Genomic DNA, 56,805 nt, shown 5'->3' with positions numbered 1-56,805 from the left:
CACCGCGACACCTCAGGGGGCGATACTGCCGGGGTGACCCTCACGACACCGCGCCTGCGCCACCCGTACCTCGACCACCCGGGGCCGATCGCCTTCGCCCACCGCGGCGGCGCGGCCGACGGGCTGGAGAACACCGTGGCGCAGTTCCGGCGTGCGGTGGAGCTGGGCTACCGCTACATGGAGACCGACGTGCACGCCACGGCGGACGGGCGGCTCGTCGCCTTCCACGACGCGACCCTGGACCGGGTCACCGACGGGGCGGGGCGGATCGCGGACCTGGAGTGGGCGGACGTACGGCACGCGCGCGTGGCAGGCCGCGAGCCGGTGCCGCTGTTCGAGGAGCTGCTGGAGACGTTCCCCGAGGTCCGCTGGAACGTCGACATCAAGGCGGAGTCCGCGCTGCGTCCCCTGCTGGAGCTGGTCGAGCGCACGGGCGCGTGGGACCGGGTCTGCGCGGGTTCCTTCTCCGAGGCGCGGGTGCTGCGGGCCCAGCGGCTGGCGGGGCCGCGCCTCGCCACGTCGTTCGGCACGCGCGGGGTGCTCAGCCTGCGGCTGCGATCGTGGGGGGTGCCGGCCGCGGTGCGCCGGTCCGCCGTCGCCGCGCAGGTGCCCGAGGCCCAGTCCGGTGTCCCCGTGGTCGACCCCCGTTTCGTGCGCGCCGCCCATGCGCGTGGGCTCCAGGTGCACGTGTGGACGGTCAACGAGCCGGAGCGGATGCACCGGCTCCTCGACCTCGGCGTCGATGGCATCATGACCGATCACATCGACACGTTGCGCAAGGTCATGGAGGAGCGCGGCGTCTGGGTCTGACCGCCCGGCGCCGGCGGCCCGCCTTCGCACGGCACTTCGGCGGGGAAGCGAGGGCACGGGTGGGCATCGGCACCCTGCGCACCGAGACGGCGGACGACCCCGCCGGTCTCAGGCGGGAACAGCGCGGCTGGTATTTCTACGACTGGGCGTGCTCGGTCTACTCGACGAGCGTCCTCACGGTGTTCCTGGGGCCCTACCTCACCTCGGTCGCCGAGCACGCGGCGGACGCCGGGGGCTATGTGCATCCGCTGGGCGTGCCGGTCCGGGCCGGTTCCTTCTTCGCCTACGCGGTGTCGCTGTCGGTGATCGTGGCCGTGGTCGCCATGCCCCTGGTGGGCGGCAGGGCGGACCGCACGGGGCGCAAGAAGCCGCTGCTCGCCGCGGCGGCCTACACCGGGGCGGCCGCCACCGCCGGCATGTTCTTCCTCGACGGCGACCGGTACCTGCTCGGCGGGATCCTGCTCGTCGTGGCCAACGCGGCGCAGTCCGTCGCGATGATGCTCTACAACTCCTACCTGCCGCAGATAGCGCCGCCCGAGCAGCGCGACGCGGTCTCCTCGAGGGGCTGGGCCTTCGGCTACGCGGCGGGTTCCCTGGTCCTCGTCGCGAACCTGGTCCTGTACTCCGCGCACGACTCCTTCGGCCTGTCCGAGACGGCCGCGGTCCGCGTCTGCCTGGCCTCGGCGGGACTGTGGTGGGGTGCCTTCACGCTCGTACCGCTGCGCATGCTGCGCGACCGGCACGCGCGCGTCGAGCGGGCCACGGCGCCGGGACCGCGGCAGTTCGCGGCGACGGTCCGGGACATGCGCCGGCATCCGCTCACGCTCGCCTTCCTGCTCGCGTACCTCGTCTACAACGACGGCATCCAGACGGTGATCTCGCAGGCGTCGGTCTACGGCTCCGAGGAACTGGGACTCGGGCAGTCGACGCTCATCGGCGCCGTGCTGCTGGTGCAGGTGCTGGCCGTGGCCGGGGCGCTCGCGATGGGGCGGCTGGCCCGCACGTACGGCGCCCGGCGCACGATCCTCGGCTCATTGGTGGCCTGGACCCTCACGCTCGCGGCCGGGTACTTCCTGCCGGCCGGTGCCCCCGTCTGGTTCTTCGTGCTCGCCGGCGGTATCGGGCTGGTGCTGGGCGGCAGCCAGGCGCTGTCCCGGTCGCTGTTCTCCCATCTGGTGCCGCCGGGCAAGGAGGCCGAGTACTTCTCGGCGTACGAGATGAGCGACCGGGGGATGAGCTGGCTCGGGCCGCTGCTGTTCGGCCTGACCTACCAGCTGACGGGAAGCTACCGCTCCGCGATCGTCTCGCTGGTGGTGTTCTTCGTGATCGGTTTCGCCCTGCTCGCGCGGGTCCCGGTTCGGCGTGCGATCGGCGAGGCGGGTAACCCGGTACCGGAGAGGATCTAGCTCCGATTTAGCGTTCAACACGAAAGGGCGGTAGTGTACGCGTTTGGCCTGCCAGGCGGACCGTTACTGCGCGTCAAAGAAGCCGAAACGCTAGGTGACATCTGCTAGCAGATGTGACAAACCGGGCGCCTGTGGGTAGAACAAGGGGCGGCTACGACGGCGACGCATGACCCGGAACGGGAATCTTTACCGCCGACCGGACGTTGACCGGATGACGACGACAGCGACACCTGTCCTGTGGGCGACAAGCCCGGGAGGCACGATTCATGAGTGAGCGAGCTCTTCGCGGTACGCGCCTCGTAGTGACCAGCTACGAGACGGACCGCGGTATCGACCTGGCTCCGCGCCAGGCCGTGGAGTACGCATGCGAGAAGGGGCACCGGTTCGAGATGCCCTTCTCGGTCGAGGCGGAGATCCCGCCGGAGTGGGAGTGCAAGGTCTGCGGGGCCCAGGCACTCCTGGTCGACGGTGACGGCCCTGAGGAGAAGAAGGCCAAGCCCGCGCGTACCCATTGGGACATGCTGATGGAGCGGCGCACCCGTGAGGAACTCGAAGAGGTCCTCGAGGAGCGCCTGGCGGTTCTGCGCTCGGGGGCGATGAACATCGCGGTTCACCCTCGCGACAGCCGCAAGTCCGCATAACAGCACATCACGAGTACACCGCGGGCGCCGTACGTGAATTTCACGTACGGCGCCCGCGGTTTCGTGTCCGGGTGCGCCCCCGACGGGGGCGCGTGGGTTCACCGCGTCAGCGGCGGGCGCCGCTCCCCCGGCTCCGGGCGTTCCTCCCGGACGACCTCGCCCTGAACGACCTTTCCGTCGGGGCGGTGGATGCGGACCTGCTGGAAGGCGTCGCCCAGGCCGCCGGAGGCGGCCCGGCTCAGCCTCTTGTCCAGGGCGCCCTCCGCGTAGCGGCCGACGGCCTTACGGACCGGCGGCAGGAGCAGGAGCAGACCCGCCACGTCCGACACCAGGCCGGGAAGAATGAGCAGCAGCCCGCCGAGCATCGCCAGGCCGTTGCCGCCGCCGCGCTCGGGCGAGCCGCCCCGCTGCAGCGCCTCGTTCAGGCTCTGGAAGGCACGACGGCCGGCCCGCTTGATGACCACGGAGCCGGCCACCAGGCCCGCGACGAGGAGCAGGAACACGGTGGGACCGCCCGCCGCGTCCGCGACCACCGTCAGCAGCCAGATCTCCAGCACCAGCCAGGCGGCGACGCCCAGCGGCAGGAACCTGCGCAGCCGGGAGCGCCGGGGCCGGGCGGTGTACGAAGAGGTCGGAGCGCCAGTCGTCATGCTTCCAGTGTGCCCGGCAGCGCCTCAGCGCGGGATAAGGGGTGGATCAGTCGGAGCCGGGCGGTGTCCGCCGGGCCTGCCCGCCCCTGCCGGTGACCTTCCCGACGCGCTCGCCCGCACCCCAGACGGTCACCCGCCACAGGGCCTCGACAAGGATGTCCTTGCTCATCTTGGAGTCGCCGAGTTCCCGTTCGACGAAGGTGATCGGCACCTCGACCACGTGGAAACCGGCCTTGACCGCGCGGCGGGCCAGGTCGACCTGGAAGCAGTAGCCCTGCGAGGCGACCTCGTCCAGCCCCAGGCCCTGCAGGGTCTCCCGGCGGAAGGCGCGGTAGCCGCCGGTGATGTCGCGCAGCGGCAGATCGAGGGCGAGCCGGGAGTAGAGGCTGCCGCCGCGGGAGATGAACTCACGGGACTTGGGCCAGTTCACCACCCGGCCCCCGGGCACCCAGCGGGAGCCCAGTACCAGGTCGGCGCCCTTGAGGGCGGTGAGCAGGCGCGGCAGCTCCTCCGGCTGATGGGAGCCGTCGGCGTCCATCTCGACCAGCACGCCGTAGTCGCGCTCCAGGCCCCAGCGGAAGCCCGCCAGGTAGGCGGCGCCCAGGCCCTCCTTGCCCTTGCGGTGCAGCACCTGGACGTGCTCGTCCTCGGCGGCCAGTTCGTCGGCGAGCTTGCCGGTGCCGTCGGGGCTGTTGTCGTCCGCGATGAGTACGTGCGCCTCGGGGACGGCCTTGCGCACCCGGCCGACGATGGACTTGATGTTCTCCGCCTCGTTGTAGGTCGGGATGATCACCAAGGCCGTGCCGAGCGGACCGAACTGCCTCCCCTGGGCATTGGCCGCCAAGGTCCCGTCGCCGTCGTTCACTACTGCCCCTTCGACTCGTACTCAGGGATCCACCTTAGTGGCCGCGGCCTGGGATGACGTGCCGACTCTTTCGTACGGTGGTGTCCTTTTCGCAAAAGCGGGGTAAGAACACCAGTTTCGGCACCCGCGTCCCTCGACGGATGGGGGCCCGGCGCCCTTCGGGCCGACCTGGGACCCGCTGGCTGCGGGTCGACCGAAAGCCGTTGTCTACTGAGCGCCCGGGCCCCACCCGGGTCACACCTGGCCGACCGGCCGGAGCGTTCCCTCGTCGGCGCGGGCGCTGGGCCTGGCTGTCAGCGACGGCGCCCCGGTGCGGAACACCGTCCCTGACCCAGCGGTGCCGCGACGAGTTGCGCGAACGCTCCCCGGTCGGGTGTCCGGTGGTGGACTCCGCCGAACCTACCGGCCCCCGGCCGCCGACTGTCAATACCCCTGTGACCTGCACAAACAACCGTTCCATCACGCTGAGTGCGGAGGATGCGCAGGTCGGGCGACGCGGCGGCCGGAAACGATCACCGGCGCGCCGCCCCGGGAGATCACTCGCCCGGCCGTACGAACACCGTCCGTCCGCCCACCACGGTGCGCAGGCAGACCGGCAGGTCGCGGCCCGGGGTCAGGTCGGGCAGGCCGGGAGTGCCGGAGCGCGGGTCGGTCGACCAGCGGGCCACCCGGTCGTCGGGGGCCTGCACGACCAGCTCGTCGGTACGCCAGACGGCGTAGTCGGCGGGCGCGCCGGGCACCAGGACGCCCGCGTCGTCCCGCCCGACGGCACGCCAGCCGCCGCGCGTGTGGGCGGTGAAGGCGGCCCGCACGGAGATCCGGTGCTCGGGCGTGTGGTGGAAGGCGGCGGCACGGACCGTGCCCCAGGGGTCGAGCGGGGTGACCGGGCTGTCGGAGCCGAACGCCAGGGGCACACCGGCCCGCAGGAGGGCCGCGAAGGGGTTGAGGGTGCGGGCCCGCTCGGCGCCGAGGCGCTGGGCGTACATGCCGTCGGCGCCGCCCCACAGGGCGTCGAAGGCGGGCTGCACGGAGGCGGTCAGACCGAGTTCGGCGAAGGCGGCGACGGTCTCGGGGGTGAGCATCTCGGCGTGCTCGACGCGGTGGCGGGCGGCCCGGACGCGGGTCAGGCCGACCTTCTCGGCGGCGGCGCGGACCCCTTCGACGACGGCGCTCACGGCGGCGTCGCCGATGGCGTGGAAGCCGGCCTGCAGCCCCGCCTCGGTGCAGGCGACGACATGGGCGGCCACGGCGTCGGCGTCCAGGTAGGCGGTGCCGGTGTGGGCGGCGTCGGCGTACGTCTCGTGCAGGCAGGCGGTGTGCGAACCGAGGGCGCCGTCGGCGAAGAGGTCGCCCGCGGCGCCCGCGGCACCGAGCTCGCGCGCCTTCTCGACGTCCTGTTCGGCCCAGTAGCCCACGACGCGGGGCCCGGGGGCCCCGGCGGCGAGGTCCAGCAGGGCGGTGAAGTCGTCCTCGGAGGAGATCTGCGGGCCGCCGCACTCGTGCACGGAGCCGATGCCCAGGGAGGCCGCGTGGGCGAGGGCGGCACGCTGGGCCTCGGCACGCTGGGCCGGGGTGACGGCCGCGAGGGCGGCCTCACGGACGGTGTGGTGGGCATCCCGGGTGAGGGGGGCGTCGTCGCGCGGGACCACGCCGGGCACCAGGTCCAGCAGGGCGGTGGTGACGACCGCCGAGTGCACGTCGATCCGGGAGAGGTACAGCGGACGGCCGCCGGTCGCCTCGTCCAGCTCGGCGCGCGTGGGCGGGCGGCCGCCGGGCCAGCGGGCGGCGTCCCAGCCGTGGCCCAGCAGGACCCGGTCGCCGGGTCGGGCGGCGGCGAACGCGCGGACCTGGGCGAGCGCCTCCTCCAGGGAAGGCACGCCGGAGAGGTCGAGGCCGGTCAGCGCGAGGCCGGTGGCGGTGGTGTGCACGTGGGCGTCGGTGAAGGCCGGGGTGACCAGGGCGCCGTCGAGGTCGACCACCTCGTCCACGCCGCCGGCGAAGGCGTCGGCCGCGCCCTCGGAACCGACCCAGGCGACCTGGCCGCGCTCCACCACCATCGCGGTGGCGAAGGGATCGGCGGGGCTGTGCACTTCTCCCCGGCGCAGGAGAACGGTACGGGCGTCGGCCGGCTGCTCACTCATGGCAACAGTCTCTCGCGTCCGCGGGAGACCCCCGGCACCGGGGCGGCGCGTCGCCGGGTGCTGTCCGGCGGCGCGCGCCGGCCGGGATCACCGGCCGGGCCGAGCCCGCCGCCCCCGCGTCAGATCTTCGGCGGGCGCGCCTCGTACGGCGTGGAGAGCACCACCGTCGTGCGGGTGGAGACTCCCGCCAGGGAACGCAGGCGGGCCAGCAGTTCCTCCAGCTCGTGCGGGGTGGACACCCGCACTTTGAGGATGTAGTTCTCGTCGCCCGCGACGCTGTGGCAGGCCTCGATCTCGGGGACGTCGGCGAGCCGGTCCGAGATGTCGTCGGGAGCGCTGGGGTCGAACGGCTTCACCGAGATGAACGCGGTGAGCGGCAGCCCGACGGCCTCGGGGTCGACGACCGCGGCGTAACCGCGGATGACGCCACGCTGTTCGAGCCGGCGCACGCGCTGGTGCACGGCCGACGTGGACAGGCCCGTGGCCTTGCCCAGGTCTGTGTAGCTCATCCGCCCGTCCTTGACGAGCAGCTGCACGATTTGACGGTCCAGCTCCTCCATGGCGCCAAAACCTACAGGGCGCCTGATCGTCGCGGGTAGCCGAGAGCGCAGGTCATGGCCGGTTCGATACAAAAATGCGCCGTACCGGCCGTCTCGCGGGCACCTGCTCGCGGCATGTGACGAACGCCACACGCAGGGAACCGGCTCCGTGATGTTCTCGTGATTACCGCCAGGGGCCGGCGGGAAGTGCTTGGTGTGGTCGAGGCCGCAGCGCCGTCACGGCCCAGCCTTAGGGGGAGAATCCCATGCAGAGTGTGAAGCGTCCTGGTCGGTCCGTGTCCAAGAGGCAGCCCGTCGTCGAGCCCGAGCCGGAGGGCGTCGAACCCGACGCGCTCGACGACGAACTGGACACCTACGACACCTTCGAGATGTACCGGGTGATCTGCCCGGACTGCGCGCAGCCGATCGCGCTGCTGGCGGACGAGGAAGTGCTGCCGGAGCACGCCCTGTGCGCCTCGCCGTGGAACCCGTTCGGGCTCACGGTCTGCGCGGGCACGGGCCGCGCGGCGGCCGACGCCCGCTCCGCGGACGAGTCCTGCGAGCCGCAGGAGCAGGACACCGCCCTGCTGCTGACGCTCCCCCAGGGCCTGGACTGGCGGACGCAGCCCTTCTCCCACGTCGGCGGTCCGGGCTCGCGCCCGATGCGCACGCCGGCGATGCGCCGCCAGGCCGCCTGACTCCGTCCGGAGCGGACCCCGGTGCCGTTCGCCGACGACCCGCACCACGGCTCGCGAGCCGTGGTGCGGGTCCGGTGCGTCCCGGACCTCCGGGTCCGGCCCGTGGGGCCGGGCCCGACGGTCGTGGACTGACGCTCGATTCAGCCGGGCGGTGACCTCCGCGGCCGCTGCCGCGTTGCCAGGGCATGACCCCCACGTACTCGGCGACCGGGCGTCAGCGCCGCATCTTCGTCCCGCGCCCGACGGAATCGCTTCCGGTCCTGGCGTCGCCCCCGGCGCCGCCGCAGGACCCGCCCATCTACCGCGATCTCATGCGGACCTGGGCCGACCGGGGCCGCACCCTGCCGGGCCGCCACGACCCCGAGTGGGTCAGGCTGGCGGCCCCGACGGTCGTCAGGGGGCAGTTCAGCGCCCCTCCGGCCCTGCCACATGACGGGCGATGACCATCCGCTGGATCTGGTTGGTGCCCTCGACGATCTGCAGGACCTTCGCCTCGCGCATGTAGCGCTCCGCCGGGAAGTCGGCGGTGTAGCCGTATCCGCCGAGTATCTGCACGGCGTCGGTGGTGACCTTCATGGCCGTGTCCGTGCAGTGCAGCTTGGCCATGGCGGCCTGCTTGGAGAACGGCCTGCCCGCGTCCTTCAGCCGGGCGGCCGCCAGGTACAGCGCGCGGCCGGCCTCGATCTGGGTGGCCATGTCGGCGATCATGAAGCGCAGGCCCTGGAAGTCGGCGATGGGCCGGCCGAACTGCCGGCGCTGGCCGGCGTAGGCGACCGCCTCGTCGAGCGCGGCCTGGGCGACGCCGATGGCGCAGGCCGCGATGCCGAGGCGCCCCGAGTCGAGGGCGGACAGGGCGATGGAGAAGCCCTGGCCCTCCTCGCCGATGCGCCGGTCGTCGCCGACCCGGACGCCGTCGAGGTGGACCTGGGCGGTGGGCGAGCCCTTCATGCCCATCTTCTTCTCGGGCGACGCACCGCTCAGGCCCGGGGCGTCACCGGGCACCAGGAAGGCGGTGATCCCGCGCGGGCCGTCCTCGCCGGTGCGGGCCATCACGGTGTAGAAGTCGGCGATTCCCCCGTGCGTGATCCAGGCCTTGGTGCCGGTGATCACCCACTCGTCGCCGTCCCGGACGGCCTTGGTGCGCAGCGAGGCGGCGTCGGAGCCGGAGGCCGGCTCGGAGAGGCAGTACGCCCCGAGCAGGCCGCCGCCGAGCATGGCGGGCAGGTGCTCGACCTGCTGCTGCTTGGTGCCGTAGGTGGCGAGTCCGTAGGAGGCGAGGGTGTGGACGCTGACGCCGAGACCCACGGTGAGCCGGGCCGCGGCCAGCTCCTCCAGGACCTGGAGGTACACCTCGTAGGGCTGCTCGCCGCCGCCGTACTCGGAGTCGTAGGGCAGGCCGAGCAGGCCGGAGCGGGAGAGCAGGGTGAAGACCTCGCGCGGGAAGCGGCCCGCGTCCTCCTCCTCGGCGGCCTTCGGCGCGATCTCGCGCTGGGCGATCTCCCGGACGAGTGCGAGCAGGTCACTCGCCTCGTCCGTCGGCAGTTGACGCTCCACCGGCTGCGGGTCGCGGTCGGACATGGCGTCGGTCTCCTCCCTGTCGGGGCACCGGCGGTGCGGCCGTGGGTGAGGCGGCTCCGCCTGGTCGTTCCGGGTCTGCCGAAGGCGCCCGCCCCCGGGTCTCGGAAGCTGCTGACCAGCGGCTGTGCGCTGTGAGTATGCCCGATCGGGGACGTCCCGTCACCAGTTAACGACCGCTTACTTCAGCATTCCGCTCACGACTTCTTTCTCGATCCAAATTGGTACGCACCATTGACCTATTGGTCTAGTCCTCCTACTGTGCATGACCAACGCTTTACCGCGTTCATGCCAATCGGCGAGCGTTCCCCTCTCCCCCACGAGGAGCCACCCGATGCACACTCCCCAACGTCCCCGCACACGCCTGCGCGCCCTGGTGTCCGCCGCGTGTGCCACCGTCCTCGGCGCCGGGCTGCTGGCGGGCGCGGGCACCGCCACCGCCGCCGCCGCCCCGGCCGCTCCCGCGGCTTCGCGGATCAAGGCGTCCAAGGTGGTCGGCTACTTCACCGAATGGGGCACCTACGACCGCAAGTACTACGTGAAGAACGTCGAGACCTCGGGTTCCGCGGCCAGGCTGACCCACATCAACTACGCCTTCGGCAACGTCACCGGTGGCAAGTGCGCCATGGGCGACTCCTACGCGGCCACCGACCGGGCCTACACCGCCGCCGAGTCCGTCGACGGTGCCGCCGACACCTGGGACCAGCCGCTGCGCGGCAACTTCAACCAGTTGCTGAAGCTGAAGAAGAAGCATCCGGGCCTGAAGGTGCTGTGGTCGTTCGGCGGCTGGACCTGGTCCAGCGGCTTCGGCGAGGCCGCGAGGAACCCGGCCGCCTTCGCGCAGTCCTGCTACGACCTGGTGAAGAACTCCAAGTGGGCCGGGGTCTTCGACGGCATCGACATCGACTGGGAGTACCCGAACGCCTGCGGCAACACCTGCGACACCAGCGGGCGGGAGGCCTTCCGGAACGTCATGGCCGCCCTGCGGTCGAAGTTCGGCTCGGGGAACCTGGTCACCGCGGCGATCACCGCGGACGCGACCGGCGGAGGCAAGATCGACGCGGCGGACTACGCCGGCGCTGCCCAGTACGTCGACTGGTACAACCCGATGACCTACGACTACTTCGGCGCCTGGGACGCGACGGGCCCGACCGCACCGCACTCCCCGCTGAACTCCTACGCCGGCATCCCCAAGGCGGGCTACTCCGCCTCGGCCACCATCGCCAAGCTCAGGGGTCTCGGCATCCCGGCCTCCAAGCTGCTGCTCGGCATCGGCTTCTACGGGCGCGGCTGGACCGGGGTCACCCAGGCGGCGCCCGGCGGTACGGCCACGGGCCCGGCGGCCGGGACGTACGAGCAGGGCATCGACGACTACAAGGTCCTCAGGACCAAGTGCCCGGCGACCGGCACCGTGGGCGGCACGGCCTACGCGAAGTGCGGGAACAACTGGTGGAGCTACGACACCCCGGCGACCGTCGCCTCGAAGATGACCTACAAGAACCAGCAGGGCCTCGGCGGCACCTTCTTCTGGGAGCTGAGCGGTGACACCGCGAACGGTGAGCTGATCCGGGCCATCAACTGAGCCCGGTCGCCGGGAACGGGGAGCGGGGGACCACGAGCCTCCGCTCCCCTACCCGTTCCGGCGTCAGAGCAGACCGAGCCGGGTCACGAACATCGCGATCACCGCGACGAGCACCCAGCCCATGACGTGCTCGAGGATCTCGGGGCCGTCCTCCTGGGGGCCGCCGGTGCGGACGCGGGTGGCGGTGGCCGGGTGTGCGCTCATGGTTTCTCGCAGAGGTCGGACGTACGAAGTGGAATCCCCCCGTTCGTCCACCTTGCCACCCGCGTCGGCTCTCGCGGCGGAGAGGTTGCTCACACGGACCGGGTCAGCGCACGCCCACCGCGGCGAGCGCCTGGCGCCGGCGCGGGCTCGGGTGCGCCGGGAAGTAGAGGTAGCAGACTCCCCCGGTGCCGGAGACGACCTTGCCGGAGGCGTTGTACCGCTTCGTGCGCAGCCAGATGTTCTCGAACTCGCGGCGGAGGTAGACCCGCCGCACCGCCTCGTCGCTCGGCGATGCCGGGTCGTTGGCGATCACGTCGCCCTCCGCCGTGAAGCCGATCACGGTCATCAGGTGGCCGGAGGTGCCGTAGCCCGCGCCGGTCAGCTCGCTCTTCAGGAAGGACTGGGACGTTATGGCCGGGATGCCGGCGGCGACCAGCGTCTCCAGTTCGGTGAGGGAGGCGAGCCGGGTGACCACGCCCTGCAGGCCCTGGTAGGTGGCCGCGTAGGCGGCGTTGAAGGGCCAGTTGCCACACCCCTCGTACTGGTAGTCGTAGGTGGCGCGGGCCGCGTGGCAGACCTGGGGGTCGGCGTAGGAGGGGTCCACCCAGGACAGCTGCTCGGGGGTCAGCCGGCCGCCCCAGTATTCGATGATCATCTGTGAGGAGGTGGGGCTGCACCACGCCTCACCGCCGTTGTCGTACTGCGGGTACTGGCCCTTGTGGATCTCCTGCGAGTAGCGCGGGACGGCCAGTTCCTGGGCGAGGCCGGGGACGGAGGCCGGGACGGTGAAGCGGTCGGGGATGTCGGAGCCCATCGCGCCGAGCCGCCAGACCACGGGGGTCAGACGCGTGTCCGGCCTGCGGTGCAGGGTGAGGCGCAGCCGGTAGGAGGCCAGCCGCAGGCCGCTGCTCGCGTCGTCGATGGAGAAGGTGTCGGTCCAGACGGTGCTCCGGCCGTCGGTCTGACCGTCCACCGAGGTCCGCTTGATGTCCTGGTCACCGGCCGCCCAGCGGCCCATCACGTACCAGGGGGTGCCGGTCCCGTCGGAGTAGGTGCCCTGCAGTTCGACCTGGAGCCAGGTGCCGTCGGGGGTGTGGGCGTTCCAGGAGGCGATGACCTCGGTGGCGGGGACGGTGAGCCGGTGGACCGCGGAGGTCCAGGTGGCGTACTCCCAGGTGGAGGTCGTGCCCGTGTGCGGGTCGGTGTAGTCGGTGCGGCCGGTGGGGGTGGCGAGCACCAGGCCCGGGCGGGGGCCGGGAAGGGCCCGGGTGCCCTGGGCGGTGCCGCAGCGCCATTCGCGGTGGGTGGTCCAGGCGTGGTAGTCGATCGGGCGGGGCTGTGCCTGGCCGGAGTCGTGGGCGCCGGCGGCGACTTGCGGTGCGGCGACGGCGGGGGCCGCCGCACCGGTCACCGCGGCGGCGACGGCGGCGGCCAGGACGGTTCTGCGGGAGGGCTGTTCGGCTCTGCTCATGGGCGCGCGTACCCCCAAGGTGTCCGAGACGGGGCTGGTCCGGTGCACGTTCGTGCGCCAACTATGAATCAGGCGGCATGCCCCTGCCAGCACTTCGGCGCGTGCCGCCCCACGAATATTGGTCCCGTCCACTGAAAGGGGTTTCCCCCGGGCGCGCGAGGGCCCCGGCGCGGACGGGGCTGCCGTGCGCCGGGGCCGGACGGACCGCCGGGGGGCGCGGTGCCGGGAGTGCCGGTCCGCAGTGCCCCATGGGGGCCGGTGGTTCAGACGAGGTCCATCGCGGCGACCTCGTCCGGGCGGCCGTAGCTGACCGGTCCCTGGAAGCGGCGGCGGGCCGTGGCGAACCACCAAACCGTGGCGACGAACAGCACGACGGCGAGTGCGATCGGCGCGTAGTTGAAGGAGTCGACGGTGATCGGCGAGGCCTGCGGCAGCATGAACAGGGCGCTGCTGAGCAGGATCCAGGTCACCGCGAGCCAGCCGATCGGCCGGCCCCAGCGGCCCAGGTGCCAGGGGCCGGGCTGGAACGCGTCGCCGAGCCGGAGCCGCAGGAAGATCGGCACGGCGTAGGCGAGGAAGAGCCCGACCACGTTGACGCTGACGATGGCGGTGAAGGCCGTGTGCGACCACCAGCCGGGCACCACGAGGGCCAGCGAGCAGCCCACTGCGAGCCACACCGCCTTCACCGGGGTACGGGTGCGCAGCGAGACGGAGTGCCACCAGCGGGAGCCGGGCATGGCGCCGTCCCGGGAGAAGGCGAAGATCTGCCGGGTGTTGCTGGTGAGGTTGGCGAGGCCGCAGAAGAGCATCGCGCCGATGACGATGAGGAGCATCACCTTGGCGGTGCCGAGCCCGAGGCCGTCGATGAGGATCTGGACGGGCGGTGTCCCCGCACCGGCCACCTTGGCGTAGTCGCTGATGCTGTACACCAGCGCCAGCATCAGGATGAGGCCGGTGATCGCGGAATAGCCGATGGCGCGGGTGATCCCCTTCGGTGCGTTGACCGTCGCGCCTACCGTTTCCTCGGACATGTGGAAGCTGCCGTCGAAGCCGGTGAAGGTCCAGCTCGTGACGAGCAGGCCGAGCATGCCGCCGTAAAGCCCGTTCGTGAAGCCGGTGTTGTTCTCGAAATGCGTCACGAAGGACGTCGGCTGATGGTGATCGGGCATCACTATGAGTGCAGAGACGATCACGACGAGTCCGATCAGCAGCCACCACACGGAAATGCGGTTCAGTACGGCGACGAGCTGGACGGTGTAGGTGTTGGCCAGTCCCTGCAGCACGATGATCAACGCCGTGATCAGCACCGTCTGGTGCACGGTCGGCTGGTAGGAGGGCCGTTGCAGCTGGACGAACGCCTGGATGAAGGTGGCCGCCGCGTAGCCGGTGGCGGCGGTGCCGCCGATCTGGCCCACGAAGTTCAGCCAGCCCGTGTACCAGGACCAGGCGCCCTTGTGCCGTTTGGCGAGTTTACCGGCGGAGAAATAGAGGGCACCGCTCGTCGGATAGGCGGAGGCGACTTCCGCCATCGCCGCGCCGATCAGCAGCACCATCACGGAGACGCCGATCCAGCCGAACACGAGAATTCTCGGGCCGCCCGCGTTCATCCCGAATCCGAAGGACGAGAAAATGCCCGAGAGGATATTGATGATGGTGAAGGAGATCGCGAAATTGTCGAACGCCTTGAAGCGCCGGGTGAGTTTCCGCGGATATCCCATCGCGTGCAGGGTGGCGTCGTCGTCGAGCGCGACCGGGTCTTCGCCCGCCCGGGCCCTGGCCCGTGGGGTCGATGTCCGTTCCGACACAGATCGGCCTTTCTCTCCGTGGAAGGGTGGGGGGAGGAGCAGGTTCAGACGGGTCCCGGGACGGCCAGTCCGCAGGCGCGGCGGGCCCGGGAGAGCTGCTCGGCGGGGTCGCCGAAGGCGCTCCACGGCATGCGCGAGGCGTACGGGCCCATCGCCGTGAACACCGCCCGGGCCTCGAACTCGCGCTGGGCCATGACCAGCGCGTGCGCGAGGTAGGCCAGGTCGAGCACCGGGGTGAAGCGGTAACCGGTCACCGTGGGAAGCCAGTTGTGGTAGATCGCCAACGCGGTGGAGCGCCACTGGGGCTCCTCCCAGACGCGGTCGGCGAGCAGCTGGGTGGGGTTGTAGCTCTCCACCAGGGCCACCAGCGGCAGCAGCCGCAGGGCGGAGTCGGCGGGGGCCCGCTGGCTGAGGAAGGCGGCCACGTCCCAGGCCGAGTTGACCGAGCCGCCGTGGCGCGTGAAGAAGCAGGACAGGAAACGGTGGTGGGCCTCGCGGTTCCACGGGTCCAGGGACAGGATGTGCGCGAACAGCCGCCATGGGCCCGGCGGCGCGGTGAGCAGCCCGTGCGGAGCCGGGTCGCGCAGCCGGTGCAGCCGGGCCATGGCCAGCCTGGCGACCCAGGGCGTCGGGTCCCCGGGGGCCAGTGCGGCGGCCCGGTCGCAGGCGGTCAGCGCGATCCGCTCCAGTACCTCGGCGTGGTCGTCGCGGGCGTCGGCGGCCCGCAGCGCGCGCTGCACGGCGACCCGGGCCCACATCAGCGCGGCCTCGGGCGTCGGCTCCTCGGACAGCCAGCGCTCGACCAGATCGGTGCCGGCCGCCTCGGAGGCGAGCACCAGCGAGCGGTGGGCGCGCAGGGCGAAGTCGGAGCGCGTCTCGGCGAGTGACTCGAAGGCGTATCGATAACGCCCGGCGCGCACGTCCGTGCAAACGCTTGCCAGGACACGGTCGTCGGCCGCCGGATGCCATACATAGTGCCCTTCGAATAACTCCGCGGCCATGTCCACCCGTCCGTCCCCGTTCGGCGCATCACGTTGCGCAGGAGGCACCTTACTCAGCAGCGAGCACACCCGGAACGCCGAATTCGACATATCGGTCAGGCGATTGTGATTGTTTATCCGCCCTTCCGGCCGGCCGCCGACCATTGGTTCAAAATGCGACTGTCTTCCGTGCCGGCTCGGACGGTCGCCCCGCCGCCCGGTGCCGCCACTAGACTGTTTCCGGAAAACGCACCCCACCGCACCACACCTCGGGAATCGCCATTCAGGACCTCGCCGACCGGCTGCGCCGGCTTCCGCCCTCCCTGGGGCCGGTCCGGCTGATCGGCGTGGACGGGCACGCCGGCTCCGGGAAGTCCACCTTCGCCGGACGGCTGGCCGCCGCGCTGGGCGGGGCGCCGGTGCTGCATCTCGACGACATCGCCAGCCACGACCGGCTGTTCGCCTGGACCGACCGCCTCATGACCCAGGTGGTCCACCCCCTGGCCAGGGGCGAGGACGCGCTCTACACGCCTTACGACTGGCGCGCCCGCACGTTCGGCGCGCCGTGCCCGCTGCCCGCCGGGCCCGTGGTGCTGATCGAGGGTGTCGGGGCCGGCCGTCGCGCGCTGCGGCCGTATCTGGCACGGCTGCTGTGGATGGAGTTGCCCCCCGAGGACTCCTGGGCGCGCGGCCGCGGTCGGGACGGCGCGGAGCAGCACGCGTTCTGGGACGGCTGGGTGGAGGCGGAGCGCGCGCACTTCGCCGCGGACCCCTCGCGCCCCCACGCACATCTGCTGGTACTGCAGACACCGGTGGGGTACAAGGTGCTGCCGGGGCCCGGGGCGCACCCCGGACCCGACCGGGGCACTACTGAGAGTGACGACCCGGCAGCGATGTGGTGAAGTCGTGAAGATCGGCTCGGGGGCGACTTCCCCCGAGTGCCTCAACTACGCTTGACCCGGGGCCCGTACAGGTCTTACGTTCTGATTGTGCGGCCATTCGGAGCCGCCCGCATTCGCGAAGCCCCCGGTTGTTCCCCCGTGATCGGGGGCTTCGTCTTGCCCTGGACCGTTTTGCAGGGCCCCTCGCCCGCCGATCCGATCACCCACGGTCACGACATCGCGTGCGCCCCGTCTGCTCCCACCTCGTCGAACGGCCTGCGCGGCACCCTTCGGCAGGCGGCGGCCCCGCGGGTACGATGCCTTCGGTGCGACCTTCGAGGGGCTGCCTCGCACCTGCAACTCCGGTCCGCGGCACAGCGGTTCGACCGCGGCGGCCGTCGGGCGACCCGCCCGGCGGTGAACCACGGGGGCACGGTCTGTGGGGGGACGTGATGGACTTCGGCACGCAGGGCCCCGAGGCCCCGGCCGACCTCGCCTGGCTGCGGGGCGTGGACGCCTGCACCATGGGCGCCTATCCGCAGGCCGAGGAGGAGTTCCGCACCGCCGTGCGGATGGACCCGGGCATGGCGGACGCCTGGCTCGGACTGCACGCGTTGCGGGTCGACACGACGACCGCGCTGCTGCGCATGTTCCGGCACCGCGAGCGCTTCGGGGAACAGCGCGCCCGGCACCGCCGCACCCTCAACTCCTGGTACTGGCTGGGCTGGTGGGTGCAGCCGGTGCTGGAGAGCCCGCGCGACCTGCTGCTCGCGCACGCCTCCCACTGGCTGGACGGGCGGCACGTGCCGGAGCTGGACCGTGCGCTCGCGGGCCTGCCGCCGGTGGACACCGACCCGCAGGTCCGCTTCCTGCACGCCTGCCGTGCCTATCTGGTCAAGGACTGGGACCAGCTGGTCCGGCACACCGATCCGCTCCTGGACGATCCCCTGCTCGGCATCGAGGCGGGCCTGTTCGGCGGCATGGCCCGGGTCCGGATGGAGATGTACGGGCAGGCGGAGCCGATGCTCTCGGCGGCGCTGATGCGCTGCCGCAGCGAGCAGCCGCAGCGCAAGGAGCTGCGGTACTGGCTGGCGCGCGCCCACGAGGGGACCGGCCGATCGGCGGCCGCACTCCCCCTGTACCGCGCGGTGCACCGGGTCGACCCTGCCTTCATGGACACCTCGGCGCGGCTCGCGGCGATCGCCGAGGGCGACGGCTACGACGCCGCCGACCTCGCCGCGATCTCGCTGACCGGTCTCGGGCAGGACGCCCTGGACGGGCCGGACGGCCTGGATCCGCTCTTCGGTGCCGAGAGCCGCGACCTGCGGCTGCCGGAGCCGGATCTGCCGACCGGGCCCCTGCCGTCGGTGACGGATCCGGTGGTGCGCGTGAAGACCGGGCCCGCCTCGTCCCCGTCACCGGTCCCCGCCGGGCCGACCGATGCGGCGCTGCTGGAGGAGGCGCTCGCCGAACTTGAGCGCATGGTGGGACTCGAACCGGTCAAGCGCCAGGTCAAGGCGTTGTCCGCGCAGCTGAACATGGCCCGGCTGCGGACCGGGCAGGGACTGCCGGTGCAGCCGCCGAAGCGGCACTTCGTGTTCTCCGGGCCGTCCGGGACCGGGAAGACCACGGTCGCGCGGATCCTCGGGCGGGTGTTCTACGCGCTGGGTCTGCTCGGCGGGGACCACCTGGTGGAGGCCCAGCGGGCGGATCTGGTCGGCGAGTACCTCGGCCAGACGGCCGTGAAGGCCAACGAGCTGATCGACTCCGCGATCGGCGGGGTGCTGTTCGTGGACGAGGCGTACTCGCTGTCCAACTCGGGGTACGGCAAGGGGGACGCGTACGGCGACGAGGCACTGCAGGTGCTGCTGAAGCGGGCCGAGGACAACCGGGACCACCTGGTGGTGATCCTGGCCGGCTATCCGGAGGGCATGGACAGGCTGCTCGCCGCCAACCCCGGGCTCTCCTCCCGTTTCACCACGCGGGTGGACTTCCCCTCCTACCGTCCGTCGGAGCTCACCGAGATCGGCAAGGTGCTCGCCGCCGAGAACGGGGACCTGTGGGACGACGAGGCGCTGGAGGAGCTGCGCTCCATCGCCGGGCACGTGGTCGACCAGGGGTGGATCGACGAGCTCGGCAACGGGCGCTTGCTGCGCACCCTGTACGAGAAGAGCTGTGCGTACCGGGACCTGCGGTTGTCGGCGTACCCGGGTGAACTGTCCCGCGACGACCTCGCGACGCTGCGGTTGCCGGACCTGATGCAGGCGTACGGCGAGGTGCTGTCGGGGCGGGGACCGCAGGACCCGTCGGCCCTCTAGGGTCTTTCGTTCGGCCTGATCCGAAAGAAAGACCCCAGGGTCCGTCCGGGGCGCGGGCCCCCGCCACCGCACCGGTCAGGTGGCCAGGGCCTCCTCCGGTTCCCCGCTCACCCTCGGCTCCGCCAGCCGCACGTCCGGCAGGTGCCGGTGGGCCGGGTCCCTGACCTCGCCCACCAGGAGTTCCAGGGCGTCCTCCAGGGCGACCAGGCCGAGCACCCTGCCGGAGGCGTCCGCGACCTGGGCCAGGTGCGTGGCCGCCCGGCGCATCACCGATAGGGCGTCGTCGAGCGGCAGCTCGGAGCGCAGGGTCGTCATCGGGCGCCAGACGTGCTGGGGGACGGCGCGGTCGGAGTCCTCCAGGTCGAGGACGTCCTTCACATGGACGTATCCCATGAACGGGCCCTTGTCCGCCGCCGCCACCGGGAAGCGGGAGTAGCCCGTGCGAGCGGTCAGGGCGACGATCTCGCCCGGCGTGACCGACGGGGCCACCGTGACCAGCGACTCCCGCCGCAGCAGGACGTCCGTCACGGGGCGGGAGCCCAGTTCCAGCGCGTCCTCCAGCCGCTCCCGCTCCTCGGGGCCGAGGAGGCCCGCCTGCCCGGAGTCCTCCAGCAGGCGGTTCAGCTGCTCGCTGGTGACCACCGCCTCCACCTCGTCCCTCGGCTCGACCCGGAAGAGCCGCAGGATCGCCTGGGCGCAGGCGCCGAGGGCCACGGTGATCGGCTTGCAGAGGCGGGCGAAGTAGACCAGGCCGGGGCTCAGCCACAGCGCCGCCTTCTCGGGGGCCGCCATGGCGAGGTTCTTCGGCACCATCTCGCCGATCACGAGGTGGAAGAAGACCACGGCCGCCAGCGCGATCACGTACCCGAGCGGGTGGATCACCCCGTGCGGGAGGTGGATCGCCTCGAACACCGGTTCCAGCAGGTGGGCCACCGTCGGCTCGGCGACCGCGCCGAGCGTCAGGGAGCACACGGTGATGCCGAACTGCGCGGCGGCCATCATCTGCGGAAGCCGCTCCAGGCCGTACAGCACCTGGCGGGCCCGCGCGGTGCCGAGCGGTTCGATCTGGCTGCGGCGCACCGAGACCAGTGCGAACTCGGCGCCGACGAAGAAGCCGTTCGCCAGCACGAGGAGGCCGGCGAAGGCGAGTTGGAGGACGCTCATCGGGCGGCCTCCATGACGCCTGCCACCGCGGCCGTGCGCACCAGGCGGACGCGTTCGGCGCGGTAGTGGCCCACCTGGCGGACCGCGAGCCGCCAGCCGGGCAGTTCGGCGCGGTCGCCAGGGGCCGGGATGCGGCCGAGCAGGTCGGCGACGAGGCCGGCGACGGTCTCGTACGGCCCCTCGGGCACGGCCAGGCCTATGCGCTGCAGGACGTCGATCCGGCAGCTGCCGTCGACGTCCCAGGCGGGCCTGCCGTCCTCGGGCGGGGCGACGGCCAGCTCGGGCATGTCCTTGGCGTCGTGCTCGTCGCGGACCTCGCCGACGAGCTCCTCGACGATGTCCTCCAGGGTGACCACGCCGGCCGTGCCGCCGTACTCGTCGACGACGACGGCGATGGGCTGCTCGCTGCGCAGCCGGGCGAGGAGCGGCTGGACGGGCAGGGTCTCGGGGACGAGGAGGGCCTTGCGGGCGATGCGTCCGACGGGGGTGCGCAGCCGGTCGGCCGCGGGGACCGCCAGCGCGTCCTTGAGGTGGGCCATCCCGACGACCTCGTCGATCTTCTCCCGGTAGACGGGGAAGCGGGACAGGCCGGTGGCCCGGGTGAGGTTGACGACGTCCTCGGCGGTGGCCGAGTCCTGCAGCGCGCTCACCTTCACGCGGGGGGTCATGACGTGCTGGGCGGTCAGCTCGCCCAGGGACAGGGTGCGGACGAACAGGTCGGCCGTGTCCTGCTCCAGAGCGCCGGCCTGCGCGGAGTGCCGGGCCAGGGACACCAGTTCGCCCGGGGTGCGGGCGGAGGCCAGTTCCTCGGCGGGCTCGACGCCGAGGGCGCGGACCAGCCGGTTGGCGACCGTGTTGAGCGCGGCGATCACCGGCCGGAACAGGCGGGAGAAGCGGGCCTGCGGGCCCGCGACGAAACGCGCGACCTGCAAGGGCTTGGACACCGCCCAGTTCTTGGGCACGAGTTCGCCGATCACCATCTGGATCGCGGAGGCCAGCAGCATGCCGACGACCACGGCGACACCGGAGACGGCGCCCGCCGGGAGGCCGAGCGCGGCGAACGGGCCGTGCAGCAGCCCGGCCAGGGCCGGTTCGGCGAGCATGCCGACGACCAGGGAGGTGATGGTGATGCCGAGCTGGGTGCCGGAGAGCTGGAAGGACAGTTCCTTCAGCGCCTCCACGACCGTACTGGCACGCCGGTCACCGTCGGCGGCGGCCTTCTCGGCGTCCGGCCGCTCGACCGTCACCAGTCCGAACTCGGCCGCCACGAAGAAGCCGTTGGCGAGAATCAGCAGGAACGCCGCTCCGAGGAGCAGCAGGGGGATGGTCACGCTGCCACCGCCTTCCCGTGGTGCCGGGCAGGGGCGGCGCAGGTACTACAGGACGATCCGTCCATCGCTGGAGGGAGTCACTCCTCGGGTAGCAGGAACCCCTGTGCACCAGGGGTGGCACGCAGGGGTGGAGGCGCGGCGGAACGGCCTCCACCACCAGATTAATCAAGACAGGGCCGCACGGGCAGGGTGGGCGGCCCCGAGTCAGCCCTGATCCGGCGTCCGGTCGGCCGTCGAGCGGGCGTCCACGAGTGCCCTGAGGGCCCGCGCGTCGGCGATGGCGCGCTGCTTGGCGAGGCCCGGCTGGATGCCGAGCGCGGGCAGGCTGGTGCCGTCGCTGAGGTTGAGGAACACCCAGGGATCGCCCGGACGGAGGTTCACCTGGACGATCTCGGCCCAGTCCAGGCGCCTCCTGCTCGCGATGTTCACGACGGTGACGCCGGACTCGTCGGCGACCACCTTCACCCGGGACAGCTGGGCCAGCGCCCAGAGGATGAGCGCCCCGGTGACGACGAAGCTGAGCCGCTCCCCAGGGCCGAGCTCCAGCAGCATCGCGATCCCGGAGATGACCGCGAAGATCAGGACACCGGCGGTGAGCATGACGGCCCGGGTGTGGCCCGGCCGGAAGGTGACGGGAAGCACGGGGAGATCGGACACTTCGGGCGTACCCCTTACAGGCGGCAGGCGTGGATGGCCGTGGTCAGGATGGCGCGCGCGCCGATGGCGTAGAGGTCGTCCATGATGCGCTGCGCCTCCTTGGCGGGGACCATGGCGCGGACCGCGACCCAGCCCTCGTTGTGCAGCGGGGAGACGGTCGGGGACTCCAGGCCGGGCGTCAGCGCGACGGCCTTCTCCAACTGCTCGACCCGGCAGTCGTAGTCCATCATCACGTACGTCCGCGCGACCAGGACGCCCTGGAGGCGGCGCAGGAACTGCTGGACCTTGGGCTCCTCGCCGTCGGCGCCGGTGCGGCGGACGACGATGGCCTCGGACTTCATGATGGGCTCGCCGAAGACCTCCAGGCCCGCGTTGCGCAGGCTGGTGCCGGTCTCCACGACGTCCGCGATGACCTCGGCGACGCCGAGCTCGATCGCGGTCTCCACGGCGCCGTCCAGGTGGACGACGGAGGCGTCGACGCCGCTGTCGGCGAGGTGCCCGGCGACGATGCCCTCGTAGGAGGTGGCCACCGTCCGGCCCTTGAGGTCCTGGATGCCACTCGCGGTGCCGGGCTTGGCGGCGAAGCGGAAGGTGGAGCGGGCGAAGCCCAGCGGCAGGATCTCCTCGGCGTCGGCGCCGGAGTCGATCAGCAGGTCGCGGCCGGTGATGCCGATGTCGAGGCGGCCGGAGGAGACGTAGATCGCGATGTCGCGGGGGCGGAGGTAGAAGAACTCGACCTCGTTCTCCGGGTCGACGATGCGCAGTTCCTTGGACTCGCGGCGCTGCTGGTAGCCGGCCTCATGCAGCATCTCCGCCGCAGGGCCGGACAGGGAACCCTTGTTGGGGACGGCGATGCGCAGCATGAGGTCGGCTTCCTTCGCGTTGGGTGTTGACGGTGGGCTGGTCGGGCTCACAGGTGGGCGTAGACGTCGTCCAGGGAGATGCCGCGGGCGACCATCATCACCTGAACGTGGTACAGCAGCTGCGAGATCTCCTCGGCGGCCGCATCCTTGCCCTCGTACTCGGCGGCCATCCACACCTCGGCGGCCTCTTCGACGACCTTCTTGCCGATGGCATGGACGCCCTTGCCGACCAGCTCGGCGGTACGGGAGGTGGCGGGATCGCCGTGGGCGGCCTTGTGCTGGAGCTCGGTGAAGAGCTCCTCGAACGTCTTCTTGGACATGGTGCTGCCCACCCTACGCGGTGTGCGCCGCTCCTCAGTGCCAGGGTTCGGATACTGAACGGAGTGTGGCCGCGGTCGCGACGGCCGCGGTCACCGCCTCGTGGCCCTTGTCCTCGGTGGAGCCCTCGATGCCGGCCCGGTCCAGGGCCTGCTCCTCGGTGTCGCAGGTGAGGACGCCGAAGCCGACGGGCACGCCGGTCTCGACGGAGACCTGGGTGAGGCCCTGGGTGACGCCCTGGCACACGTAGTCGAAGTGGGGGGTGCCGCCCCGGATGACGACGCCGAGGGCGACGACCGCGTCGTAGCCGCGGCTCGCGAGGACCTTGGCGGCGACCGGGAGTTCGAAGCTGCCGGGGACCCGGATCAGCGTCGGCTCGTCGATGCCCAGTTCGTGCAGGGCGCGCAGCGCGCCGTTGACCAGACCGTCCATCACCTTCTCGTGCCACTGCGCCGCGATGACGGCGACCCGCAGGTCGCTCGCGTTGCGTACGGACAGCTCCGGTGCACCCTTGCCGCTCACGTCTCTCCTCAGTGCTTCTTGCTTACTGGTTGCCGCAGGTGGACGCGGACCCGGCCGTGGAGGCGACCACGGCGGGCGTGTCCAGCCAGGGCAGGTCGTGCCCCATCCGGTCCCGCTTGGTGCGCAGGTACCGCAGGTTGTGCTCGCCGGCCTGGACCGGCATCGGCTCCCGGCCGGTGACGCGCAGGCCGTGGCGCAGCAGCGCGTCGGTCTTGTCGGGATTGTTGGTCATCAGCCGGACGCTGCGCACGCCGAGGTCGGCCAGGATCCGCGCGCCGGCCCCGTAGTCGCGGGCGTCGGCGGGCAGGCCGAGTTCGAGGTTGGCGTCCAGGGTGTCGTGGCCCTGCTCCTGCAGTTCGTAGGCGCGCAGCTTGGACAGCAGGCCGATGCCGCGTCCCTCGTGACCGCGCAGGTAGACGACGACTCCGCGGCCCTCGTCCTGGATGCGCTCCAGCGAGGCGTCCAGCTGGGGTCCGCAGTCGCAGCGCAGCGAGCCGAAGACGTCGCCGGTGAGGCACTCGGAGTGGACGCGGACCAGGACGTCCTCGCCCTCGCCGATCTCGCCGTGGACGAGGGCGACGTGCTCGACGCCGTCGACGGTGGAACGGTAGCCGTAGGCGGTGAAGGTGCCGTGCCGGGTGGGCAGGCGGGTCTCGGCCTCGCGGCGGACGGTCGGCTCGCTGCTGCGCCGGTAGGCGATGAGGTCCTCGATGGAGATGATCGTCAGACCGTGCTTGCGGGCGAACGGGATCAGCTCGGGCAGCCGGAGCATGCGGCCGTCCTCGCCGGCGATCTCCACGATGGCGCCGGCGGGACGCAGGCCCGCGAGCCGTGCGAGGTCGACGGCGGCCTCGGTGTGGCCGTTGCGGACCAGGACGCCGCCGGGCCTGGCGCGCAGCGGGAAGACGTGGCCGGGGCGCACCAGGTCGGTGGGCTCGGCGGTGCCGCTCGCCAGCAGCCGGAGCGTGGTGGCGCGGTCGGCGGCCGAGATGCCGGTGCTCACGCCGTGGGCGGCGGAGGCGTCGACGGAGACGGTGAACGCGGTCTTCATGGACTCGGTGTTGTCCTCGACCATCTGCGGCAGCCGCAGCCGGTCGAGTTCCTCGCCCTCCATGGGGGCGCAGATGAGTCCGCGGCACTCGCTCATCATGAAGGCGACGATCTCGGGGGTGGCCTTCTCGGCGGCGACGACGAGGTCGCCCTCGTTCTCGCGGTCCTCGTCGTCGACGACCACGATCGGGCGGCCCGCCGCGATGTCGGCGATGGCCTGCTCGACCGGGTCGAGTGCGAAGTTCTCGACGGTGTCCGTGTCGTACAGCGGCGGTGCCGAGGTCATGCCGGGGCTCCTTCCAGGACGGGCCGCGCGTCCCTGCGGGAGCGCAGCCACCAGTCGCGCATGCCCCACAGGACGAGCGCGCCGTAGATGACGTAGACGAAACCGGAGAAGGCGTAGCCGTTCTTGAAGTTGAGGGGCACGCCGACGACGTCGACGAGCAGCCAGGCGATCCAGAACTCGACCATGCCCTTGGCCTGGGCGTACATCGCGACGATGGTGCCGACGAAGATGTAGGCGTCGGGCCAGGCGTCCCAGGACAGGGACGGGTAGGCCTTAAAAAACAGGCCCACGGCGACCGTGCCGGCGGCGGCAGCGGCGGCCATGGCGGCACGCTCGCGCCAGGTGGCGAAGCGGGGGGCGATGTGGCCGTCCGCGGAGCGGTCCCTGCTGCGCTGCCACTGCCACCAGCCGTAGAGCGCGACGGCCATGACGACGGCCTGCTTGCCGGCGCTGCCGGTCAGGTGGCCGTAGAAGGCGGTGAAGAGGACGAGGCCGGACAGGAACTGCACGGGCCAGGTCAGCAGGGAGCGGCGCCAGCCGAGGGCCAGGGTGATCAGGCCGAGGATGTTGCCGACCATGTCCGACCAGATGATGCGCTGGTCGAAGAGGGTGAAGGCCTCGGAGTTCAGCCAGTTCACTTGCCGGCCTCCCGGGCACGGTCGCCGAGGAGCCGCTCGACGTACTTGGCGATGACGTCCACCTCCAGGTTGACCGGGTCGCCGGGCTGCTTGTGGCCGAGCGTGGTCAGGGCGAGGGTGGTGGGGATGAGGCTGACGGTGAAGTGGTCCGGGCCGGCCTCGACGACGGTGAGGCTGATGCCGTCGACGGTGATGGAGCCCTTCTCGACGACGTAGCGGGTGAGGTCCGCGGGCAGCGAGACCTTCACGATCTCCCAGTTCTCGGAGGGGGTGCGCGCCAGGATCCGGCCGGTGCCGTCGACGTGTCCCTGCACGATGTGACCGCCGAGACGCGCGCCCACGGCGGTGGGGCGCTCCAGGTTGACGCGGGAGCCGGTGGTGAGGGCGCCGAGGCTGGAGCGCTTCAGCGTCTCGGCCATGACGTCGGCGGTGAACTCGTCGCCCTCGTGGTCGACGACGGTGAGACAGACCCCGTTCACGGCGATGGAGTCGCCGTGCCGCGCGCCCTCCGTCACGACGGGGCCGCGGAGCCGGAAGCGGGAGGAGTCGCCGAGGTCCTCTACGGCGGTGACTTCACCCAGCTCTTCGACGATTCCGGTGAACACTTCCCGGGTCCTCCTGCCTCATTCGGGCACGGACTCCGGGGCCTGTCGATGACGACAGAATGTACGGGTGGGCACACCGTGAACTGAGGTGCGCCGACGCCGAAAAGGACCCGTCCGCGTGCGGACGCGCCCAGATACGGCGGCGCACGCACATGTGTGCGTCACCCGCCGCGCACTGCCTCCCATCCGGACTTTAACCGTCGGTCCAGGAATTTCACCTGGTCAACCGGCCGCTGGAAGCGACCGGGTCGCGGACTGTAACCGCCGGTTCGGACTTTCACCGACCCCGGAGTGCGCTGCTTCTGGTACAGGGCCAGTGTGCCACGCCCGGCGCTCACCCAGACAGGGGACAGGTGTGCGTTCGCTCACAGTGCGTGTCGCCGGCCTTGCCGGGTGCGGCACCTCGGACCAACCGCCGCGCCCCTGACGCCCGTTGGGCTGGTCCGGACCATTGACCGAACTGGTCTAGTCCTCTTATCGTGCGGGCGGACCCGGCGGCGGTGACGACGGCCCTTGCCCGCCGCCGGGTCGCCAGACGGACCGGGCTCCGTGCGACGGCAGGCCGTCCGGGGAAGTCCTCCACCGGGATGTCACGTTTCCGGGGCGCCGGACGGTCTCACCTCACGACGGGCGCTCCGGCCGGAGCGCACCGCGCGCGGAGAGACGGAGAACAGCATGACCACCATCCTGGTGACCGGCGGAACCGGAACCCTCGGCCGGCTCGTCACCGAGCGGCTGCGGGACGACGGGCACGAGGCACGGGTGCTCAGCCGGAGCGCCCAGCCGTACGCCGTCGACCTGCGCCGGGGCGGACCCGGGCTCGACACGGCCCTGCGCGGCGTGGAGACGGTCGTGCACTGCGCGAGCAGCCCCCGCGGCGGGGACGAGGAGGCGGCACGGAACCTGGTCGCGGCGGCCCGCCGGGCCGATGTCGCCCACCTCGTGTACATCTCCATCGTCGGCGTCGACCGGGTGCCGTTCGGTTACTACCGGAGCAAGCTCGCGGTGGAGCGCCAGGTCGAGGAGTCGGGGCTGGGCTGGACCGTGCTGCGCGCGACCCAGTTCCACGACCTGGTCGTCACGTTCCTGGGAGGCCTCGCCAAGCCCCCGCTCATGCTGCTTCCGGCGGGCGTCTCGGACCAGCCCGTCGAGGTGTCCGAGGTGGCCGGCAGCCTGGTCGAGCTGGCCCTCGGGGCGCCGGCCGGGCGGGTGCCGGACATGGGCGGTCCCGAGGTCCGCACGCTCGACTCGCTGGCCCGTGCCTATCTGCGGACGACCGCACGACGCCGCCCGGTGGTGCGGGTGCCCCTCTTCGGCCGGACCTACGGCGCCTTCCGCGCCGGCGGGCACCTGGCTCCGGACCGGGCGGTGGGCAAGGTGACGTTCGAGGAGTACCTGTCCGGCCGCTTCGGGCGAGGCTGACAGCCCTCCTACCGCTCGGCCGGGCCGAACAGCTCGTCCTGGGCCCGGTCCCGGGCGGTCAGCAACGCCCCGCGCAGCACGGCGGCCCCGCCGAGGATGCTCGGCCGCACCTCGGTGGGCAGCGGGGACATGCGGCGCAGCCGCTCCTGGACGAGCCCGGCGAGCGGCGCTCCCCCGGCCCGGCCGACCTCGCCGCCGAGCACGACGCACCCGGGGTCCAGGACGGCCACGACGGAGGCGGCCCCGACGGCGATCCGTTCGGCCAGGGTGTGCAGGAAACGGTGGGCGGGCGCGGCCGGCGCCGGCACGGCGGGCGGGGCCGGTTCGTCCGCCGCCCGCGCCACGGCGCCGCGCACCGCCTCCGCCGCGCCGGGGCCGTCCGCCGTGGCCGGGACCGGCAGTCCGCACTCCGCCGCCAGGGAGACGATCGCCGCCGCCCCCGTAAGCGAGTGGAAGCCGCCGCCGCAGTCCGTCGCCGAGGGGAGCGAGCCGGTTCCCGGGACCGGCAGGAAGCCGATCTCGCCCGTGCCGCCGGAGGCGCCGCGGCGCAGCGTGCCGTCGAGGACGACCGCGGCGCCCACGCCGTGCCCCAGCCACAGCAGGACGAAGGTCCCCCGGTCCCGGGCGGCGCCCTCGCGCTGTTCGGCCAGGGCGGCGAGGTTGGTCTCGTTCTCCACGGTGACGCGGGCGCCCGGCAGCCGCTCCGGCAGGGCGGCGGCGAGGCTGCGGTGCCAGGCGGGCAGGCCGACGGAGTCGCGCAGGTCACCGGTGGCCGGGTCGATCAGGCCGGGCGCGCCGATGCCGACGGTGTGCAGGCTGTCCGCCCCGGCCTCCTTGGCGGCCCGCTCCACCGCGGCCACCGCCTGTTCCACGGCGGGTCCGGTGCCCGCGTCGTCGCCGATCGGCACGGACGACTCGGCGAGCACCCGCCCGACCAGGTCGGACACCAGCACGAACACGCCTTCGGTGCGGACGTCGAGGGCGGCGAGGTGCGCACGGTCGGCGACGATGCCGTACAGCCGGGCGTTCGGGCCGCGGCGCTGCTCGCCGGACTCGCCGACCACCGTGATCAGTCCGGAGGCGGTGAGCCGTTCGACGAGGTCGGCGACCGTCGGCCTGGACAGCCCCGTCAGCTGCTTGAGCCGGCCCGCCGTCAGCGGGCCTTCCTGCTGCAGCAACCGCAGGGCGGCGCGGTCGTTGATGGCCCGGGCGGTGCTCGGTGATGCGGGCATGACGGGAATCCTCCCAGACGCGGGCCGTCGCACTGTCCCCTATCCATCAGGAAGGGTTCCTGATAGTTTACGGCGCGTGCAGCGGCGGTGGGTCCGGGGAACTCCCGGGAAGGGGCTGGGACATGAGTGACGTGGGCTACGCGCGCGACGAGGTCAGGCGCGCCCGGTACGCCGTGGCGGCCGTGTTCGCCGTGCACGGCGCCGTGACCGGCTCCTTCGCCACCCGGGTGCCGTGGGTGCAGGACCACGCCTCGCTCAGCGCCGGCCAGTTGGGGTTCGCGCTGGCCTTCACGGCGTTGGGCGCCTCGTGCGCGATGCCGCTGGCGGGCCGGATCAGTCACCGATTCGGCAGCCGCACGGCCCTGCGCGGGCTGATGGCACTGTGGACGGTCTCGCTCGTCCTGCCCTCCCTCGCGCCCGGCCTGTTCACGCTGTGCCTGGCGATGTTCGCCTACGGCGCGAGCGCGGGCATGGCCGACGTCGCGATGAACGCCCTGGGTGTCGAGGTCGAGCGGCTGCTCGGCAAGTCGATCATGTCGGGCCTGCACGGCATGTGGAGCGCGGGCGCCCTGGCCGGCTCGGCCGTCGGCACGCTGGCCGCGCACCTGGGCGCGGACGCGCGCCTGCACTTCGCGGTCGCCGCGGCCGTCCTCACCGTGCTCGGCGCGCTCGCCGGCGGCTGGGTCCTCGACGTGCAGCCCGCCGAGGGCGAGGAGCCGCCGCCGCGGTTCGCGCTGCCGCCGCGGTCGGCCCTGCTGATCGGCGCGGTCGGCTTCTGCGCCGTGTTCGCCGAGGGGGCCAGCCTGGACTGGTCCGCGGTGTTCCTGCGCGACCGGCTGGACAGCTCGGCCGGCCTGGCGGCCGCGTCGACGACCGGGTTCATGCTGACCATGGCGGTGGCCCGGATCGCCGGGGACGCGGTGGTGAACCGTTACGGCGCGGTCCGCACCGTGCGCGCCGGCGGCTTCCTGGCCGTGCTCGGCGGCCTGCTGATCGTCACGGCGCGCCATCCGGCGACGGCGATGGGCGGGTTCGCGCTGATGGGGTTCGGCATCGCGGTGGTCGTCCCGTTGTGCTTCGCCGCGGCCGGGCACGCCGGGCCCAACCCCAGCCAGGCCATCGCGGGCGTGGCGACCATCACCTACACCTCGGGCCTGGTCGCGCCCAGCCTGATCGGCGGGGTGGCCCAGCTGACCAGCCTGATGGTCTCGTTCTGCGTGGTGACCGCGCTGGCGTGCGGACTCGCCGCGTTCGCGGGCGTGCTGCGCACGGCCGAGCGCGTCGCGCGCGGCGACGTCGGCGGGGACGTCAGCCGGCAGGCCGCAGCAACTCCCGGCCCACGGCCCTGAAGGCGTCGGTCCACGGGGCGGGCCGCAGCGTCGTCGCGTCCAGCCGGACCAGCACCCGGGTGCCCCGGGCGTAGGTCTGCGTCCCGTCGGCCGAGCAGAACCGGAAGCCGTAGGTGAGGCCCGTGGTGCCGAGCCGTTCCAGCCAGAGGTGGACGGCGTAGCCGCCGGGGCGGGTCACCGGGGCCTCGTAGCCGATGCTCAGTTCGCGGACCGCGTTGCAGGCGTCGCCGGCGGCCACCCAGTCGCCGTCGAAGCGGACGCCGTGCTCGGCCCACAGTTCGGTCCAGGCGCGCTCGACCATCAGCGGGTAGCGGGCGTTGTGGAGGAGCCCGAGCGCGTCGAGGTCGTCGAAGTGGACGGTGACGGGGACGAGCCGGCCGTAGGGGACGGCGGGGGCGGTCGGGGCTTCGGCGGTCACGGGGACGGGCTCCTGAGCGTTGCTGGACCAGGGGGTGGCACCCCGGGGCGCACCCCCGGGGACACTTTTCATACTAAGCGACCGCTCAGGGGCCCCGGCCCGGAAGCCCCCAGGTCAGCGCGGTGCCCCGACGGGATACACGGGACAATGGTGCGGACCGACCTCACGTACAGAGAAAGCGAAACCCCACCATGGACCTCGGCGTGCGCTGGAAACTGCACGGTGACGGGCGCACGCCCGCGCCCGGAGCGGTGGTACGCCCCGACGAACGGCTCTCCTGGCCCCGGACGGTGGGCCTGGGTGCCCAGCACGTGGTCGCGATGTTCGGCGCCTCCTTCGTGGCGCCCGTGCTGATGGGCCTGGACCCGAACCTGGCGATCATGATGTCGGGCGTGGCGACCATGATCTTCCTGCTCGCCACCCGCGGCCGGGTCCCGAGCTACCTCGGCTGCTCCCTGTCGTTCGTCGGCGTGGCCGCCGTCATCCGCGCCCAGGGCGGCACGAGCGCGACCGTGACCGGCGCCGTCCTCGTCGTCGGGGCCGTGCTGTTCCTGGTGGGGCTGCTGGTGCAGCGCTTCGGCGCACACATCATCCACGCCGTCATGCCGCCCATCGTCACCGGCGCGGTCGTCATGCTGATCGGCTTCAACCTCGCCCCGGTGACCGCCTCGACCTACTGGCCGCAGGACCAGTGGACCGCCCTGCTGGTGATGCTGTTCACCGGTCTGGCGGTGGTCGGCCTGCGCGGATTCTGGTCGCGCATCGCGATCTTCCTCGGGCTGGTCTTCGGGTACGGCCTCTCCTGGGCCTGCGACCGGGTCTTCGGCAAGATCCACTCGGTGGACGCGAGCGGCAGGCTCACCGACCACTGGCGCCTCGACCTCTCCGGCGTCTCCAAGGCCGACTGGATCGGCCTTCCGTCCTTCCACGGGCCGACCTTCCAGTGGTCGGCGGTCCTGGTCGCGCTGCCGGTCGTCATCGCGCTGGTCGCGGAGAACGCCGGGCACGTGAAGGCGGTCGGCGAGATGACCGGCCACCGGCTGGACGACCAGCTCGGCACGGCGATCTCGGCGGACGGCGTCGCCTCCGTGCTCTCGACCGCGGTGGGCGGCCCGCCGAACACCACCTACTCCGAGAACATCGGCGTGATGGCCGCGACCCGCGTCTACTCGACCGCCGCCTACTGGGCCGCCGCCTGCTTCGCCCTGCTCTTCGGCGTCTGCCCCAAGTTCGGCGCGGTCGTGGCCGCGATCCCGGGCGGCGTCCTCGGCGGCATCACCGTCATCCTCTACGGCATGATCGGCCTGCTCGGCGCCCAGATCTGGAGCAACGCCAGGGTGGACCTGCGCAACCCGCTGAACCTGGTGCCGGCCGCCGCGGGCATCATCATCGGCGTCGGCAACGTCAGCATGAAGTTCACCGACCACTTCTCGCTCAGCGGCATCGCCCTCGGCACCCTGGTCGTCATCACCGGCTACCACGCCCTGCGCGCCTTCGCCCCGGCCCACCTGAAGCAGCAGGAGCCCCTGCTGGACGAGGGCACCTCCAGCTACGACGCGGAGGCCGAGCGCACCCAGCCGTAGGCGTGCGGGAGGACGTCCCGGCCGGGCCCCGGGAAGCCGCGGGACCGCGCCGCGTTCCCCCGTTCCGGCGAAGCACCGGTCCGGTCGGCACGCGGGCCGGTCCGGGGCTGGGACCCTTCCACCATGACGCGGCTGGAACACCTCACCACTGACGTCGACGCGGTCGTCTCCCGGATGCGCGCGCTCGACGCGGCCCTGCCCGAGCGGGACGGCGTGGCCGTGTTCAACCGCGTCTACCTCGCCGTCACCGAGGAGGTCGACCGGCGCCTGGACGCCGGGGAGTTCACCGATCCGCGGGCGGCGGCAGCGCTGGACGTGCGGTTCGCCGAGCGGTACCTGGCGGCGGTCGACGCGGCGGCCGCGGGCCGCCGCCCGCCGGCCTGCTGGCGTCCGCTGTTCCAGCTCCGCCGCCACCCCGGCGTACGGCCGCTGCAGTTCGCGCTGGCGGGCGTCAACGCGCACATCGGGCACGACCTGGCGCTCGCGGTGGTGGACACCTGCCGCGCGCTCGGCTGCGAACCGGCCGACGTGGAGGACGAGTTCGACCGGGTGGGCGACCTGCTCACCTCACTGGAGGAGCGCGTCCGCGAGGACCTGATGCCGGGCCCGGACCTGCTGCAGCTCGCCGACCCGCTCACCCATCTGCTGGGCTCCTGGAGCATGGAGCGGGCCCGGGACGCGGCCTGGGCGGCGGCGCGGGCCCTGTGGGCGCTGCGCCGCTGCGGGGACCTCGCCGGAGAGTTCACCGAACGGCTGGACGCGGGAGTGGGCTTCGCCGGGCGGATGCTGCTCACACCGCTCACCGACTGAGGTGGCCTGATCCCGCCCTTCCGCGCCGCCCGCGGAACTCCCCCGTGATCGCATGGCGTTCACCGGCACGTACCCGATCGCAGAGGAGCACCCGTATGGCGACCCGGCTCGGACTCGGTCTTCCCCAGATGCGGCAGTACTCGATCGGCGAGGACGTACCCGAGGTGGCGCGCGCCGCCGAGGAGATCGGCTACGAGAGCCTGTGGGTCTTCGAGCGGGCCCTGTTCCCCGAACCCGCCACCCAGGGGCTCTACGGCATCGAGGGCCTGCCGTGGCCCGACCAGTACCGGGCCGTGGCCGACCCCCTGGTCACCCTCGCCCTGGCCGCGGCCGCCACCGAGCGGGCGGAGCTGGGCTCCAGCGTCCTGGTGGCACCGCTGCACATGCCGTTCCAGCTCGCCAAGGCCCTGGCCACGCTGGACGCGGCGAGCGGCGGACGGGTGGTGGCGGGCTTCGGCACCGGCTGGTCGCTGGACGAGTACGCGGCCTCGGGCGTCCGGCCCTTCGAGGAGCGCGGCAAGGTGCTGGACGAGATCATCGGGGTGTGCCGCGCCGTGTGGGGCGCGGATCCGGTCGCCCACGACGGTCCCCTCACGAGGATCGCCTCCGCCGTGGTCGGGCCGAAGCCGGCGCGGCCGATCCCGATCCTGCTGGCCGCGGGCAACGGCAGGGCCTGGCGGCGGCTGGTGGACCACGCCGACGGATGGCTGCCGGTGGGCATGGGGGCCGAGCGGATCGCCGCGCAGTGGCGGCGGCTGCGGGACCTGGCCGAGGAGCGCGGCCGCACCGAGCCGATCCGGACAGTGCTGCGGGTGAACGCGGCCTGGCAGGCCAAGCCGTACGAGGGCGCCGGCCGCAAACCCTTCCAGGGCAGCGCCGACCAGATCGTGGCGGACCTCGCCGAGCACGCCGAGGTCGGTCTGGACGAGATCCTCGTCGACCTGCAGGGCACCCCCCGGGACGCGGCGGAACTGAAGGACGTCGCCGCCGAGGTGTTCGAGAAGGCGCGGGCGGCCGGAGTCTGAGGCCGGCCGGCCGCGCCCTGTCCTTGGTCCCGGTCAGTCCTCGGGAAGCTCCACCGGGGCGATCTCGTCGTAGACGTCGCCCGGGCCGGGGTTGGTCGCGTCGGTCGCGCCGCCGAAGTGGTGCATGACGCCCCAGACCGCGTTCAGCGCGGTCTGGACGGCGCCCTCGGCCCAGCCGGCCGTCCAGGAGATGTCGTCGCCGGCGAGGAAGATGCCCCGCTTGTCCTCGGGCAGCCGGTCCTGCATGAAGTGCGTGAACAGGCGCCGCTGGTAGCGGTAGTGGCCCGGCAGGTTGGCCTTGAACGCGCCCATGAAGTAGGGCTCGTTCTCCCAGGAGACGGTCACCGGGTTGCCGATGATGTGCTTCCTGATGTCGACCTTGGGGTAGATCTCGCCGAGCGACTTCAGCATGACCTCCATCCGCTCGTTCGCGGACAGCGGCAGCCACTTCAGGCTGTCGTCGCACCAGGTGTAGGAAAGGCAGATCACGGCGGGCTTGTCCGGGCCGTCGTCCAGCAGGTAGGTGCCGCGGGTCATGCGGTCGGTGAGCGTCATCGACATGACGTCCCGGCCCGTCGGATTTCCCCTGTCGTCGACGGCCTTGTCCAGCCAGAACGGCCGGTCCACGGGCACGAAGAGCTTGCTGGACTCCATGTAGTGGGTGCGCTCGATGGCGGTCCAGTGGTCGATCGGGAAGAGCGAGTCGTCACAGGCGATCTTGGACAGCAGCATCCAGGACTGGGCGGTGAAGATCGCCGCCTTGTAGGTGCGGATGTCACCGTTCGCGTCCGTCACCGTGATCTGGTTGCCCGCGGTGCGGTGCAGCCGGGTCACGGCCGGGCGGGGCTCGCCGTCCACGTGCAGGGAGCTCAGCGAGGTGCCGTACGGCCAGTGGACGATCTTCTCCGGCTCGCGCTCCCACAGGCGCAGCGGCAGCTGCTGGGAACCGCCGACGATGCCGCGGTGGTGGTCGTCGGCCTCTGTGTAGACGACGCGCAGGATCTCCAGGATGGAGTTCGGGAAGTCGGTGTCCCAGCCGCCGGTGCCGAAGCCGACCTGGCCGAAGATCTCCCGGTGCCGGAACGACTTGAAGGCCTCGGAGTCGCACAGGTAGCCGTAGAAGGTCTGGTTGTCCAGCTTCTCGACCAGCTTCGCCCAGATCTCGCGGATGCGCGGGACGTCCCGCTCGCGCATGGCGCGGTTCATGTCGGAGAAGTCGGCGCCCTCCTCCAGGCACTTGTTCCAGGCCTCGGCGACGTCCCGGTAGACCTGGGGCAGGTCGTCGATGGTCTCGGCGTAGTGGGACTCGCCCTTGAGGTCGACCACGGTCGACGGGGTGGCCTCGGCGAGCGGGTTCGGGAACGGCCTGGTCTCCAGGCCGACCAGGTCGATGTAGTGCTGGAGGGCGGTGGAGGACGGCGGGAACCGCATGGCGCCCAGCTCGCAGTTGAGCTCCTCGTCGCAGCCCTCGAAGCCGACGGTGCGCAGCCGGCCGCCGAGCTGGTCGGCCTCGTAGACGACGGGCTTGAGGCCCATCTTCATCAGCTCGTACGCGGCCACGATGCCGGACAGACCGCCGCCGATGACCGCGACCTCGGTGCCGTGCTCGGTGGCGGGTATCTGGCCGAGGCCCGCCGGGTGGGCGAGGAAGTCGTCGTAGGCGTAGGGGAAGTCCGGGCCGAACATGGTGATCGGCGGCTGCTGCTCGTCGGCGTGCTCGACGGCGTTGGGCACCGTGGACGTCATGGGGTACGGACTCCTTGCGCGGGGGTGGTTCAGGGAGGGCTCGGGGGTCAGACCAGGGACCCGTACAGACCGGGGCGGCGGTCCTTCAGGTACGGGTTGGCCTCGCGGGAGGCGGCGAGGAAGGCGGGGTCGACGTCGGCGACGACGAGTTCCTCGCCGCGGCCGGCGCGGGTGCGGGCGATGCCGTCGGGTCCGGCGAGGGCGGAGAGGCCGAAGAACTCGAACTCGCCCTCCGGGCCGACCCGGTTGACGTACGCGACGTACATCTGGTTCTCCCAGGCCCGCACCGGCACCATGGACTCGGCGACGAACTGGAACGGGTGCATGTTCGCCGTCGGCACGACGAGCAGGTCGGTGCCGGCCAGGGCGTGGGCGCGCGCGTTCTCCGGGAACTCGACGTCGTAGCAGATCATGATGCCGACGGTCAGACCGCCCAGCCGGGCCTGGACGAGCGACTGCTCGCCGGGGGTGAAGTGCTCGCGCTCGGCGCAGCCGAACAGATGGGTCTTGCGGTAGTTCGCGAGCCGGGTGCCGTCGGCGGAGATCAGCTGGGCGGAGTTGTACACGGTCTCGCCGTCGCGCTCCGGGTAGCCGTAGGCGAGGGCGAGACCGTGCCGGCCGGCGATCTCGGCGACCGCGTCGGCGGAGTCGCCGTCGGCGGGCTCGGCGAGGCGGGCGATGCCGTCGCCGATCGCGTACCCGGTGAGGAACATCTCCGGCGCGGCCAGCAGCGCGGCGCCCGCGGCGGCGGCACGGCCCGCGGCCTCGTCGAGGACCTTGAGGTTCTCGGCGACGGAGCCGGGGCGGCCGGAGCTCTGGAGCAGGGCGGTGCGCATGGTGATCCTCACCGGAACTGGATGTTTTGGGGGCCACAAAGAAGGTACGTTCGGCGCGCTCGGCCGGACAAGAAGGAGCCGTTGCGCGCCGGTGCGCGGTTTGTTGCGCGACAGCAGGCCCGGACGGCGATTCGTTGCGTGCCCCGCCCGGCCGGTTCCTCCCGTCGATCCCCAGGTGCCGCTCCTATGGCCCGGTCACGGGTTTTCTCGTCCGCCCGGGAGGTCCGGGCTCCCCGGCTCTGCCACCCGGCCCGGACGGCCCAGACTGCCGAGGTCATCCGCCCGGCCCGGACGGGCCACGCTGCCGGGGTCATCCGCCCGGCCCGAACGATCCACGCTGCCGAAGTCATCCGCCCAGCCCGGACAGGCCACCCTGCCCGAGCCATCCACCCAACCCGGGCGGGCCGGGTTCCCGTGGTCATCCGTCCGGCACGGGCGCGAGGTCCTAGATCTCCCTCAGCCGCTGCACGATCTCCCGCAGCAGGTCCGGGTCGGCGTCCGGTCCGGTGACCGGGGTGCGCAGCGGCTCGTCGATGCGGATCAGGCCGGCCTCGGCCAGGTCCCCGAGCAGGACGCGGACGACGGTCAGGGGCAGGTCGGCGTCCGCGGCCAGCTCCGCCAAGGGCCGCGGGCCGCGGTGGATCAGGTCGAGCAGGGCCGCCGGGGCGTGGTCGAGGACCGGCCGGGCAGCTCCGTCGGACGCCAGCGCGGTGACGCGGGACATCAGGCCGATGGTGTGCCGGCCGCCGGGCCGGGTACGGCCCCGGGTCACCGTGTAGGGGCGCACCATCGACCCGGTCTCGTCCTCGTACCAGTGCTCGTCGCTCACCGCGGGATCATGGGGCCGAGCGGGCGGCCGCGTCCAGGTGGCGGCCGAGGCGGCGGACGAGCAGGGCCATCTCGTGGGCGAGCTGGCCGACGTCGGTCCGGGCCTCGCTGAGCACGGCGAGCCGGCTGCCGTGCCCGGCGGGGGTGATGAAGAGGTAGGCGTCGTCCAGCATCACCATGGTCTGCCGCACCGAGCCCGCGGCGAACCGCTCCCCCACCGACCCGGCCAGGCCGTGGAAGCCGGAGCAGACGGCGGCCAGGTGCTCGATGTCCCGCCGCCGCATCCCGGCCGAGCTGCTGAGCGGCAGGCCGTCGGCGGTGAGCAGCACGGCCTGGCGGACGTGGTCGGTGCGGGCCACCAGGTCGTCCAGCAGCCAGCCGAGGTCGGTGCCGGGCGCGCCGGAGAGGACGTCGGGCTTCTCGGGGGTCTGGTCGTCACCGGGCATCGTCGGTGTCCGTCCCTTCGTCGGCGTGGGTGGTCGCGTCGTCGGGCGTGCCGCCCGTCGCGGGCAGGCCTCTGCGGCCGCGGTCGAGGCCGCGCTGGAAGGCGCCGAAGATCGCGCGCATTTCGTCGGCGTCGACGGCGCGCTCGGGGGCGCGCTCGGGGGCGCGCTCGCGCGGCGGCTCGTCCCGCAGTTCCGGGACGAGGGAGGCCTGGCGGGTCCGGGTGGGCAGGGCGGGGCCGGGCCGTTGCGCGGGGGCCGGCGCCGGGTCGCGCTCCGCCGGACCGGGCCGGGTCCGCCGCCTCGACGGCAGTTCCCGCACCTCGGCGACGCCCTTGGCGGGCCGCGGTGCGAGTGACTCGCGCTCCTGCCGCGCAGCGGTGTGCGTGACCGGTGCGCCGCTCGGCCCCTGCCGCGCGTCCTGCCGTGTCCCCGGGCCGGACGTGACCGGCCCGGGCTCCGCGAGGATGCTCTCCGGCAGCAGCACGACCGCCGTCGTACCGCCGTACGGGGAGTCGCGCAGGTTCACCTCGATGCCGTGCCGGACGGCGAGGCGGCCGACGACGTACAGGCCGAGCCGGTCGTGCCGGGTGGGGTCGAAGGCGTCGGGATCGGTGAGGGTGCGGTGGGCCTCGGCGCGCTGGCCGGCGTCCAGCCCGAGGCCCCGGTCGTCGATCTCCAGGACGAGGCCGTTGCCGGCCCGTCCGGTGCGCAGGGTGACCTCGGTGTGCGGCGGCGAGAACGCCGTGGCGTTCTCCAGGAGTTCGGCGACGAGGTGGACGACGTCGGCGACCGCGTCCGCCGCGACGCCGGCCTCCGGCATCGGCGGCAGCACCACGCGCGCGTAGTCCTCGATCTCGCTGACGGCCGAGGCGAGGACGTCCGCGACGGGCACCGGCCCGCGCCAGCGGCGGCCGGGCGTGGCGCCGGAGAGGATGATCAGGCTCTCCGCGTGCCGGCGCATCCGGGTGGTCAGGTGGTCGATGCGGAACAGTTCCCGCAGCACGTCCGGGTCCTCGGTGCGCCGTTCCAGGGTGTCGACCAGCTTCAGCTGCCGGTGTACCAGCGCCTGGTTGCGCCGCGCGATGTTGAGCAGGACGGCGAACAGGCCCCGGCGCAGGTTGGCCTGCTTCACGGCGGCCTCGACGGCGGCGAGCCGCGCGGTGTTGAAGGACCGGCCCACCTGCCCGATCTCGTCGTCGCGCACCTCGTCGGCGGCGAGCGGCGGCGCCTCGGTGACCGCGTCCACCTTTTCACCGGCGCTCAGCCTGCGCATGACGTCCGGCAGTTGCCGGTTCGTCAGGACGTCCGCAGCGTCCCGCAGGACCTCCAGGCGCCGCGAGATGCGCCGGGCGCCGCGCAGCGCGAGCCACAGCGACAGCGCCACGGCGGCCAGTCCCACCGCGCCGACGACGGCGGCCTTCGTCAGCTCCCGGTAGGCGAACGCCCGGCCGCGCGCGGCGGAGTTCTCGGCGGACTCGGTGCACAGCAGCATGTACCGCTTGACGGCCCGGTCGGTGGTCGAGCGCCAGGTGCCGGCCGCGACGGCCCGGCCGGCCCCGGCGGCACCGCCGCGCAGCAGCGCGTCCTCGCCGCGCACCAGTGAGCGGTGCAGGCCGTCCCGCTGGAACCGCCGGAACAGGGCCCGCGAGTCGGCGGGCAGGTCCGGTACGTAGGTCCGCTCGAAGACGCGGCGGTCCTCGATCGTCGCCGTCAGGCTGTCGTACTGCCGGTCGGTGAGCGTGCCGGCCGCCCGGGCGCCCGCGACCAGGGCGTCCTCCCGCGAGACGAACTCGCGTACCCGGACCAGTTCGACGACGACCTGCGACTCACGGGCGAGCTGTCCGGCTTGCAGGGCGGTCAGCGTTGACTGCACGTCGAAACCGGGCTCGACGAGGGCGCTGTACTCCTCGACGGCCCGGTCCCAGCTGATGTCCCGGGACAGCACGCGCTCGCGCAGCCCGTCCAGCCTGCCGGCGGTCCGCACCACGGTGTCCAGGGCCTGCCGCTGCCGTGCCGTGAGCCGGTCCCGGTCGCCGCGCTGGATCGCCTGCCGCATGGCGTCCACGGCCCGGTCGGTACGGCGCTGCTGGCCGAGCAGCTGCCCGGCGGTGGCGGTGTCGAGGCGGGCGCCCAGATAGGCGGCGGACATCCGGCGCTCGATCTGGATCTGCCCGATGGCGGTGTCCACGGGGGTGCCGAAGTCCTCGTACACGCCCTGGAGCCGGATGAGGGCACGCAGCTCGGCCGTGACGGACACCATGGCGAAGCTCCACAGGGCCATCAGGGCGACGGCCGGGGCCAGCGCGAGCGCCACGATCCGCGCACGGACGGTGGTGGGACGGCCGAGGGGCCAGCGCATGAAGTACCTGCCGGTGTTACCAGTCGGTAGAAAGTTCGGCACAACCTACGGGATCGGCCCCGGCGCCGCAATGGTGACCTGCGGTAACCCGCGGTTCGCACGCGGCGGAGGGCCTATCCGGGCGCCCCGGAGGAGAAGCGCCGCAGCAGCGGCGACAGCACCAGCACCGACTTGGTGCGCTCCACGAACGGCTCCCCCGCGATGCGTTCCAGCACGCGCTCGAAGTGGCGCATGTCGGAGGCGAAGACCTGGGCGATCGCGTCCGCGTCGCCGGTGACGGTCGACGCGGCCACGACCTCCTGGTAACGCTCCAGGCCCCGCTGGATCGTCTCCGGCGAGGTGTTGCGCCGGCAGTGGATCTCGATGAATCCCTCGGTCTCCCAGCCGAGCGCCGCCGGGTCCACCCGTACGGTGAACCCGGTGATGGCTCCGGTGGCGCGCAGCCGGTCCACGCGCCGCTTCACGGCGGGCGCGGACAGGCCGACCATCTGCCCGATGTCCGCGTAGGAGCGGCGGGCGTCCTCGGCGAGGGCGTGCACGATGCGTTCGTCGAGATCGTTCAGCACTGAGGGTGGTTCACTTCTTCGGTCCGGTCACTTCTCTGCCGTCACCGCGAGGGCTTCGTCGGTCGCGAGACGGGAACGGCGATAGCCGTACCCGAAGTAGAACACGAGACCGACGGCCATCCAGACACCGAACACGACCCAGGTGACGGCGGACAGGCTGCCCATCATCCACACGCAGAAGAGGAAGCCCAGCGCCGGCAGCACCGGCGACAGCGGCACGCGGAAGGTGCGCTTCATCTCCGGGCGGGTCCGGCGCAGCACCACGACGGCCACGTTGACCAGCGCGAACGCGAACAGCGTGCCGATGCTGGTGGCGTCCGCCAGCTGGCCGAGCGGGATGGCGGCGGCGAGGACACCGCAGAACAGGGACACGATGACCGTGTTGGCGCGCGGCGCGCCGGTCTTCGGGTGGACCCGGGCGAACACCTTGGGCACCAGGCCGTCGCGGGACATCGCGAAGAGGATGCGGGTCTGGCCGTAGAGCACGGTCAGGACGACGCTCGCGATGGCGATGACGGCGCAGAAGGCCAGCAGGGTGCCCCAGAAGTCCTGCCCGGTGACGTCCCGCATGATCCGGGCGAGGGTGGCCTCCGAGTCGCTGAACTGCCGCCACGGCCTGGCGCCGACCGCGACGGCGGCGACGAGCACGTACAGGGCGGTGACGATGACCAGCGAGAGCATGATGGCGCGGGGCAGGTCGCGCTGGGCGTTCCTGGCCTCCTCGCCGGCGGTGGAGGCGGCGTCGAAGCCGATGTACGAGAAGAACAGCGTGGCTCCGGCCGCGCTGACGCCGCCCATGCCGAGCGGCATGAAGTTCGCGTAGTTGCCGGACTTGAAGCCCATGAAGCCGATCGCGCAGAACAGCACCAGCGCGGCGATCTTCACGCACACCATGACCGTGTTGGCCCGCGCCGACTCCTTGGCGCCGCCGAGCAGGAACGCCATGGCGAGGAGCACGACGATCAGGGCGGGCAGGTTGAAGACACCGCCGTCGACGCCGGGCGGGTTGGCGAGGGCCTTCGGGAGGGTGACGCCGATGGTGCCGGACAGCAGCTCGTTCAGGTACTCGCCCCAGCCGACGGCGACCGCGGCGACCGAGACGCCGTACTCCAGCAGCAGGCACCAGCCGCAGACCCAGGCGATCAGCTCGCCCATGGTTGCGTATGCGTACGAGTACGAGGAGCCGGCGACCGGGATGGTGCCGGCCAGCTCGGCGTAGGACAGGGCCGAGAAGAGGGCGGTGAGCCCGGCGATCACGAAGGCGAGGGTGACGGCCGGGCCCGCCTTGGGGACGGCCTGGCCCAGGACGACGAAGATGCCGGTGCCCAGGGTGGCACCGATGCTGATCATGGTGAGCTGCCACAGCCCGAGGGAGCGCCTCAGCGTGCCTCCCTCACCCTGTCCGCCCTCGGCGACCAGGCGTTCCACGGGCTTGCGGCGCATCAGGCGGGCAGCGGTGGACAGGGGGGCGGCCGTGGGCGGGGACTGCGGGGGTGCGCCTTGGTCGAGCACGCGCTGACTCCTTCGTCACTGCGGTCAGGGCGGCGGGGACCGGTGGCACCCCTGCGGGGCGGGAACCCACCGAGCGGGGTCACCGCCACACCTCGTACTCGCAGCACCCTATGAGGAACGGGTTCGCGGGCGTAATGCAGCAACCTTGCGTCTGGCCGCAAGATCATTGCGTGTCTCGGCGCGCGGTACCCATTCGTTGCGCGCGGGCTGCCGACCGTTGCGCGGACGCCGTCGGCGCCCCCGGGGACGCCGACGGCCCCCGTCCTCCCGTCACCGGGAGAGCGGGGGCCGTCGGGTACCGGCCCGGCTCAGCTCCAGCTGGCGTGCAGCGGCTTGCCCTCGGCGTAGCCGGCCGCGCTCTGGATGCCGACGACGGCCTTCTCGGCGAACTCCTCCAGGGAGCCGGCGCCGGCGTAGGTGCAGGAGGAGCGGACGCCCGCGATGATCGAGTCGACCAGGTCCTCGACGCCCGGACGGTCCGGGTCGAGGAACATGCGGGACGTGGAGATGCCCTCCTCGAACAGCGCCTTGCGGGCGCGGTCGTACGCCGACTCCTCGGACGTGCGGTTGCGCACCGCGCGCGCGGAGGCCATGCCGAAGGACTCCTTGTACGGGCGGCCGTTCGCGTCGTGCTGGAGGTCGCCCGGGGACTCGTAGGTGCCGGCGAACCAGGAGCCGACCATCACGTTGGACGCGCCGGCCGCGAGGGCCATGGCCACGTCGCGCGGGTGGCGGACACCGCCGTCGGCCCACACGTGCTTGCCGTGCTTCCTGGCCTCGGCGGCGCACTCCAGGACCGCGGAGAACTGCGGCCGGCCCACGCCGGTCATCATGCGGGTGGTGCACATGGCGCCGGGGCCCACACCGACCTTGATGATGTCCGCACCGGCGTCGATCAGGTCCCTGACGCCCTCGGCGGAGACGATGTTCCCCGCCACGATGGGCACCTGCGGGTCGAGGGCGCGCACCACCTTCACCGCGCTGATCATCGACTCCTGGTGGCCGTGCGCGGTGTCGATGACGAGCGTGTCGACGCCCGCGTCCAGCAGCTGCTTGGCCTTGCCCGCGACGTCGCCGTTGATGCCGACGGCGGCGGCGACGCGCAGCCTGCCGTTCGCGTCCACGGCCGGCGTGTACAGCGTGGCGCGCAGGGCGCCCTTGCGGGTCAGGATGCCGGCGAGCCTGCCGTCGGCGTCCACGGCCGGGGCGTAGCGGCGGTTGGCCGCGTCCAGCCGGTTGAAGGCCTCGCCCGGATCGATGTCCGCGTCGATCAGCAGCAGGTCCCGGGACATGACCACTTCGAGCTGGGTGAAGCGGTCCACGCCGGAGAGGTCCGCGTCGGTGACGACGCCGACGGGGCGGTGGTCGTCGTCGACGACCACGCCGGCGTCGTGCGCGCGCTTCGGCAGCAGGGCCAGGGCGTCGGCGACGGTCTGGTGCGGGGCCAGCACGATCGGGGTGTCCAGCACCAGGTGGCGGCTCTTCACCCAGGAGACGACGTCGGCGACCACGTCGATCGGGATGTCCTGCGGGATGACCACCAGGCCGCCGCGGCGGGCCATCGTCTCGGCCATGCGCCGGCCGGCGATGGCGGTCATGTTGGCGACGACGAGCGGGATGGTGGTGCCCGTGCCGTCCGGCGAGCTGAGGTCCACGCCCTGGCGCGAGCCCACCGCGGAGCGGCTCGGCACCATGAACACGTCGTCGTACGTCAGGTCGTACGCGGGCTGGATGTCGTTGAGGAAACGCACGTGCTGCACATCCCAGTCGATCAGAGGTGACCCCCCGACGGGTGCGCCGGGGGGCAAGAAGCACGTACTTCATTCTCCCATGGGGGCGTCCGCGCCGTGCCCCCACAGAACATCCAGGGCCGCCGGGAACCCCTAGGAGGATCCTCCAAGGGCGAGGGCGACGTCGAGGGCCGCGGTGCGGTCCACCGCCTCGGCGAACACCTCCCGCGCGGTCCGCCACTCCGCCGGCCTCGCCCCCGCGTACGGCTCCCAGTCGCGCACCACGATCAGCAGACCCCGCTCGACGGCGCCCTCGGGCCAGACGGTGCGGTCGCCGAGGGAGTCGGCCAGTGCGTCCCAGTTGCGGCCGAACCAGTCGGGGAGCGCGAGGGCCCGGGCGACGCGGTCCATCAGGCCGGCCTTGTCCGTCACCCCGTCGAGGTCCAGCGCGACCACGACGCGGCCCGCCAGGTCCTCGCCCGTCTCCGGACCGTCCGTCATCCCAGTACCGTCCGTCATCCCAGTACCGCCCGTCGTAGCAGTGCCGCCCGTCGTAGCAGTGCCGCCCGTCGTAGCAGTGCCGCCCGTCGTAGCAGTGCCGTCCGTCGTAGCAGTGCCGTCCGTCGTAGCGGTGCGGCCCATGTCCCGGTGCGCCAGGGCCGGGCGGCCGGGCGGCAGGACGCCGAGCGGGGCGGCCCGGCAGGCCCGGCAGCGCGCGGCCCGGGTGCCCCCGGGTGCCGGGCGGGCGCAGGGAGTACGGGCCGTGGCAGCATGCGGACGATGCTGCCACGGCCCGCCCGTGAAGGAGACCGGCGCGTGGCGCCCGGGGACGCGTCAGTGCCCGTCGGGGTCGGCCCGGCTGAGCGCGGGCTTCGGCGTCGGTCCCGCCGTCATCAGGTAGTCCGCCGCGGAGGTGTCGGTGACCAGGCTGGTGACCAGCCCGGAACGCAGCACCGCGTCGATCGCGGACGCCTTGCGCTGCCCGCCGGCGATCGCCACGACCTCCGGGATCCGGCGCAGCTGGTCGGCCTTGACCGTGATGCACCGCTCCCCCAGGTCCCGCCCGATCCGGCGCCCCTCGGCGTCGAACAGGTGGGCGGCCATCTCGGCGGCGACACCGAGCGAGGCGTAGTGCGCGCGCTCCTCGTCGCTGAGCATGTCGTGCACCGTCGAGATGCCGGGCTCCCAGGAGCCGATGGAGACGCAGGCGACCGTGACCTTGTCGAAGTACTCGAAGGCCCGGGCGATCCCGGTCTGGTTGCGCAGTGCCGCCGCGGTGGCCGCGTCCGGCAGCAGCATCGGCGCGTAGATGGGGTGCGCGTCGCCGCCCGACACCTGGGCGGCCCGGCGCACGGCCTCCACCGAGCCGCGCTCGGAGGTCCCGGCGTCGTACACACCCGTCAGCTGCACCACCGTGCACGGCGGCAGCCGGTCGAGCGCCGCGGCCATGTGGATGGTGGACCGGCCCCAGGCCAGCCCGAGCACGTCCCCCTCGTTGACGAGTTCGCCGAGCAGGTCGGCGGCGACCTCGCCGAGGTTCTCGGGGTCGGGGGTCTCCTCCGCCTCGGCCGGGGACTCGACCACGACGGCGTGCCTCAGGCCGTAGCGGGCGCGGAGCGCGTCGGAGCGCTCGGCGTCCAGCTCGGCCGGCACACGGATCTCGATACGCACGAGATCCCGTTCGAGGGCCGTCTCCAGGACCCGGGCCACCTTGAAGCGGCTGACGCCGAACTCCTCCGCGATCTGGATCTTGGACTTGCCCTCGAGGTAGAAGCGGCGGGCCATGGCCGCCGCCTGCACCAGCTCAGCGGGTCCCATCCGCATGGCTGACCGGCCCGCCGACATACCCGACACGGCGATCTCCTCACTGCTGTTCACACTCTGGATTCGCCGCTCATCCTTGCAGATCCGGGGCGACTGATCCGCCCTGATGGGCGCCGTTCACTTAACCGTTCACGTAGCTGTGGCTCAGTGGTCGCATGCCCACGACGCCTGGGCGGTGGCCGCTTCCGCCTGGGCGCGCAGGGCACGGACCGCCTCCGCCGGGTCCTGGGCCCCGTAGACGGCCGAGCCGGCGACGAACACGTCCGCTCCCGCGTCCGCGCACCGCTCGATCGTCGAGGCCGAGACGCCGCCGTCGACCTGCAGCCACAGCTGGAGACCATGCTTGCCGATCAGCTCGCGGGTGCGGCGGATCTTCGGCAGCATGATGTCAAGGAAGGCCTGGCCGCCGAAGCCCGGCTCGACCGTCATGATCAGCAGCATGTCGAGTTCCGGCAGCAGGTCCTCGTACGGCTCGATCGGCGTCGCGGGCTTCAGCGCCATGGAGGCGCGGGCGCCCTTCGCGCGGATCTCCCGGGCGAGCCGCACGGGGGCGGCGGCCGCCTCCACGTGGAAGGTGACGGACGAGGCCCCCGCCTCGACGTACTGGGGCGCCCAGCGGTCAGGGTCCTCGATCATCAGGTGGCAGTCCAGCGGGGTGTCCGTGGCGCGGGCCAGGGACTCCACCACCGGTACGCCGAGCGTGAGGTTCGGGACGAAGTGGTTGTCCATGACGTCGACGTGGAGCCAGTCGGCGCCCTGGACCGCCTTGGCCTCCTCCGCGAGGCGCGCGAAGTCGGCGGACAGGATGCTGGGGTTGATCTGCACGGCCATGACCCAAGCCTGCCATGCCGCTGCGCTTGGCTGTAACGGCAGTCCACGGGTTGGCGGTCGTCGGGCCGGCGGTGGGGGCTGAGCGCGCGGTTCCCCGCGCCCCTGGGGGGCGGCCGGACCCGTGAGGCGTCCGCGGGGCCGTGGGGACTGAGCGCGCAGTTCCCCGCGCCCCTGAAGGGTGGCCGGCCCTGTGAGGCGTCCGTGGGAACGTGGGTTTCTCGTGGAGCTGGGTCAGGGGGTTCTGCGGATCAGGGCCAGGTACATCGCGTCCGTGCCGTGCACGTGGGGCCACAGCTGTACGTCGGGGCCGTCGCCCAGTGCGGGGACGTCGGGCAGCAGGGGGCGGGCGTCGATCAGTTCGGTGTCCGGGCGCTCCTTGAGGAGGTCCGCGACGACCGCACGGGTCTCGGCGAGGTGCGGTGAGCAGGTGGCGTAGCCGACGACGCCGCCGGCCCGCACGGAGTCGAGAGCGGTGCGCAGCAGGGAGCGCTGGAGCGGCGCGAAGCCCTCCAGGTCCTCGGGGCGCCGCCGCCAGCGGGCCTCGGGGCGCCGGCGCAGTGCGCCGAGGCCGGTGCACGGCACGTCCACCAGCACCCGGTCGAAGCTCGCGGGCTGCCACGGCGGCCGGGTCCCGTCGGCGGCGATGACCTGGTACGGCCCCGGGTTGCCCCGCAGGGCCTTGGCCACCAGCCCGGCCCGGTGCGGCTGCTTCTCGGCGGCGAGCAGCACGGCCCCCCGCTCGGCGGCGAGGGCGGCCAGCAGCGCGGCCTTGCCGCCGGGCCCGGCGCACCCGTCGAGCCACATCCGGTCGGGCCCGTCGAGCGGGGCGTTCGCCAGGGCGAGCGCGACCAGCTGGCTGCCCTCGTCCTGCACTCCCGCCCGCCCTTCGCGCACGGCCTCGACCGCGCCCGGTTCGCCGCCCTCGGCCAGCCGCACGGCGTACGGCGACCAGCGCCCCGGCACGGCGGACTCCTCGCGGAGCAGTTCCTCGGCGGTGGACCGCCCCGGCCGCGCCACGAGCGTCACCTCGGGCCGGTCGTTGTCGGCCTCCAGCAGGTCCTCGATGCCGGCCCGGCCGCCGCCGAGTGAGTCCCAGAGCGCGGAGACGACCCAGCGGGGGTGCGAGTGCACGACGGCGAGATGGTCCTCCGGATCCTCCTCGAAGGGCGGCGCGACCTTCGCGATCCACCCGTCGAGATCGTCCTGGGCGACCTTCCTGAGCACCGCGTTGACGAACTTCGCCCGCCCGTCGCCGAGCACCACCCGCGCCAGCTCCACGGAGGCGGAGACGGCGGCGTGCGCCGGGATCCGCGTCCCGAGCAGCTGGTGCACGCCGAGGCTCAGCACGTCGAGCACCGGCGGGTCGACCTCGCGCAGCGGCCGGTCGACGCACGCGGAGATCACGGAGTCGTACGTGCCCTGCCTGCGCAGCGTGCCGTAGACCAGCTCGGTCGCGAGGGCGGCGTCCCGCGCGTCGAAGTCGCCCTTCTCGCGCGCCTTCCTGAGCAGGGGCGGCAGCACGAGGTTGGCGTACGCGTCCCGTTCGTCGACCGCGCGCAGCGCCTCGAAGGCCAGGATGCGTACGGGGTCCTTCTGGGGACGGCGGTAGGGCTTGGCGGGCCTGCGCGGCCGCCCGGACTGCTCGCTCACGAAAAAGGTGCTCCGGATGTGAAGAGGGGGATGCGGTGTCCAGCGTACGTCGCAGCGGCCGCGCCCCCGCCGTCCGGGGCTCAGCCGCCGAGCGTCTCGCCCTCGGTGATGCGCACGCCCCGGGCCCAGTCCGCGGCGCGCATCGGCTTCTTGCCCTGGGCCTGCACCCAGAGCAGCTGAACGGCGTACGAGCCCGTGCCCACGTGCACGCTGTTCTTGCCCACCGCGAGCTGTCCCGGCGCGAGGTCGGTGCGCTCGGGTACGGGCGTGACCTGGATGAGCTTGAGCCGCTCCCCGCGGAACACGGTCCAGGCGCCGGGCGCCGGGGTGCAGCCGCGCACGACCCGGTCCACCCGCAGCGCGGGCGCCGGCCAGTGCACCTGGGCGTCCTCGACGGTGATCTTCGGTGCCACGGTGATGCCCTCGGACGGCTGCGGCACGGCCTTCAGGGTGCCGTCCTCGATGCCGTCCATGGTCGCGGCGAGCAGCCCGGCACCGGCGAAGGCGAGCCGGGTGAGCAGATCGCCGCTGGTGTCGGCGGGCCGGACCTCCTCCGTCACGGTGCCGTAGACCGGACCGGAGTCGAGCCCCTCCTCGATGAGGAAGGTGGAGGCCCCGGTGATCTCGTCGCCGGCCATGATGGCGTGCTGCACGGGCGCGGCGCCGCGCCAGGCGGGCAGCAGCGAGAAGTGCAGGTTGACCCAGCCGTGCGCCGGGATGTCCAGGGCGGCCTTCGGCAGCAGGGCGCCGTAGGCGACGACCGGGCAGCAGTCCGGGGCGATCTCCCGCAGCCGCTCCAGGAACTCCGGGTCCCGCGGCTTGAGCGGCTTGAGCACCTCGATGCCGGACTCCTCCGCCCGTTCGGCCACGGGCGACGCGACCAGCCTGCGCCCGCGCCCGGCCGGCGCGTCGGGCCGCGTGACGACGGCGGCCACCTCGTGCCGTCCTGAGGCGATCAGGGCGTCCAGGGCGGGAACGGCGACCTCGGGGGTACCGGCGAAGACGAGCTTCATGGGCGGGATCGGGCCTCTCGGGCGGGGGTCGGGCGGGCGGCGCACCAGTCTATGGCCACGAACGGATCACCGCCCGGCCGGTCCGCCGGCCGGCTCGGGAGGGGGCGCGCGCACCGGGGGTGCGCAGATCGGCGGACGGCGTACGCATATGCCCGTACGCCCCCACCCCGTGACCAGCGGAGCGCACACGCGTTGGTCAAGTAAGAGTTGACCACAGGGGGCCGCCCCGGCGGCCCGGTTCCTTTCAACGCCGGTTCGAGAGGCTTGTTCATGGCCGACCACGCAACCCACGACGCCCAGGCCCGGGCCAGCCTGCACCTGCTGGTGCGGGACATCGAGCGGGTCCGCCGGCAGGTGGACGCACTGCGCACGCTCACCGCACAGTTGGGCAACGTCTACCGTCCGCGCCGCTCCGGACCCTCCACGGGCTTCGTCGTCTACGGACGCGCCCCCGCCCCGACGGTGCGCCTCGCCCAGGAACTCAGGGACAGTGTCGAGACCCTGGTCACGGCCGCCGTGGACTTCGACCGCTCACTCGGCTTCTCCTGGGACGCGGTGGGTTCGGCGCTCGGCGTCACCAAGCAGGCGGTGCACCGCCGTTACGGCTCCCGGCGCGCCACGGCCCAGGCGGCCGCCGAGTCCGAGCGGGCGACGGAGCCGTCCGGCACCCGCACGCTCGACGCGAACACCGGCCTGCCCGCCATGCCGACGGTCCCCGCGGCCCGCTCGATGCCCACCCAGCCGACGGCGGGCAGCCCGACCCTGCGCGACGACGTCCGGCCGGCCACGACCTTCCCGGGCCCGCGCAACGGCTGACGCGGCCGCCCGCGCCCTCCCGGCGGTCCCGCGGGAGGGCCGAGTGTCCTCCGGGTGTCCACCGGGCGGACGTGTCATCCGATGTCGGGCGGATCGATCCGCACCCGCACCGGCTCCCCGCTCCCCCGCGCCATGCGGGCGGCCTGCGCGGTCTTCAGGGCCGAGGCCAGCGCGGCCCCGCTGCCGGGCGGTACCCGTACGAGCGCCCGCTCCCAGTGCTCGCCGGGTGGCGGCGCCCCCGCCCTGCGCGGCCGGCCGGGCGGCGCCGGCGGTACCGGGACGGGACCGAGCACCTCGGCGTCCGAGGGCATTTCGACGGCCGTCAGGAACTCGGTGACGGCCGCTGGGGGGCCGGACACCGCCGCCATCCGTGACACCGGCGGGAAGCCCAGCTCGGCCCGCTCGGCCAGTTCCCGCACCGCGTGCCCGACGGGATCCCACCGCACGAGTGCCTGCACCGGCCGCAGCGTCGGTTCGGCCACGACGACCACCGTGCCCCCCTCCCCCTGCGGCCGCACCAGCGCACCCGCCGCCATCCACCGGCGCAGCGCGTCCTCACCGGCCCGCAGATCGGGCCGTACGAGCATGGCCCAGCCGTCGAGGAGCAGCGCCGCCGCGTAACCGCCCTCGGCGACCGGTTCGGCGCCCGGTGTGCTGACGACCAGCGCGGGCGTGCCCGGCACGGTGTCCAGCAGGTGCTCGCGTCCCGAGGTGCGCACCGGTACGGCCGGGAAGGCGCGCCCCAGCTCCTCGGCGGTCCGCCGCGCCCCCACGACCTGGGCGCGCAGCCGGAACCCGCCGCACTCCGGGCAGTGCCAGGCACTCTCGTCCCGCCCGCACCAGCCGCACCGCAGCACGCCCCCGTCCTGCCCCTCGAGCGGGCCGGAACAGTGCCGGCACCGGGCGGGCGCCCGGCAGTGCGCGCAGGCCATCCGGGGCGTGTAGCCACGCCTGGGCACCTGCACCAGCACCGGTCCGTGCCGCAGCCCCTCGCGGGCCGCCTGCCAGGCGAGGGTGGGCAGCCGGGCGGCGCGGGCGGCTTCGTCGCGGGCGAGGTCCTCGTCCCCGACGGTCCGCACCAGGGGCGCGGCCCGCCGCACCTGCTCGCGTCCGGCGACCAGCGGGCGGGCCCAGCCGTTCTCGACGAGCTGCGCGGCCTCCACGGTGCAGCCGAACCCGCCGAGCAGGAACGCGCACCGGTCCAGCGTGGCGCGCAGCAGCAGCACGTCCCGGGCGTGCGGCTGCGGGGCGTGCGGCTCGCTGTGGCTGTCGTCGCCGTCGTCCCAGACGGCCACGAGCCCCAGGTCCCGCACGGGGGCGAACATGGCCGCGCGCGTCCCCACGACGGCCCGCACGGATCCGCGCCGCACCGCGAGCCACTGCGCGTACCGCTTCTCGGGCCCGGAGTCGGCGGTCAGCAGGGCGTGCCGGCCCTCGCCGAGCAGCGCGGTGAGCGCGCCGTCGACCCGGGCGGCCGCCCGCCCGTCCGGTACGACCACGAGGGCGCCGCGCCCCGAGGCGAGCGTGGCGGCGACGGCCCGGGCGATCTCCTCGCTCCACAGCGGGCCCGGCAGCGCGTTCCACACGGCCCGGGGGGCGCCGCCGGAGGCCAGCGCCTCGAGGTAGGCGCCCCCGTTCTCGTACCGTGCCCAGGACCCGGCGTCCGGGGCTTGCGGCGGTGGCAGGGGCTCGGGTGACGGACGCCGCTCGGCGCGGGCGCTGCGCGGCGGCACGGCGAGCTGCAGGACGTCGGCGAGACTGCCGGCGTAGCGGTCGGCGACGGCCCGGGCGAGCCTCAGCAGCTCCGCACCGAGCACCGGCTCGGGGGACACCACCTGGGCGAGGGCGGCCAGCGGCCCGGAGTAGTCGGACTCGGCGCGCCGCTCGACGATGAACCCGTCGATCAGGCCCCCGCCCTCACGCCGCCCCTCCCGCACCCGGCCGCGCCCGGCCCCGAACCGCACCCGCACCCGCACACCGGGCTGCGCCTGCTCGTCCAGTTCCTCGGGCACCGCGTAGTCGAAGTACCGGTCGAGGTGCAGCACGCCCTTGTCCACCAGGACCCGCGCGACGGGCAGCTCCCCGGCCAGCGCTGCCCCCCGCCAGGTCCGCGGCTTGGCGCGCGGGGCCCTGGACCGGCGCACGCTCTCCCGGATGAGCGCGAGCTGCTCCGGAGGCGCCTCGTCGCCCCCGCCCCCGCCCACTCCGTCCTTGCTGCTCACGCTTGCATTCTTACCAAACGCCACCGACAGCCGACCCGGCCGCGGGCGCCTGTCCTGGGTGTGCGCACGGACGAGGCCCGGTCCCCGCGGGGGAACCGGGCCTCGTCCGCTGAGCGGTGCGGGGTCTACAGACCCACGGCCTCGCGCAGGGCGTCCACGCGGTCCGTGCGCTCCCACGTGAAGTCGGGCAGCTCGCGGCCGAAGTGGCCGTACGCCGCCGTCTGGGAGTAGATCGGGCGGAGCAGGTCGAGGTCGCGGATGATCGCGGCCGGGCGGAGGTCGAAGACCTCGTCGATCGCCTTCTCGATCTTCTCGGGCTCGACCTTGTGGGTGCCGAAGGTCTCGACGAACAGGCCGACCGGCTCGGCCTTGCCGATGGCGTAGGCGACCTGGACCTCGCAGCGGGAGGCGAGGCCCGCCGCCACGACGTTCTTGGCGACCCAGCGCATGGCGTAGGCGGCCGAGCGGTCCACCTTGGACGGGTCCTTGCCGGAGAAGGCGCCGCCGCCGTGGCGGGCCATACCGCCGTAGGTGTCGATGATGATCTTTCGGCCGGTCAGGCCGGCGTCGCCCATCGGGCCGCCGATCTCGAAGCGGCCGGTCGGGTTGACCAGCAGGCGGTAGCCCTCGGTGTCCAGCTTGATGCCCTCGTCCAGGAGCGCCTTCAGCTCCGGCTCGACTACGAACTCGCGGATGTCGGGGGCGAGCAGCGACTCCAGGTCGATGTCGGAGGCGTGCTGGGAGGAGACGACCACCGTGTCGAGGCGGACGGCCTTGTCGCCGTCGTACTCGATGGTGACCTGCGTCTTGCCGTCCGGGCGCAGGTAGGGGATGGTCCCGTTCTTGCGGACCTCGGACAGGCGCTTGGACAGGCGGTGCGCCAGGAAGACCGGCAGCGGCATCAGGGTCGGCGTCTCGTCCGAGGCGTAGCCGAACATCAGGCCCTGGTCGCCCGCGCCCTGCCGGTCCAGCTCGTCCTCGTCGCCCTCGACCCGGGTCTCGTACGCCGTGTCGACACCCTGCGCGATGTCCGGGGACTGCGCGCCGATGGACACCGACACGCCGCAGGAGGCGCCGTCGAAGCCCTTCTTGGAGGAGTCGTAGCCGATCTCGAGGATCTTGTTGCGGACGAGGGTCGCGATGTCCGCGTAGGCCTTCGTCGTCACCTCGCCGGCCACGTGCACCAGGCCGGTGGTGATCAGCGTCTCGACGGCGACCCGGGAGGTCGGGTCCTCACGCAGGAGCGCGTCGAGAATGGTGTCGCTGATCTGGTCAGCGATCTTGTCGGGGTGACCCTCGGTCACAGACTCCGAGGTGAACAGGCGACGGGACACAACGCTCCCTGTGGTTGCAGCGGCTGCTGGCTGATCATTTGCGGACGACGCGAGGGCAGCGCCCTGCGTCGTCCGTGAACAGTTTATCGGTCGCGCTCGGCCGATGGACCACCGTCTCGTCTTCCGAGAGCGCTGTGACCTGCGGCACGGGCATTCTGCACAATGCCGAGCGGCCTTGGCCAGGGCCACCGCGGGACATTGCCCGGCCGGAAACAGACGTCGGGCGGCCGCGGGAAAACAGCCCGGACGGCCGAACGGGAGGGGGCCCGGACGGCGGTACCGGTCAGCGCAGCCGGGCGGCCACGAGGTCCCAGACGATGTCCGCGAGGGCCTCCTTCGGCCCGTGCGGAACGGGGGTCTCACTGCCGTCGGCGCCGAGCACGACCGCCTCGTTCTCCTCGGACCCGAACGTCTTGCGCTCCCCCACCTCGTTGACGACGAGCAGGTCGCAGCCCTTGCGGGCGAGCTTGGTGCGGCCGTTGGCGAGGACGTCGTCGGTCTCGGCGGCGAAGCCGACGATCACCTGGCCGGGGCGGGCGCGTTCGGCCGAGATCTCCGCGAGGATGTCCGGATTCCGCACCAGGACGACGGGGTCGGGGTCCTGGCCGTCCTTCTTCTTGATCTTCCCGGACGCGTAGACCGCCGGGCGGAAGTCGGCGACGGCGGCGGCCATGACGACCGCGTCGGCGTCCGCCGCCGCCTTCAGCACGGCTTCACGCAGCTGGACGGCCGTGCCGGCCTCGACGACGTCCACGCCGGCCGGATCGGGCAGGCCAGCGTTGGCGGCGATCAAGGTCACCCGGGCCCCGCGGGCCGCGGCCGTGCGGGCGAGGGCGTAGCCCTGCTTCCCGGAGGAGCGGTTGCCGAGGAAGCGCACGGGGTCGAGCGGCTCGCGGGTGCCCCCGGCGGAGACGACGACGTGCCGGCCCGTGAGGTCCGGCTCGGTGACGCCCCGGGCCAGCACCCGGCGGCAGGCCTCGAAGATCTCGCCCGGGTCCGGCAGGCGGCCCTTGCCGGTGTCGACGCCGGTCAGGCGGCCGACGGCGGGCTCGATGACGACGGCGCCGCGGCGGCGCAGGGTGGCGACGTTCTCCTGGGTGGCGGGGTGCTCCCACATCTCGGTGTGCATCGCGGGGGCGAAGACCACCGGACAGCGGGCGGTCAGGAGCGTGTTGGTCAGCAGGTCGTCCGCGAGGCCGTGGGCGGCCTTGGCGAGCATGTCGGCGGTGGCCGGGGCGACGACGACGAGGTCGGCGTGCTGGCCGATGCGGACGTGCGGGACCTCGTGGACGGCGTCCCAGACCTCGGTGGAGACGGGGTTGCCGGACAGCGCGGACCAGGTGGCCGCGCCGACGAAGTGCAGCGCGGACGCGGTGGGCACCACGCGGACGTCGTGACCCGACTCCGTGAACCGCCGCAGCAGCTCACAGGCCTTGTACGCGGCGATCCCGCCGCTGACCCCCAGAACGACCTTCGGCTTGTCCACCGTCTCTCCCGGACTCGTGTCAGGTGCGCCGGAGACGAACGCACGCCTCCATCACACACCACAGGCCCGGCAGGATGACTGCCGGGCCTGTGGATAAGTCAACCGCAATCTGAAAGTACTACTGCGCCGGGCCTTCGACGGCCTCGGAGGTCAGCAGACCGGCGTTGATCTCGCGCAGGGCGATCGAGAGCGGCTTCTCGTGCACGTGGGTGTCGACGAGCGGACCGACGTACTCGAGGAGGCCCTCGCCGAGCTGCGAGTAGTACGCGTTGATCTGGCGGGCACGCTTGGCCGCGTAGATCACGAGGCTGTACTTCGAGTCGGTGGCCTCGAGGAGCTCGTCGATCGGCGGGTTGATGATGCCCTCGGGCGCGGTGATGGAAGAGGACACGCTCTACCTTCCGATGGGTGGGAAAGAATCAGTCGGTGCGACCGGCTCTGCGCGCCCTGCCTAGCAGCGTGCAGCGGTGACGATCACACAACGTCCATCAAGGCTAGCAGCTCGCGCGCCACGTCCTCGACGGAGGTGTTGACCAGGGTCTCGTCGAACTCCGGCTCGGCCGCCAGCTCCGTCCTGGCCGCCTCCAGACGGCGTTCGATGACCTCGGGCGGCTCGGTGCCCCGCCCGGTGAGCCTGCGCACCAGCTCCTCCCAGGAGGGGGGAGCCAGGAACACCAGCTGGGCGTCGGACATGGAGTCACGGACCTGCCGGGCTCCCTGGAGGTCGATCTCCAGCAGCACGGGCTCGCCGTTCTCCAGCCGCTCCTGCACGGCCGCGCGGGGCGTGCCGTAGCGGTTGCCGGCGAACTCGGCCCACTCCAGCAGCTCGCCGTTGGCGATCAGCTTGTCCATCTCGTCGTCGGTGACGAAGAAGTAGTGGACTCCGTGCTGCTCGCCGGGGCGCGGCTTGCGGGTGGTCGCGGACACCGAGAGCCAGACCTCGGGGTGTTCCTTGCGCATATGAGCGACGACCGTGCTCTTGCCGACCCCTGAGGGGCCGGAGAGCACGGTCAGCCGCGGACGTGCGTCCGGGGGCTCGGGGGTCGTCCCCCGGGGTGTTACAGCCATGCGGCGATTATTCCAGCAATCCCGCAGTGCCCGGGACTCCCGGTCCGGCAGGACCCGGACTCAGGAGCCGGTGCTGCCGAACTCACGCTCCAGGGAAGCGATCTGGTTGGAGCCGAGACCCCGCACACGGCGGCTCTCGGAGATGCCCAGACGCTCCATGATCTGCTTGGCGCGGACCTTGCCCACGCCGGGCAGCGACTCGAGCAGTGCGGAGACCTTCATCTTGCCGATGACGTCGTTCTCCTGGCCCTGCTTGATGACCTCGTGCAGGGAGGCGCCGGAGTGCTTGAGTCGATTCTTGACCTCGGCCCGCTCCCGGCGAGCCGCGGCGGCCTTTTCGAGCGCGGCTGCGCGCTGTTCAGGGGTAAGGGGCGGAAGAGCCACGCCTACGTCACCTCGGATGTCGAACTGTCGGATACGGACCGGTGAGGAACCTAGTCGCCCCACACCTGGGGAGCTGCGAGCAACACGCTGCCCGTTCTCCCCCACTGCCTTGTGGGACGCGGGAGGCGCCCCCACTGCTCGGAGACTAGCGGGCAAGTCCGCCAGAGTCAGCGAGAACAGCGGAAAAGTCCTGGTCAGCCTCCGCCAGGCCGGACATTTGGGACATATTGCCCCCGAATTGAGGCCGCGGTCACACCCGAACCGGTCCCGCGCGGCCCGGCCGGCCCCCTGGGAAGGACCTCGGGGACGCCCCCG

At 72.7% G+C, this 56,805-nt stretch carries 53 protein-coding genes and 1 riboswitch (1 of these 54 only partly in view); of the genes, 14 read left to right on the top strand and 39 right to left on the bottom strand.

What is annotated here, in order from left to right:
- From yczE to IE177_RS15020, 4 genes are all read left to right on the top strand, one after another.
- A protein-coding gene (yczE, locus tag IE177_RS15035) for a membrane protein YczE (protein WP_190015819.1) crosses the window boundary here: on the top strand, window positions 1-37 show its 3' end. The gene continues 617 nt to the left of window position 1, outside the view; 37 of the gene's 654 nt are visible here — the last part of the coding sequence; its start codon lies beyond the left edge, outside the window; its stop codon occupies window positions 35-37.
- Window positions 34-810 carry a glycerophosphodiester phosphodiesterase family protein gene (locus IE177_RS15030; RefSeq protein ID WP_190015818.1) on the top strand — a complete coding sequence of 259 codons (777 nt, stop codon included), beginning with the start codon at window positions 34-36 and terminating at the stop codon, window positions 808-810. Before yczE ends, IE177_RS15030 begins: the two co-directional genes overlap by 4 nt.
- A 59-nt stretch (window positions 811-869) precedes the next feature.
- Window positions 870-2,216, top strand: a complete 1,347-nt coding sequence (locus IE177_RS15025; RefSeq protein WP_190015817.1) for an MFS transporter — start codon at window positions 870-872, stop codon at window positions 2,214-2,216.
- Between the two features lie 266 nt (window positions 2,217-2,482).
- Window positions 2,483-2,857 carry an RNA polymerase-binding protein RbpA gene (locus tag IE177_RS15020; RefSeq protein WP_003977404.1) on the top strand — a complete coding sequence of 125 codons (375 nt, stop codon included), beginning with the start codon at window positions 2,483-2,485 and terminating at the stop codon, window positions 2,855-2,857.
- 98 nt (window positions 2,858-2,955) lie between these two features.
- Here IE177_RS15020 and fxsA read toward each other — a convergent pair whose 3' ends face one another.
- The 4 genes from fxsA to IE177_RS15000 all read right to left on the bottom strand — a co-directional run bounded on the left by fxsA (window position 2,956) and on the right by IE177_RS15000 (window position 7,073).
- Complete coding sequence (gene fxsA, locus IE177_RS15015; RefSeq protein WP_190015816.1) at window positions 2,956-3,507, bottom strand: FxsA family membrane protein; 552 nt, start codon at window positions 3,505-3,507, stop codon at window positions 2,956-2,958.
- Between the two features lie 46 nt (window positions 3,508-3,553).
- Window positions 3,554-4,372, bottom strand: a complete 819-nt coding sequence (locus IE177_RS15010; RefSeq protein ID WP_190015815.1) for a polyprenol monophosphomannose synthase — start codon at window positions 4,370-4,372, stop codon at window positions 3,554-3,556.
- Between the two features lie 536 nt (window positions 4,373-4,908).
- The gene (locus IE177_RS15005) at window positions 4,909-6,513 is read right to left on the bottom strand and encodes an amidohydrolase (protein ID WP_190015814.1); all 1,605 of its coding nucleotides are present in this window, start codon (window positions 6,511-6,513) and stop codon (window positions 4,909-4,911) included.
- A gap of 119 nt (window positions 6,514-6,632) precedes the next feature.
- Window positions 6,633-7,073 (bottom strand): Lrp/AsnC family transcriptional regulator, encoded by a 441-nt coding sequence (locus IE177_RS15000; RefSeq protein ID WP_190015813.1) that lies wholly within the window; start codon window positions 7,071-7,073, stop codon window positions 6,633-6,635.
- Window positions 7,074-7,318: 245 nt separating this feature from the next.
- Between IE177_RS15000 and IE177_RS14995 the strand changes: the two genes are divergently transcribed.
- Entirely contained in the window at window positions 7,319-7,750 is a 432-nt protein-coding gene (locus IE177_RS14995; protein WP_190015812.1) for a hypothetical protein, read from the top strand.
- 405 nt (window positions 7,751-8,155) lie between these two features.
- On the opposite strand, the gene IE177_RS14990 is transcribed toward IE177_RS14995, so the two are convergent.
- Window positions 8,156-9,328, bottom strand: a complete 1,173-nt coding sequence (locus IE177_RS14990) for an acyl-CoA dehydrogenase family protein (protein WP_190015811.1) — start codon at window positions 9,326-9,328, stop codon at window positions 8,156-8,158.
- Window positions 9,329-9,659: 331 nt separating this feature from the next.
- Here IE177_RS14990 and IE177_RS14985 point away from each other — a divergent pair, with 331 nt between their 5' ends.
- Window positions 9,660-10,907 carry a glycoside hydrolase family 18 protein gene (locus IE177_RS14985; RefSeq protein ID WP_190015810.1) on the top strand — a complete coding sequence of 416 codons (1,248 nt, stop codon included), beginning with the start codon at window positions 9,660-9,662 and terminating at the stop codon, window positions 10,905-10,907.
- 63 nt (window positions 10,908-10,970) lie between these two features.
- On the opposite strand, the gene IE177_RS14980 is transcribed toward IE177_RS14985, so the two are convergent.
- The 4 genes from IE177_RS14980 to IE177_RS14965 all read right to left on the bottom strand — a co-directional run bounded on the left by IE177_RS14980 (window position 10,971) and on the right by IE177_RS14965 (window position 15,388).
- Window positions 10,971-11,111, bottom strand: a complete 141-nt coding sequence (locus tag IE177_RS14980) for an SCO1431 family membrane protein (protein ID WP_190015809.1) — start codon at window positions 11,109-11,111, stop codon at window positions 10,971-10,973.
- A gap of 103 nt (window positions 11,112-11,214) precedes the next feature.
- Window positions 11,215-12,582 (bottom strand): C39 family peptidase, encoded by a 1,368-nt coding sequence (locus IE177_RS14975; protein ID WP_190015808.1) that lies wholly within the window; start codon window positions 12,580-12,582, stop codon window positions 11,215-11,217.
- A gap of 263 nt (window positions 12,583-12,845) precedes the next feature.
- Window positions 12,846-14,387: an amino acid permease gene (locus IE177_RS14970; RefSeq protein WP_190015807.1), complete on the bottom strand. Its 1,542-nt coding sequence runs from the start codon at window positions 14,385-14,387 to the stop codon at window positions 12,846-12,848.
- Between the two features lie 44 nt (window positions 14,388-14,431).
- A complete protein-coding gene (locus IE177_RS14965; protein ID WP_190015806.1) occupies window positions 14,432-15,388 on the bottom strand; it encodes a hypothetical protein in 957 nt (318 codons plus the stop codon).
- 260 nt (window positions 15,389-15,648) lie between these two features.
- Between IE177_RS14965 and IE177_RS14960 the strand changes: the two genes are divergently transcribed.
- On the top strand, window positions 15,649-16,269 hold the full coding sequence (locus IE177_RS14960; protein WP_190015868.1) for a uridine kinase family protein: 621 nt from the start codon (window positions 15,649-15,651) through the stop codon (window positions 16,267-16,269).
- A gap of 431 nt (window positions 16,270-16,700) precedes the next feature.
- Complete coding sequence (locus IE177_RS14955) at window positions 16,701-18,566, top strand: AAA family ATPase (protein ID WP_190015805.1); 1,866 nt, start codon at window positions 16,701-16,703, stop codon at window positions 18,564-18,566.
- A 75-nt stretch (window positions 18,567-18,641) separates the two neighbouring features.
- Here the strand turns inward: IE177_RS14955 and IE177_RS14950 are convergent, their stop codons facing one another.
- The 9 genes from IE177_RS14950 to IE177_RS14910 all read right to left on the bottom strand — a co-directional run bounded on the left by IE177_RS14950 (window position 18,642) and on the right by IE177_RS14910 (window position 26,000).
- Window positions 18,642-19,730, bottom strand: a complete 1,089-nt coding sequence (locus tag IE177_RS14950) for a hemolysin family protein (RefSeq protein WP_190015804.1) — start codon at window positions 19,728-19,730, stop codon at window positions 18,642-18,644.
- Window positions 19,727-21,061 carry a hemolysin family protein gene (locus IE177_RS14945; RefSeq protein WP_190015803.1) on the bottom strand — a complete coding sequence of 445 codons (1,335 nt, stop codon included), beginning with the start codon at window positions 21,059-21,061 and terminating at the stop codon, window positions 19,727-19,729. Before IE177_RS14945 ends, IE177_RS14950 begins: the two co-directional genes overlap by 4 nt.
- 204 nt (window positions 21,062-21,265) lie before the next feature.
- The gene (locus tag IE177_RS14940) at window positions 21,266-21,718 is read right to left on the bottom strand and encodes a PH domain-containing protein (RefSeq protein WP_190015802.1); all 453 of its coding nucleotides are present in this window, start codon (window positions 21,716-21,718) and stop codon (window positions 21,266-21,268) included.
- Between the two features lie 14 nt (window positions 21,719-21,732).
- On the bottom strand, window positions 21,733-22,581 hold the full coding sequence (gene hisG, locus IE177_RS14935) for an ATP phosphoribosyltransferase (RefSeq protein WP_190015801.1): 849 nt from the start codon (window positions 22,579-22,581) through the stop codon (window positions 21,733-21,735).
- A gap of 47 nt (window positions 22,582-22,628) precedes the next feature.
- On the bottom strand, window positions 22,629-22,901 hold the full coding sequence (locus IE177_RS14930) for a phosphoribosyl-ATP diphosphatase (protein WP_128789165.1): 273 nt from the start codon (window positions 22,899-22,901) through the stop codon (window positions 22,629-22,631).
- 34 nt (window positions 22,902-22,935) lie between these two features.
- Window positions 22,936-23,421 (bottom strand): 6,7-dimethyl-8-ribityllumazine synthase, encoded by a 486-nt coding sequence (ribH, locus tag IE177_RS14925; protein ID WP_190015800.1) that lies wholly within the window; start codon window positions 23,419-23,421, stop codon window positions 22,936-22,938.
- 22 nt (window positions 23,422-23,443) lie between these two features.
- Window positions 23,444-24,757 carry a bifunctional 3,4-dihydroxy-2-butanone-4-phosphate synthase/GTP cyclohydrolase II gene (locus IE177_RS14920; RefSeq protein WP_190015799.1) on the bottom strand — a complete coding sequence of 438 codons (1,314 nt, stop codon included), beginning with the start codon at window positions 24,755-24,757 and terminating at the stop codon, window positions 23,444-23,446.
- Window positions 24,754-25,395, bottom strand: a complete 642-nt coding sequence (locus IE177_RS14915; RefSeq protein WP_190015798.1) for a nicotinamide mononucleotide transporter family protein — start codon at window positions 25,393-25,395, stop codon at window positions 24,754-24,756. The genes IE177_RS14920 and IE177_RS14915 overlap by 4 nt, the downstream gene beginning before the upstream one ends.
- Window positions 25,392-26,000, bottom strand: coding sequence for a riboflavin synthase (locus tag IE177_RS14910; RefSeq protein ID WP_190015797.1), 609 nt, complete (start codon window positions 25,998-26,000; stop codon window positions 25,392-25,394). Before IE177_RS14910 ends, IE177_RS14915 begins: the two co-directional genes overlap by 4 nt.
- Before the next feature lie 168 nt (window positions 26,001-26,168).
- Window positions 26,169-26,299, bottom strand: a riboswitch (FMN riboswitch).
- Between the two features lie 376 nt (window positions 26,300-26,675).
- Between IE177_RS14910 and IE177_RS14905 the strand changes: the two genes are divergently transcribed.
- Window positions 26,676-27,422: an SDR family oxidoreductase gene (locus IE177_RS14905; RefSeq protein WP_190015796.1), complete on the top strand. Its 747-nt coding sequence runs from the start codon at window positions 26,676-26,678 to the stop codon at window positions 27,420-27,422.
- Window positions 27,423-27,430: 8 nt separating this feature from the next.
- On the opposite strand, the gene IE177_RS14900 is transcribed toward IE177_RS14905, so the two are convergent.
- Window positions 27,431-28,654: an ROK family transcriptional regulator gene (locus IE177_RS14900; protein WP_190015795.1), complete on the bottom strand. Its 1,224-nt coding sequence runs from the start codon at window positions 28,652-28,654 to the stop codon at window positions 27,431-27,433.
- Between the two features lie 122 nt (window positions 28,655-28,776).
- Between IE177_RS14900 and IE177_RS14895 the strand changes: the two genes are divergently transcribed.
- Window positions 28,777-30,003: an MFS transporter gene (locus tag IE177_RS14895; RefSeq protein WP_190015794.1), complete on the top strand. Its 1,227-nt coding sequence runs from the start codon at window positions 28,777-28,779 to the stop codon at window positions 30,001-30,003.
- Here IE177_RS14895 and IE177_RS14890 read toward each other — a convergent pair.
- On the bottom strand, window positions 29,963-30,421 hold the full coding sequence (locus IE177_RS14890) for an acyl-CoA thioesterase (RefSeq protein ID WP_190015793.1): 459 nt from the start codon (window positions 30,419-30,421) through the stop codon (window positions 29,963-29,965). The genes IE177_RS14895 and IE177_RS14890 overlap by 41 nt on opposite strands.
- A 191-nt stretch (window positions 30,422-30,612) precedes the next feature.
- Here IE177_RS14890 and IE177_RS14885 point away from each other — a divergent pair, with 191 nt between their 5' ends.
- From IE177_RS14885 to IE177_RS14875, 3 genes are all read left to right on the top strand, one after another.
- Complete coding sequence (locus IE177_RS14885) at window positions 30,613-32,004, top strand: uracil-xanthine permease family protein (RefSeq protein ID WP_190015792.1); 1,392 nt, start codon at window positions 30,613-30,615, stop codon at window positions 32,002-32,004.
- Window positions 32,005-32,127: 123 nt separating this feature from the next.
- On the top strand, window positions 32,128-32,814 hold the full coding sequence (locus IE177_RS14880; RefSeq protein WP_190015791.1) for a DUF5995 family protein: 687 nt from the start codon (window positions 32,128-32,130) through the stop codon (window positions 32,812-32,814).
- Between the two features lie 95 nt (window positions 32,815-32,909).
- Window positions 32,910-33,839: a TIGR03619 family F420-dependent LLM class oxidoreductase gene (locus tag IE177_RS14875; protein ID WP_190015790.1), complete on the top strand. Its 930-nt coding sequence runs from the start codon at window positions 32,910-32,912 to the stop codon at window positions 33,837-33,839.
- Between the two features lie 33 nt (window positions 33,840-33,872).
- On the opposite strand, the gene IE177_RS14870 is transcribed toward IE177_RS14875, so the two are convergent.
- From IE177_RS14870 to fmt, 13 genes are all read right to left on the bottom strand, one after another.
- Complete coding sequence (locus tag IE177_RS14870) at window positions 33,873-35,585, bottom strand: flavin monoamine oxidase family protein (RefSeq protein ID WP_190015789.1); 1,713 nt, start codon at window positions 35,583-35,585, stop codon at window positions 33,873-33,875.
- A gap of 47 nt (window positions 35,586-35,632) precedes the next feature.
- Window positions 35,633-36,421 carry a carbon-nitrogen hydrolase family protein gene (locus IE177_RS14865; RefSeq protein WP_190015867.1) on the bottom strand — a complete coding sequence of 263 codons (789 nt, stop codon included), beginning with the start codon at window positions 36,419-36,421 and terminating at the stop codon, window positions 35,633-35,635.
- A gap of 445 nt (window positions 36,422-36,866) precedes the next feature.
- Window positions 36,867-37,250 carry a DUF742 domain-containing protein gene (locus IE177_RS14860; RefSeq protein WP_229816041.1) on the bottom strand — a complete coding sequence of 128 codons (384 nt, stop codon included), beginning with the start codon at window positions 37,248-37,250 and terminating at the stop codon, window positions 36,867-36,869.
- A gap of 7 nt (window positions 37,251-37,257) precedes the next feature.
- The gene (locus tag IE177_RS14855; RefSeq protein ID WP_190015788.1) at window positions 37,258-37,695 is read right to left on the bottom strand and encodes a roadblock/LC7 domain-containing protein; all 438 of its coding nucleotides are present in this window, start codon (window positions 37,693-37,695) and stop codon (window positions 37,258-37,260) included.
- Window positions 37,685-40,054, bottom strand: coding sequence for a sensor histidine kinase (locus tag IE177_RS14850; protein ID WP_190015787.1), 2,370 nt, complete (start codon window positions 40,052-40,054; stop codon window positions 37,685-37,687). Before IE177_RS14850 ends, IE177_RS14855 begins: the two co-directional genes overlap by 11 nt.
- A 113-nt stretch (window positions 40,055-40,167) precedes the next feature.
- The gene (locus IE177_RS14845; protein ID WP_073899367.1) at window positions 40,168-40,620 is read right to left on the bottom strand and encodes an Lrp/AsnC family transcriptional regulator; all 453 of its coding nucleotides are present in this window, start codon (window positions 40,618-40,620) and stop codon (window positions 40,168-40,170) included.
- A 27-nt stretch (window positions 40,621-40,647) separates the two neighbouring features.
- Entirely contained in the window at window positions 40,648-42,132 is a 1,485-nt protein-coding gene (locus IE177_RS14840) for an amino acid permease (protein WP_190015786.1), read from the bottom strand.
- A gap of 308 nt (window positions 42,133-42,440) precedes the next feature.
- Window positions 42,441-43,883, bottom strand: coding sequence for a GuaB1 family IMP dehydrogenase-related protein (locus IE177_RS14835; protein WP_190015865.1), 1,443 nt, complete (start codon window positions 43,881-43,883; stop codon window positions 42,441-42,443).
- A 132-nt stretch (window positions 43,884-44,015) separates the two neighbouring features.
- Window positions 44,016-44,363, bottom strand: coding sequence for a barstar family protein (locus IE177_RS14830; protein ID WP_190015785.1), 348 nt, complete (start codon window positions 44,361-44,363; stop codon window positions 44,016-44,018).
- Window positions 44,364-44,696: 333 nt separating this feature from the next.
- Window positions 44,697-45,740: a sugar-binding transcriptional regulator gene (locus IE177_RS14825; protein WP_190015784.1), complete on the bottom strand. Its 1,044-nt coding sequence runs from the start codon at window positions 45,738-45,740 to the stop codon at window positions 44,697-44,699.
- Between the two features lie 90 nt (window positions 45,741-45,830).
- Window positions 45,831-46,517, bottom strand: a complete 687-nt coding sequence (rpe, locus tag IE177_RS14820) for a ribulose-phosphate 3-epimerase (RefSeq protein ID WP_190015783.1) — start codon at window positions 46,515-46,517, stop codon at window positions 45,831-45,833.
- Between the two features lie 231 nt (window positions 46,518-46,748).
- A complete protein-coding gene (locus IE177_RS14815; RefSeq protein ID WP_190015782.1) occupies window positions 46,749-48,167 on the bottom strand; it encodes an RsmB/NOP family class I SAM-dependent RNA methyltransferase in 1,419 nt (472 codons plus the stop codon).
- Between the two features lie 80 nt (window positions 48,168-48,247).
- Window positions 48,248-49,180, bottom strand: a complete 933-nt coding sequence (gene fmt / locus IE177_RS14810; protein WP_190015781.1) for a methionyl-tRNA formyltransferase — start codon at window positions 49,178-49,180, stop codon at window positions 48,248-48,250.
- 270 nt (window positions 49,181-49,450) lie between these two features.
- On the opposite strand from fmt, the gene IE177_RS14805 reads away from it, so the two are divergent.
- Window positions 49,451-49,996, top strand: coding sequence for a hypothetical protein (locus IE177_RS14805; RefSeq protein WP_190015780.1), 546 nt, complete (start codon window positions 49,451-49,453; stop codon window positions 49,994-49,996).
- A 74-nt stretch (window positions 49,997-50,070) separates the two neighbouring features.
- Here the strand turns inward: IE177_RS14805 and IE177_RS14800 are convergent, their stop codons facing one another.
- The 6 genes from IE177_RS14800 to IE177_RS14775 all read right to left on the bottom strand — a co-directional run bounded on the left by IE177_RS14800 (window position 50,071) and on the right by IE177_RS14775 (window position 56,490).
- A complete protein-coding gene (locus IE177_RS14800; protein WP_190015779.1) occupies window positions 50,071-52,218 on the bottom strand; it encodes a primosomal protein N' in 2,148 nt (715 codons plus the stop codon).
- Window positions 52,219-52,343: 125 nt separating this feature from the next.
- The gene (gene metK / locus IE177_RS14795; RefSeq protein WP_190015778.1) at window positions 52,344-53,552 is read right to left on the bottom strand and encodes a methionine adenosyltransferase; all 1,209 of its coding nucleotides are present in this window, start codon (window positions 53,550-53,552) and stop codon (window positions 52,344-52,346) included.
- Between the two features lie 283 nt (window positions 53,553-53,835).
- Window positions 53,836-55,038, bottom strand: coding sequence for a bifunctional phosphopantothenoylcysteine decarboxylase/phosphopantothenate--cysteine ligase CoaBC (gene coaBC, locus IE177_RS14790; RefSeq protein WP_190015777.1), 1,203 nt, complete (start codon window positions 55,036-55,038; stop codon window positions 53,836-53,838).
- Between the two features lie 118 nt (window positions 55,039-55,156).
- Window positions 55,157-55,429 (bottom strand): DNA-directed RNA polymerase subunit omega, encoded by a 273-nt coding sequence (rpoZ, locus tag IE177_RS14785; protein WP_003982715.1) that lies wholly within the window; start codon window positions 55,427-55,429, stop codon window positions 55,157-55,159.
- An 83-nt stretch (window positions 55,430-55,512) separates the two neighbouring features.
- Window positions 55,513-56,106, bottom strand: coding sequence for a guanylate kinase (gene gmk, locus IE177_RS14780; protein ID WP_190015776.1), 594 nt, complete (start codon window positions 56,104-56,106; stop codon window positions 55,513-55,515).
- 60 nt (window positions 56,107-56,166) lie between these two features.
- Window positions 56,167-56,490, bottom strand: coding sequence for an integration host factor (locus IE177_RS14775; RefSeq protein ID WP_003977346.1), 324 nt, complete (start codon window positions 56,488-56,490; stop codon window positions 56,167-56,169).
- Window positions 56,491-56,805 lie beyond the last annotated feature (315 nt).

The organism is Streptomyces lucensis JCM 4490 (assembly GCF_014650035.1).
GTDB classification, from domain to species: Bacteria; Actinomycetota; Actinomycetes; order Streptomycetales; family Streptomycetaceae; genus Streptomyces; species Streptomyces lucensis.
Note: the sequence above shows the minus strand (reverse complement) of the source record. Positions and strands in the feature narration are given on the sequence as shown.

Coding starts and splice junctions, on each gene's coding strand:
- IE177_RS14985 (WP_190015810.1), top strand. CDS start 9,660: ATGCACACTCCCCAACGTCCCCGCACACGCCTGCGCGCCCTGGTGTCC.
- IE177_RS14920 (WP_190015799.1), bottom strand. CDS start 24,757: ATGACCTCGGCACCGCCGCTGTACGACACGGACACCGTCGAGAACTTC.
- IE177_RS14855 (WP_190015788.1), bottom strand. CDS start 37,695: ATGCCCGGTGACGACCAGACCCCCGAGAAGCCCGACGTCCTCTCCGGC.
- IE177_RS14980 (WP_190015809.1), bottom strand. CDS start 11,111: ATGAGCGCACACCCGGCCACCGCCACCCGCGTCCGCACCGGCGGCCCC.
- IE177_RS14900 (WP_190015795.1), bottom strand. CDS start 28,654: ATGCCCGCATCACCGAGCACCGCCCGGGCCATCAACGACCGCGCCGCC.
- IE177_RS15020 (WP_003977404.1), top strand. CDS start 2,483: ATGAGTGAGCGAGCTCTTCGCGGTACGCGCCTCGTAGTGACCAGCTAC.
- IE177_RS14865 (WP_190015867.1), bottom strand. CDS start 36,421: ATGCGCACCGCCCTGCTCCAGAGCTCCGGCCGCCCCGGCTCCGTCGCC.
- IE177_RS14930 (WP_128789165.1), bottom strand. CDS start 22,901: ATGTCCAAGAAGACGTTCGAGGAGCTCTTCACCGAGCTCCAGCACAAG.
- IE177_RS14830 (WP_190015785.1), bottom strand. CDS start 44,363: ATGACGGACGGTCCGGAGACGGGCGAGGACCTGGCGGGCCGCGTCGTG.
- hisG (WP_190015801.1), bottom strand. CDS start 22,581: ATGCTGCGCATCGCCGTCCCCAACAAGGGTTCCCTGTCCGGCCCTGCG.
- IE177_RS14880 (WP_190015791.1), top strand. CDS start 32,128: ATGACGCGGCTGGAACACCTCACCACTGACGTCGACGCGGTCGTCTCC.
- IE177_RS14805 (WP_190015780.1), top strand. CDS start 49,451: ATGGCCGACCACGCAACCCACGACGCCCAGGCCCGGGCCAGCCTGCAC.
- IE177_RS14895 (WP_190015794.1), top strand. CDS start 28,777: ATGAGTGACGTGGGCTACGCGCGCGACGAGGTCAGGCGCGCCCGGTAC.
- rpe (WP_190015783.1), bottom strand. CDS start 46,517: ATGGCCGTGCAGATCAACCCCAGCATCCTGTCCGCCGACTTCGCGCGC.
- IE177_RS14905 (WP_190015796.1), top strand. CDS start 26,676: ATGACCACCATCCTGGTGACCGGCGGAACCGGAACCCTCGGCCGGCTC.
- IE177_RS14950 (WP_190015804.1), bottom strand. CDS start 19,730: ATGAGCGTCCTCCAACTCGCCTTCGCCGGCCTCCTCGTGCTGGCGAAC.
- IE177_RS14955 (WP_190015805.1), top strand. CDS start 16,701: ATGGACTTCGGCACGCAGGGCCCCGAGGCCCCGGCCGACCTCGCCTGG.
- IE177_RS14975 (WP_190015808.1), bottom strand. CDS start 12,582: ATGAGCAGAGCCGAACAGCCCTCCCGCAGAACCGTCCTGGCCGCCGCC.
- IE177_RS14870 (WP_190015789.1), bottom strand. CDS start 35,585: ATGACGTCCACGGTGCCCAACGCCGTCGAGCACGCCGACGAGCAGCAG.
- IE177_RS15000 (WP_190015813.1), bottom strand. CDS start 7,073: ATGGAGGAGCTGGACCGTCAAATCGTGCAGCTGCTCGTCAAGGACGGG.
- fmt (WP_190015781.1), bottom strand. CDS start 49,180: ATGAAGCTCGTCTTCGCCGGTACCCCCGAGGTCGCCGTTCCCGCCCTG.
- fxsA (WP_190015816.1), bottom strand. CDS start 3,507: ATGACGACTGGCGCTCCGACCTCTTCGTACACCGCCCGGCCCCGGCGC.
- IE177_RS15005 (WP_190015814.1), bottom strand. CDS start 6,513: ATGAGTGAGCAGCCGGCCGACGCCCGTACCGTTCTCCTGCGCCGGGGA.
- IE177_RS14850 (WP_190015787.1), bottom strand. CDS start 40,054: ATGCGCTGGCCCCTCGGCCGTCCCACCACCGTCCGTGCGCGGATCGTG.
- IE177_RS14875 (WP_190015790.1), top strand. CDS start 32,910: ATGGCGACCCGGCTCGGACTCGGTCTTCCCCAGATGCGGCAGTACTCG.
- IE177_RS14965 (WP_190015806.1), bottom strand. CDS start 15,388: ATGGCCGCGGAGTTATTCGAAGGGCACTATGTATGGCATCCGGCGGCC.
- gmk (WP_190015776.1), bottom strand. CDS start 56,106: ATGGCTGTAACACCCCGGGGGACGACCCCCGAGCCCCCGGACGCACGT.
- IE177_RS14995 (WP_190015812.1), top strand. CDS start 7,319: ATGCAGAGTGTGAAGCGTCCTGGTCGGTCCGTGTCCAAGAGGCAGCCC.
- IE177_RS14990 (WP_190015811.1), bottom strand. CDS start 9,328: ATGTCCGACCGCGACCCGCAGCCGGTGGAGCGTCAACTGCCGACGGAC.
- IE177_RS14885 (WP_190015792.1), top strand. CDS start 30,613: ATGGACCTCGGCGTGCGCTGGAAACTGCACGGTGACGGGCGCACGCCC.